41 protein-coding genes and 1 riboswitch (2 of these 42 only partly in view) are annotated in these 57,671 nt (G+C 71.0%); of the genes, 15 read left to right on the top strand and 26 right to left on the bottom strand.

The features are described from left to right. Positions 1–663, top strand: partial view of a lipase family alpha/beta hydrolase gene (locus tag C6Y14_RS07635; protein ID WP_107015719.1) — the 3' portion only. Its footprint begins 243 nt before the window's first position; the window shows 663 of its 906 coding nt (coding positions 244–906); its start codon lies off the left edge, out of view; it ends in the stop codon at positions 661–663. 340 nt (positions 664–1,003) lie between these two features. Then, positions 1,004–2,692, top strand: a complete 1,689-nt coding sequence (locus C6Y14_RS07630) for a M23 family metallopeptidase (protein WP_107015718.1) — start codon at positions 1,004–1,006, stop codon at positions 2,690–2,692. 94 nt (positions 2,693–2,786) lie between these two features. Here C6Y14_RS07630 and pcrA read toward each other — a convergent pair whose 3' ends face one another. Then, entirely contained in the window at positions 2,787–5,351 is a 2,565-nt protein-coding gene (gene pcrA / locus C6Y14_RS07625; RefSeq protein WP_107015717.1) for a DNA helicase PcrA, read from the bottom strand. Positions 5,352–5,855: 504 nt separating this feature from the next. Beyond that, a riboswitch (cyclic di-AMP (ydaO/yuaA leader) is annotated at positions 5,856–6,027 on the top strand. Between the two features lie 7 nt (positions 6,028–6,034). On the opposite strand from pcrA, the gene C6Y14_RS07620 reads away from it, so the two are divergent. Further along, positions 6,035–7,183, top strand: coding sequence for a C40 family peptidase (locus tag C6Y14_RS07620; protein WP_107015716.1), 1,149 nt, complete (start codon positions 6,035–6,037; stop codon positions 7,181–7,183). A 134-nt stretch (positions 7,184–7,317) separates the two neighbouring features. Here C6Y14_RS07620 and C6Y14_RS07615 read toward each other — a convergent pair whose 3' ends face one another. After that, entirely contained in the window at positions 7,318–7,671 is a 354-nt protein-coding gene (locus C6Y14_RS07615) for a hypothetical protein (RefSeq protein WP_107015715.1), read from the bottom strand. Positions 7,672–8,123: 452 nt separating this feature from the next. On the opposite strand from C6Y14_RS07615, the gene C6Y14_RS07610 reads away from it, so the two are divergent. Beyond that, positions 8,124–9,188, top strand: coding sequence for a C40 family peptidase (locus tag C6Y14_RS07610; protein ID WP_107015714.1), 1,065 nt, complete (start codon positions 8,124–8,126; stop codon positions 9,186–9,188). Between the two features lie 42 nt (positions 9,189–9,230). Here the strand turns inward: C6Y14_RS07610 and C6Y14_RS07605 are convergent, their stop codons facing one another. Both C6Y14_RS07605 and C6Y14_RS07600 read right to left on the bottom strand, forming a co-directional pair. Further along, positions 9,231–10,010, bottom strand: a complete 780-nt coding sequence (locus C6Y14_RS07605; protein ID WP_107015713.1) for a LuxR C-terminal-related transcriptional regulator — start codon at positions 10,008–10,010, stop codon at positions 9,231–9,233. Next, on the bottom strand, positions 10,007–11,290 hold the full coding sequence (locus tag C6Y14_RS07600) for an ATP-binding protein (protein ID WP_199854659.1): 1,284 nt from the start codon (positions 11,288–11,290) through the stop codon (positions 10,007–10,009). Before C6Y14_RS07600 ends, C6Y14_RS07605 begins: the two co-directional genes overlap by 4 nt. A 696-nt stretch (positions 11,291–11,986) precedes the next feature. Here C6Y14_RS07600 and C6Y14_RS07595 point away from each other — a divergent pair. Together C6Y14_RS07595 and C6Y14_RS07590 are read left to right on the top strand one after the other, a co-directional pair. Then, the gene (locus C6Y14_RS07595; protein ID WP_107015711.1) at positions 11,987–13,504 is read left to right on the top strand and encodes a PspC domain-containing protein; all 1,518 of its coding nucleotides are present in this window, start codon (positions 11,987–11,989) and stop codon (positions 13,502–13,504) included. Further along, positions 13,491–13,730 (top strand): hypothetical protein, encoded by a 240-nt coding sequence (locus tag C6Y14_RS07590; protein ID WP_107015710.1) that lies wholly within the window; start codon positions 13,491–13,493, stop codon positions 13,728–13,730. The genes C6Y14_RS07595 and C6Y14_RS07590 overlap by 14 nt, the downstream gene beginning before the upstream one ends. 323 nt (positions 13,731–14,053) lie before the next feature. On the opposite strand, the gene C6Y14_RS07585 is transcribed toward C6Y14_RS07590, so the two are convergent. Together C6Y14_RS07585 and C6Y14_RS07580 are read right to left on the bottom strand one after the other, a co-directional pair. Beyond that, positions 14,054–14,590, bottom strand: a complete 537-nt coding sequence (locus tag C6Y14_RS07585; RefSeq protein ID WP_107015709.1) for a DoxX family protein — start codon at positions 14,588–14,590, stop codon at positions 14,054–14,056. Between the two features lie 244 nt (positions 14,591–14,834). Continuing rightward, complete coding sequence (locus C6Y14_RS07580) at positions 14,835–16,136, bottom strand: hypothetical protein (RefSeq protein ID WP_107015708.1); 1,302 nt, start codon at positions 16,134–16,136, stop codon at positions 14,835–14,837. Between the two features lie 229 nt (positions 16,137–16,365). Between C6Y14_RS07580 and C6Y14_RS07575 the strand changes: the two genes are divergently transcribed. Beyond that, complete coding sequence (locus C6Y14_RS07575; RefSeq protein ID WP_107015707.1) at positions 16,366–17,361, top strand: DUF4429 domain-containing protein; 996 nt, start codon at positions 16,366–16,368, stop codon at positions 17,359–17,361. Positions 17,362–17,483: 122 nt separating this feature from the next. On the opposite strand, the gene C6Y14_RS07570 is transcribed toward C6Y14_RS07575, so the two are convergent. Further along, positions 17,484–18,278 (bottom strand): class II aldolase/adducin family protein, encoded by a 795-nt coding sequence (locus C6Y14_RS07570; protein WP_107015706.1) that lies wholly within the window; start codon positions 18,276–18,278, stop codon positions 17,484–17,486. A gap of 370 nt (positions 18,279–18,648) precedes the next feature. Between C6Y14_RS07570 and C6Y14_RS07560 the strand changes: the two genes are divergently transcribed. Both C6Y14_RS07560 and C6Y14_RS07555 read left to right on the top strand, forming a co-directional pair. Beyond that, positions 18,649–19,212 carry a hypothetical protein gene (locus tag C6Y14_RS07560; protein WP_107015704.1) on the top strand — a complete coding sequence of 188 codons (564 nt, stop codon included), beginning with the start codon at positions 18,649–18,651 and terminating at the stop codon, positions 19,210–19,212. Between the two features lie 90 nt (positions 19,213–19,302). Next, on the top strand, positions 19,303–19,785 hold the full coding sequence (locus tag C6Y14_RS07555) for a pyridoxamine 5'-phosphate oxidase family protein (RefSeq protein ID WP_107015703.1): 483 nt from the start codon (positions 19,303–19,305) through the stop codon (positions 19,783–19,785). A 21-nt stretch (positions 19,786–19,806) separates the two neighbouring features. On the opposite strand, the gene guaA is transcribed toward C6Y14_RS07555, so the two are convergent. Continuing rightward, the gene (gene guaA, locus C6Y14_RS07550) at positions 19,807–21,393 is read right to left on the bottom strand and encodes a glutamine-hydrolyzing GMP synthase (protein ID WP_107015702.1); all 1,587 of its coding nucleotides are present in this window, start codon (positions 21,391–21,393) and stop codon (positions 19,807–19,809) included. A 538-nt stretch (positions 21,394–21,931) separates the two neighbouring features. On the opposite strand from guaA, the gene C6Y14_RS07545 reads away from it, so the two are divergent. Further along, positions 21,932–22,222 (top strand): chorismate mutase, encoded by a 291-nt coding sequence (locus C6Y14_RS07545; RefSeq protein WP_107015701.1) that lies wholly within the window; start codon positions 21,932–21,934, stop codon positions 22,220–22,222. Between the two features lie 686 nt (positions 22,223–22,908). On the opposite strand, the gene C6Y14_RS07540 is transcribed toward C6Y14_RS07545, so the two are convergent. Both C6Y14_RS07540 and C6Y14_RS07535 read right to left on the bottom strand, forming a co-directional pair. After that, a complete protein-coding gene (locus C6Y14_RS07540; RefSeq protein WP_225890946.1) occupies positions 22,909–23,763 on the bottom strand; it encodes a hypothetical protein in 855 nt (284 codons plus the stop codon). A gap of 8 nt (positions 23,764–23,771) precedes the next feature. Then, complete coding sequence (locus C6Y14_RS07535; protein WP_404828726.1) at positions 23,772–25,046, bottom strand: hypothetical protein; 1,275 nt, start codon at positions 25,044–25,046, stop codon at positions 23,772–23,774. A 308-nt stretch (positions 25,047–25,354) separates the two neighbouring features. Here C6Y14_RS07535 and C6Y14_RS07525 point away from each other — a divergent pair, with 308 nt between their 5' ends. Further along, positions 25,355–26,329 carry an LAETG motif-containing sortase-dependent surface protein gene (locus C6Y14_RS07525; protein WP_199854658.1) on the top strand — a complete coding sequence of 325 codons (975 nt, stop codon included), beginning with the start codon at positions 25,355–25,357 and terminating at the stop codon, positions 26,327–26,329. Between the two features lie 217 nt (positions 26,330–26,546). Here the strand turns inward: C6Y14_RS07525 and C6Y14_RS07520 are convergent, their stop codons facing one another. The 9 genes from C6Y14_RS07520 to C6Y14_RS07480 form a co-directional block, all read right to left on the bottom strand. Next, on the bottom strand, positions 26,547–28,334 hold the full coding sequence (locus C6Y14_RS07520) for a GMC oxidoreductase (protein ID WP_107015698.1): 1,788 nt from the start codon (positions 28,332–28,334) through the stop codon (positions 26,547–26,549). Between the two features lie 93 nt (positions 28,335–28,427). Continuing rightward, on the bottom strand, positions 28,428–30,053 hold the full coding sequence (locus tag C6Y14_RS07515) for a succinic semialdehyde dehydrogenase (RefSeq protein ID WP_107015697.1): 1,626 nt from the start codon (positions 30,051–30,053) through the stop codon (positions 28,428–28,430). A gap of 314 nt (positions 30,054–30,367) precedes the next feature. Next, positions 30,368–31,810 (bottom strand): diacylglycerol/lipid kinase family protein, encoded by a 1,443-nt coding sequence (locus C6Y14_RS07510; protein ID WP_107015696.1) that lies wholly within the window; start codon positions 31,808–31,810, stop codon positions 30,368–30,370. 397 nt (positions 31,811–32,207) lie between these two features. Next, positions 32,208–34,040 (bottom strand): serine/threonine-protein kinase, encoded by a 1,833-nt coding sequence (locus tag C6Y14_RS07505; protein WP_107015695.1) that lies wholly within the window; start codon positions 34,038–34,040, stop codon positions 32,208–32,210. Between the two features lie 100 nt (positions 34,041–34,140). After that, the gene (locus tag C6Y14_RS07500) at positions 34,141–35,808 is read right to left on the bottom strand and encodes a serine/threonine-protein kinase (protein ID WP_107015694.1); all 1,668 of its coding nucleotides are present in this window, start codon (positions 35,806–35,808) and stop codon (positions 34,141–34,143) included. A 282-nt stretch (positions 35,809–36,090) separates the two neighbouring features. Then, entirely contained in the window at positions 36,091–37,962 is a 1,872-nt protein-coding gene (locus tag C6Y14_RS07495) for a serine/threonine-protein kinase (protein WP_107015693.1), read from the bottom strand. A gap of 301 nt (positions 37,963–38,263) precedes the next feature. Continuing rightward, a complete protein-coding gene (locus tag C6Y14_RS07490) occupies positions 38,264–41,236 on the bottom strand; it encodes a protein kinase domain-containing protein (protein WP_107015851.1) in 2,973 nt (990 codons plus the stop codon). A gap of 154 nt (positions 41,237–41,390) precedes the next feature. Continuing rightward, entirely contained in the window at positions 41,391–43,361 is a 1,971-nt protein-coding gene (locus C6Y14_RS07485) for a serine/threonine-protein kinase (RefSeq protein ID WP_107015692.1), read from the bottom strand. 370 nt (positions 43,362–43,731) lie between these two features. Then, complete coding sequence (locus C6Y14_RS07480) at positions 43,732–45,438, bottom strand: glycerol-3-phosphate dehydrogenase/oxidase (RefSeq protein WP_107015691.1); 1,707 nt, start codon at positions 45,436–45,438, stop codon at positions 43,732–43,734. 299 nt (positions 45,439–45,737) lie between these two features. Here C6Y14_RS07480 and C6Y14_RS07475 point away from each other — a divergent pair, with 299 nt between their 5' ends. Then, a complete protein-coding gene (locus tag C6Y14_RS07475; RefSeq protein ID WP_107015690.1) occupies positions 45,738–46,943 on the top strand; it encodes a nucleotide sugar dehydrogenase in 1,206 nt (401 codons plus the stop codon). Between the two features lie 744 nt (positions 46,944–47,687). Here the strand turns inward: C6Y14_RS07475 and C6Y14_RS07470 are convergent. From C6Y14_RS07470 to C6Y14_RS07455, 4 genes are all read right to left on the bottom strand, one after another. Continuing rightward, a complete protein-coding gene (locus C6Y14_RS07470; protein ID WP_107015689.1) occupies positions 47,688–48,812 on the bottom strand; it encodes a GuaB3 family IMP dehydrogenase-related protein in 1,125 nt (374 codons plus the stop codon). 103 nt (positions 48,813–48,915) lie between these two features. Continuing rightward, positions 48,916–50,421 (bottom strand): IMP dehydrogenase, encoded by a 1,506-nt coding sequence (gene guaB / locus C6Y14_RS07465; RefSeq protein ID WP_107015688.1) that lies wholly within the window; start codon positions 50,419–50,421, stop codon positions 48,916–48,918. Positions 50,422–50,723: 302 nt separating this feature from the next. Next, complete coding sequence (locus tag C6Y14_RS07460) at positions 50,724–51,311, bottom strand: sigma-70 family RNA polymerase sigma factor (protein ID WP_107015687.1); 588 nt, start codon at positions 51,309–51,311, stop codon at positions 50,724–50,726. Positions 51,312–51,770: 459 nt separating this feature from the next. Continuing rightward, entirely contained in the window at positions 51,771–52,382 is a 612-nt protein-coding gene (locus C6Y14_RS07455; protein ID WP_003948568.1) for a response regulator transcription factor, read from the bottom strand. A 380-nt stretch (positions 52,383–52,762) separates the two neighbouring features. Between C6Y14_RS07455 and C6Y14_RS07450 the strand changes: the two genes are divergently transcribed. After that, complete coding sequence (locus C6Y14_RS07450; protein ID WP_107015686.1) at positions 52,763–53,086, top strand: WhiB family transcriptional regulator; 324 nt, start codon at positions 52,763–52,765, stop codon at positions 53,084–53,086. A gap of 116 nt (positions 53,087–53,202) precedes the next feature. Here the strand turns inward: C6Y14_RS07450 and C6Y14_RS07445 are convergent, their stop codons facing one another. After that, the gene (locus C6Y14_RS07445; protein ID WP_107015685.1) at positions 53,203–54,117 is read right to left on the bottom strand and encodes a LysR family transcriptional regulator; all 915 of its coding nucleotides are present in this window, start codon (positions 54,115–54,117) and stop codon (positions 53,203–53,205) included. Between the two features lie 80 nt (positions 54,118–54,197). On the opposite strand from C6Y14_RS07445, the gene C6Y14_RS07440 reads away from it, so the two are divergent. Both C6Y14_RS07440 and C6Y14_RS07435 read left to right on the top strand, forming a co-directional pair. Beyond that, positions 54,198–54,869 carry an MOSC domain-containing protein gene (locus C6Y14_RS07440; RefSeq protein ID WP_107015684.1) on the top strand — a complete coding sequence of 224 codons (672 nt, stop codon included), beginning with the start codon at positions 54,198–54,200 and terminating at the stop codon, positions 54,867–54,869. Positions 54,870–54,878: 9 nt separating this feature from the next. Further along, positions 54,879–55,652, top strand: a complete 774-nt coding sequence (locus C6Y14_RS07435) for an SDR family NAD(P)-dependent oxidoreductase (protein ID WP_107015683.1) — start codon at positions 54,879–54,881, stop codon at positions 55,650–55,652. Between the two features lie 215 nt (positions 55,653–55,867). Here the strand turns inward: C6Y14_RS07435 and groL are convergent, their stop codons facing one another. After that, positions 55,868–57,493, bottom strand: a complete 1,626-nt coding sequence (gene groL, locus C6Y14_RS07430; protein WP_107015682.1) for a chaperonin GroEL — start codon at positions 57,491–57,493, stop codon at positions 55,868–55,870. A 117-nt stretch (positions 57,494–57,610) separates the two neighbouring features. After that, positions 57,611–57,671, bottom strand: the 3' end of a protein-coding gene (groES, locus tag C6Y14_RS07425) for a co-chaperone GroES (protein WP_003998759.1). It continues 248 nt past the right edge of the window; only the last 61 of its 309 coding nucleotides appear in the window; the start codon falls outside the window, past its right edge; its stop codon occupies positions 57,611–57,613.

Here is a 57,671-nt window from a genome sequence, read left to right as displayed (position 1 = left end):
GCCCGGCTGCCGACCGCGGACAAGCCCCCGGTCGTCCTGCTGCACGGCTTCATAGACAACCGCTCGGTCTTCGTGCTGCTGCGCCGTTCGCTGGCCCAGCACGGCCGACAGCAGATCGAGTCGCTCAACTACTCCCCGCTGACCTGCGACATACGGACCGCCGCCGAGCTGCTCGGCCGGCACATCGAGGAGATCTGCGAGCGCACCGGCCGCCAGGAGGTGGACATCGTCGGGCACAGTCTCGGCGGGCTGATCGCGCGCTACTACGTGCAGCGTCTGGGCGGTGACGTCCGCGTCCGGACCCTGGTCACCCTGGGCACACCGCACGCGGGCACCCGTGTCGTCCCACTGATGAACGCGCACCCGATCGTCCGGCAGATGCGCCCGGGCTCCGGCGTACTCGAAGAGCTGCGCGAGCCCGCCCCGCACTGCCGTACGCGGTTCGTGAGTTTCTGGAGCGACCTCGACCAGCTGATGGTCCCGCTGGAGACGGCGTGCATCCAGCACCCGGATCTGCTCGCACAGAACGTGCGCGTGAGCGGAATCGGACATCTCGCCCTGCCGGTGCACCCGGCGGTCGCGGCCGGCATACGCCAGGCCCTGGACGCGGAGGAGGAAACCGCCCGCGCCGCCGCTCACACCGGCGGCCTGACAGTGGCGTGACCGACAGGGCCCGTCCGTGGAAAACCCGTCCGTAGAAACCGGCGCCACTGGCGAAGACTCAACCGGAAGCGGACGTCCGGCGGCGATCCACCCCGAACCGGGGCAACGGGGAGCGGCGGGAAGCTCCTAAGCGGAAGCAGCGTTCGCCTTCTGAGGCGTCTTTTCTTCGAACGTTCATCGAACGCAAGGCCAAAGCTCTGCCCATCCTCCGCCGAAAGGCATCCGAATGCCCCTTTCCTGAGAGGAGGAAACCTGTTGAAGATTGTCGCGCCCGCATACCGCCGGGTACAGTCGCCGCACTGCTCTGCCAGCCCCTGTTGTCGAGGCGAAAGAGAAGTTGGTGAACGACCGTCACCCGTCGGGGACCGTAACTCCCCCGGCTCCGGCTCCCGATGCCGCCTCGGCGCACTACGCGTCCCACGGCGGGCAGGGGGTCCAGTACGGCGACTTCACCACGTACGACGGATATCCCGCCACCGGTTTTGACCCGGCCGCGACCGGCTCGTACGGAACGACGGGTGGTTACGACATGACGGGCGCCTACGCCACGACCACGTTCGACACAGACCCCCTCTTCGGCGATCTGCCCGGCAACGGAAGCGGAACCGACGGGAGCGGCGGCGGAACGGGTTCGTACGGCCACACGACCGGGGCGGCCCACAGCGGTAACTGGACTGATACCACCGGCAGTCATCAGACCCTGAACTACGACCCGTACGCGGCCCAGCACCACGCGGCTGCCTACGAGACCGGCAGCTACGACACGAGCGGTGTCTGGCCGGACTCCGGTTATCAACAGCTCAGTGAGATCCCGACGCAGGCCACGAGCCCCGACGGCACCGGGCAGTGGGACGCGAACGCCTGGCAGCAGGCCGAGCAGGCCGACCCCACCCAGCAGTGGACGGCGCCGACCTTCGAGACGGGTACGTACGACGCCACGGCGTGGAACTCGGACGGCGGCGAGCAGCCCCAGCCCCACCCGCAGCACGAGTCGTACGACCAGCAGGACGCGTACGACCAGCGCGAGTCGTTCCACCAGCAGGCCACCGCCACGTTCGAGCAGGTGCCGTTCGAGGAACAGGTAACCGCGCAGAGCGAGTTCAAACACTCTGGCCCTGCCGATGCCGACGCTCGCACCGATGCGGACTCCGACGCTCACGAACGTACTCACGATCATGATCACGCCGACGACGAGCCCGAGCTGCTCGACGGCGTCGAGGAGATCACTCCCGTCGCCACCGGCGCGCCGGCCTCCCGGGCCGGGTCCCGCGCGGCGGGCCGTTCCGCTTCCCGTTCGCGCCGCCGCACACCGCCCAAGCGCTCCGCGCTGCTGACGATCGCCGTCCCGTCGGCCTGTGTGATGGGTGTCGCCGGCATCGCCGCCGCGTCCGTGACCGGTGGCGACGGCGGGGACGACGTCCAGACGACGGCCGCCGCACCCGACGCCGGCACCGTGAAGCCGTCGGTCGCGAACAACAAGCTGGACGCTCAGCTCGAAAGCCTCTCCGCGGACGCGGACGACTTCGCGGACCGGGCGAGCCGCACGCAGGAACGTATCGACTTGAAGGCCGAGCAGGCCGCCGAGAAGCAGAAGGCGGCGGCCGAGGCGGCCCGCAAGGAGCGGCTGCGTCCGAAGTTCGCGCTGCCGGTCTCGCGGCACGGGCTCAGTGCCTACTACGGCCAGGCCGGTATCAACTGGATGTCCGTGCACACCGGTATCGACTTCCCGGTCTCGTACGGCACGACGGTGATGGCCGCGACGGACGGAACAGTCCGTACGCAGTGGAACAGCGCCTACGGCAACATGATCATCGTGACGGCCAAGGACGGCACGGAGACCTGGTACTGCCACCTCTCCACGTACAAGGTCGCCTCGGGGACGGTCGTGAAGGCCGGCGACCCGATCGCGTACTCCGGGAACTCCGGCAACTCCACCGGCCCGCACCTCCACTTCGAGGTGCGTCCCGGCGGCGGTTCGGCGATCGACCCGCTCCCGTGGCTGCGCAGCCACGGCATCGACCCCACCTAGGACACCCAGGGCCTGCGAGCACCTGCTCGAAGGGACCACGAACCGGCGGAAGCCGCCCGGTCGGCGGCCCCGCCCACAAGCCCCGTCCCGCCGCCTACAGCTTCTCCACCGGCGCGTACCGCAGCAGCAGACGCTTCGGCTTCTCGCCGCCGAAGTCGACCGTCGCCTCCGAGTTCGCCCCCATGCCCTTGACTCCGACCACCGTGCCGAGGCCGAACTGGTCGTGGGTGACCCGGTCCCCGACCGCCAGCGACACCACCGGCTTCTCCGAGGAACCGCGCCGCGTCGCGAAACCGGACGCGCCCGAGGCCGCCGAGCGCGAGCGGGAGGAGGACAGGGAGGCCGCCACACCGCCGACCGGACCGGAGGCCACCGCTCCCATGGAACCAGTGCGCTTCCAGTCCAGATGCGCCTCCGGGATCTCCTCCAGGAAGCGGGACGGCGGGTTGTACGAGGGCTGCCCCCACGCGCTGCGCATCGACGCCCGCGTCAGATAGAGCCGCTCGCGCGCGCGGGTGATGCCGACATACGCGAGGCGCCGCTCCTCCTCCAGCTCCTTGGTCTGGCCGAGGGCACGCATGTGCGGGAAGACGCCGTCCTCCATGCCCGTCAGGAAGACGACCGGGAATTCGAGGCCCTTGGCGGTGTGCAGGGTCATGAGGGTGATGACCCCGGAGCCGTCCTCGTCCTCGTCGGGGATCTGGTCGGAGTCGGCGACCAGGGCCACCCGCTCCAGGAACGCGGCGAGCCCGGTCGGCGTACCGGCCTCGGCCTCACCCTCGGCTTCGCCCTCGTTCGCCGCCGTGCCCGCGGCCCCACCGCCCGCCGCCGCCTCCTGCTCGAACTCCAGCGCCACGGAGGCGAGTTCCTGAAGGTTCTCGATACGGGTCTCGTCCTGGGGGTCGGTGGAGGCCTGCAACTCGGCGAGGTAGCCGGTGCGTTCGAGGATCGCCTCCACGACGGTCGCCGGGCCCGCGCCGGACTCGACGATCGTCCGGAGGTCCTCCATCAGCGTGTTGAACCGCTTGACGGCGTTCGTCGAGCGGGCCGCCATGCCGTACGCCTCGTCGACGCGGCGCAGCGCCTGCGGGAAGCTGATCTTCTCGCGCTGGGAGAGCGCGTCGATCATCGCCTCGGCGCGGTCGCCGATGCCGCGCTTGGGCACGTTCAGGATGCGGCGCAGCGGTACGGAGTCCTCGGGGTTCGCGAGCACGCGGAGGTACGCGAGGACGTCCCGGACCTCTTTGCGCTCGTAGAAGCGGACGCCGCCGACGACCTTGTAGGGCAGGCCGACCCGGATGAAGATCTCTTCGAAGACACGGGACTGGGCGTTCGTACGGTAGAAGACGGCGACGTCGCCTGCCTTCGCGTCGCCCGCGTCGGTGAGACGGTCTATCTCCTCGGCGACGAACTGCGCCTCGTCGTGCTCGGTGTCGGCGACGTAGCCCGTGATGCGCGCGCCCGCGCCGGCATTCGTCCACAGGTTCTTCGGGCGGCGTGATTCGTTGCGCTCGATGACCGCGTTGGCGGCGGTGAGGATCGTCTGCGTGGAGCGGTAGTTCTGCTCCAGCAGGATCGTCGTCGCGTTCGGGTAGTCCTCCTCGAACTGGAGGATGTTGCGGATCGTCGCCCCGCGGAAGGCGTAGATCGACTGGTCGGCGTCGCCGACGACGCACAGCTCGGCGGGCGGGAGGTCGTCCTCCCGCGGCGGTACGTCCTCGGGGTGCGCCACGGGGTCCGTGGCGCTGCCGACGAGCTCCCGGACGAGGGAGTACTGCGCGTGGTTCGTGTCCTGGTACTCGTCCACGAGGACGTGGCGGAAGCGCCGGCGGTAGTGCTCGGCGACGTCCGGGAAGGCGCGCAGGAGGTTGACCGTCGTCATGATCAGGTCGTCGAAGTCCAGCGCGTTCGCCTCGCGCAGCCGCGACTGGTACATCGCGTAGGCCTGGGCGGCGGTCTTCTCGAAGCCGTCGGAGGCCTGGGCGGCGAAGTCCTCCTCGTCGATCAGCTCGTTCTTCAGGTTCGAGATCTTGGCACTGAAGGACTTCGGCGGGAAGCGCTTGGGGTCGAGGTCCAGGTCACGGCAGACCAGGGCCATGAGCCGCTTGCTGTCGGCGGCGTCGTAGATCGAGAAGGACGACGTGAAGCCGAGCTTCTTGCTCTCGCGGCGCAGGATCCGCACGCAGGCGCTGTGGAAGGTCATCACCCACATCGCGTTCGCCCGCGGGCCCACGAGCTGCTCGACGCGCTCCTTCATCTCGCCCGCGGCCTTGTTCGTGAAGGTGATCGCGAGGATCTCGCCGGGGTGCACCTTGCGCTCGCCCAGCAGGTGCGCGATGCGGTGGGTGAGCACACGGGTCTTGCCGGAACCGGCGCCGGCCACGATGAGCAGGGGTGAGCCGTGGTGGACCACCGCCGCGCGCTGGTTCTCGTTCAGCCCGTCCAGGAGCGCGGCCGGGTCCACCAGGGGCCTCGGGGCGCCGTCGCGGTAGTAGCCGTCCCTGGGCCTGCTGGGAGGAGGCACGTCGAAGCGCCCGCCGAACAGGTCGTCCGGACCGTGGTCCGGGGCTTCGTCCTCGGGCGGCGGCGGGGGCTCTTCCTCGTGGGCCCGGGAGGGCTTGAGGTCCGCCAGGAAGCTGTCATCAAAGAGGCTGCTCATCGCTCTCCGAGTCTAGGCGCCCCCACTGACACCCGGCCGCCACCCCGGAAACTCGGCGGAATCCCGGGCGGGCGGCGCTGGGCAGAGCCTTACCTGAGATGAGCACGCCACTACAGGGCGTGGCCGGTACGGCGGCGCTGCGGTGTGCGGCGGTACCGCTGCAGGTCGCTGATTTCGCCCCGCATCTGAACCGCGTACGGCCGGCCTCCGTATAACCGTGCGGAGACGGGGCGCACCAGACACTGCCTACTGGAGGTCACTCCCGAGTCGACCGGAACCGGCCCGTCGGCGCGGGCGCCGCTCCGTGGTCCGGTCACCCCGCTCCCACACGCCGCCGGGACAACTCGGAGCAGATCACGACCAATTGACGTCGGCGGACGACACCCGTGGTCCAGGTCACGAAAATGTATCGGGCATATCGCACATCAAACTTCACAGGTGCCACACGTATTGGCTAACTTTCGCGTAGGCCGCTCGACCCGCACCGGCGAACAACGCCGGGCCGAGCGGGCTCCGCCGAATCCGGCATGCCCTCGTGGCCTCCGGAACCGGGGACCCAACCGATCCTGGGGTGAATCGGTCCGCCTCCCTCACGGGAGAAGGACCGTAGGGCAAACCTTCCGAAGCATTCGCCCGAATCCGACAGCTAACTCGGTAGGCGGATGACGGAAGGAGACGCCCTCGTGGCGCCACACCGCAAGTCGCGGCCCCCCAGTTCCCTGGGCATCCGGACACCGGCCCTCGCCACCGCGGCCCTGACCTCGGTGGCCCTGCTCTCCCAGACGGCGGACGCCTCGCCGGCCGCGGAGCCCAGGCCGAGCACGGAGGAAGTCCAGAAGAAGATCGACGACCTCTACCAGCAGGCGGGCACGGCCACCGAGAAGTACAACGCGGCCAAGGAGAAGACCACCAAGCAGCGCAAGCGCGTCGCCACGCTGCTCGACGACGTGGCGCAGCGTACGGAGAAGCTCAACTCCGCGCGTGAGGCGCTCGGGACGTTCGCCGCCGCGCAGTACCGCACGGGGGCCTCCGCCCCCGACACGGCCTCCCTCCTCCTCGCGGACAACCCGCAGGACTACTTCGACCAGACCCAGCTGATGAACCGGCTGACCGCCCGCCAGAAGCAGGCCGTCGACGAGTACGTCACCGAGCGGGCCACCACGTCGAAGAAGCGGCAGGATGCCTCCGAGGGCCTGGAGACGCTCACCACGACGCAGAGCACGCTGAAGACGTCCAAGGCGGACGTCCAGCGGAAGCTCGCCGAAGCGCGTGAGCTCCTCTCGAAGCTGACCGCCGAGGAGAAGGCCCGCCTGGCCGCGATCGAGCGGAAGAAGCAGGAAGAGGCCCAGCGCAAGGCGGACGAGCTGGCGCGGCAGCAGGCGGCCGACGCGGAGCGCCGGCGCCAGGAGGCGGCGACGCAGGACACGGGAACCGCCACGGGTTCAGGGTCGGGGAACGCGTCGGGCTCGGACTCCGCCTCCTCCACCAAGGCGGCCAAGGCGCTCGCCTTCGCCCGCGCCCAGATCGGCAAACCGTACGTCTGGGGCGCGAGCGGCCCCGGTTCGTACGACTGCTCCGGTCTGACCCAGGCCGCCTGGAAGGCCGCCGGCGTGACGCTCCCGCGTACCACGTGGGACCAGGTGGACACCGGCACGACGGTCTCCGTGGACAACGCCCAGCCCGGCGACCTGGTCTTCTTCTACGACGACATCAGCCACGTCGGCATCTACATCGGCGACGGCATGATGATCCACGCCCCGAAGCCGGGTGCGTACGTCCGCGAGGAGTCGATCTACTACATGCCGATCCACAGCGTGGTGCGGCCCGGCTAGAGGCTCACACGGACACCGCAAGGGGTACGGCACCTGTGTGCCGTACCCCTTCTGTGTTCCGGTTCCGTGTTTCCCGTTCCGTGTTTCCGGGCGGTCGCCCAGGCCACTCAGTCCGCTCAGGCCGCTCAGGCCGCTCAGGTCCAGAGCACCGCGATGAAGACGTTCACCGTGGTCAGCCCGCCCACCAGGGCGAACAGGCTCTTCTCCACCTTCTCGTCGTCGCGTTTGACGTAGACGAGGCCGAGGATCACGACCAGCAGGGCCAGCTTCACACCGATCTTGATGTTGTTGACGGTCTGGTCGTCGGCCTGGTTGAGGCCGACGAGGACCGCGCCGGTGACCAGCATGGTCAGCGCGCCGTGGAGCATCGCGGGGGTGAAACGGGCCGTGCCGTCGCCCATGGCCTTCATCTGCGTGAGGAAACCGCCCAGCAGGGAGGCGATGCCGATGATGTGCAGGGCGACGAAGACATGAATGAGTACGTCCATGAGCCCGGACCCTAACCGGACGCCCGCACACCGCCCCGCACCGGCCCGCACCGGCCCGCACACCGGGCTTCCTGCGGGCCCCGGGCCGCGCTCATAGCACCGTCGCGCGTGCCGCTCCCCCACAACGCGTCCATCGGTCACCGCACCACGCCAAGTCGCCCGCACCGGGCCCGGATCACGGTCGCACCCGGTCACCTCGTGGCCGAGTGCCACCACTTCCGTACATGCCGTTACCAGCGGCGCGCCGTGAGGTTTAGCGTCCTTCCCCAGGTGACCGGCTCCCCACCACAACCGCCCGGGCCAGGGCGGCAGTCGGCACCACCGCCAAGAGGTCCGGCGGCGGTCCGCTCCCCCTGTGCGGGCTGCCGCCGGACGTGCAACCAGCCCCTGAGGGCCACCGCCGAGGACGTATCAGTACCCCGGCGGCTGTACGGAAGGAACGTGGATCGCACGTGGCAGCGCACCGCAAGCCCAGACAGCGCTCACTCGGCGGCGGTACGGCCCGCACCGCCTTCACCATCGCCCTCGCGGGCGCGGCGAGCGCGACCGGGTTCGACGGGACGGGGGTCGCCGCACCCGAGCTGACGCCGGCCCAGGTGAAGGCGAAGGTCGACAAGCTGTACCAGGAGGCTGAGGTCGCCACCGAGAAGTACAACGGCGCGAAGGAGAAGTCCACGAAGGCGGCCGACCGGCTCGGCACGCTGCAGGACGAGGCGGCGCGCAAGACGGACCGGCTCAACTCCGAGCGGGGCGCGCTCGGTTCGCTGGCGGCCGCCCAGTACCGGGACGGCGGTATCGATCCCGCGCTGGGGCTGATGCTCTCCTCGGACCCCGACCGGTATCTGGACGGGGCCGCGTTCGCCGAGCGGGCCGGCAGCAGGCAGGCCTCGGCGGTCTCCCGTGTACGCGCACAGCTGCGCGACATCGAGCAGTTGCGCGGCGCCGCGCACATCGAACTCACCACCCTCACCGCACGACAGGCGGACCTGAAACGCCACAAGAAGACAGTCACCGGCAAGCTCGGCGAGGCACGCCAACTGCTGTCACGGCTGCCGGACGCGGACCGGGCCCGCATCGGCGCGGACGACCCGGACACCGCACGCGCCTCACGTTCAGGACAGGCCCCCCGCGGCCTCGGCCAAGGCTCCCCCTCCACGACCGCGCCCAACTCCCGGGCGGCGGCTGCGGTCTCGTACGCCTACGGGAAGCTCGGCAGCCCTTACGTGTGGGGGGCCACCGGTCCCGACGCCTTCGACTGCTCGGGGCTGATGCAGGCCGCGTACCGCTCCGCCGGCATCTCGCTGCCCCGGACGACGTACGCACAGATCAACGCGGGCCAACGCGTCTCCCGCTCCCAACTCCAGCCCGGTGACCTGGTGTTCTTCTACTCGGGCATCAGCCATGTGGGGATGTACGTGGGCAACGGGCAGATGGTCCACGCGCCCAACCCATCGGCCCCGGTACGGGTCGCGCCCATCGACGAGATGCCGTTCGCGGGGGCTACGCGGGTGGCGTGAGGGAGAGACCTCTCACCGCCCGGGCTCGGCCGGCGGCCGGCGCTACACCAGTCGTCGTGCCGTCGCCCACCGGGTCAGCTCGTGCCGGTTGGAGAGCTGGAGCTTTCGCAGGACCGCCGAGACATGGGACTCGACCGTCTTGACGGAGATGAAGAGCTGCTTGGCGATCTCCTTGTAGGCGTAACCGCGGGCGATGAGGCGCAGGACCTCGCGCTCGCGCTGGGTGAGACGGTCGAGGTCCTCGTCGACCGGCGGGGCGTCGGTCGAGGCGAAGGCGTCGAGGACGAAGCCGGCGAGGCGGGGCGAGAAGACGGCGTCGCCGTCCTGGACGCGGAAGACGGAGTCGACGAGGTCCGTGCCGGTGATCGTCTTCGTCACATAGCCGCGGGCGCCGCCGCGGATCACCCCGATGACGTCCTCGGCCGCGTCCGACACGGACAGCGCGAGGAATCGCACCGGCTGCTCGGGGTCGGCCATCAACGGCGAGCAGCGGCGCAGGACTTCGACGCCACCGCCGCCGGGGAGGTGGACGTCGAGGAGGACGACCTCGGGCCGGGTCGCCGTGATGACCGTGACCGCCTGGTCGACGTCCGCGGCCTCGCCGACCACCTCGACGCCGGTCCGCTCGGTCTGCCCGATCTCCGCCTGGACTCCTGTACGGAACATGCGGTGGTCGTCGACGAGCACCACGCGCACCCGCCGCCCGGGCGCCGAAGCCGCCGGGTCCTCCGCCGAGCCCGCGCCGGCCGCATCCGCACCGGCCGCGCCGGCGCCCGGCCCGACTGCTCCGGCCGCTCCGGTCGGTTCGTTCGCGTCGCTCATGTCTCCGCCCTCTCCATCTCCAGCTCGACCTCCGTGCCGCCGTCCGGCACCGCGCGCAGCCTGGCCGTACCGCCGTTGCGCTCCATGCGGCCGATGATCGATTCTCTGACGCCCATGCGGTCGGCGGGTATCGAGTCCAGGTCGAATCCGGGACCGCGGTCCCGGACCGACACGAAGACGGTCCTTCCCTCGACCTCGGCGAAGACCTGCACCGCGCCGCCGTCGCCACCGTACTTGGCCGCGTTCACCATGGCCTCCCTCGCGGCCTGCATCTGGGCGCCGATCCTGTCGTCCAGCAGGCAGTCGCCGACGACCACGACCTCTATGGGAACCCCGTGCTTGTCCTCGACCTCCGCCGCGCTGCGCTTGACGGCCTCAGCTAGGGTGTCGGGTTCGTCCGCCTCGTCCTTGCCGGTGCCCTCCGGTTTGTAGAGCCAGTTGCGCAGGTCGCGCTCCTGGGCGCGGGCCAGGCGCCGGACCTCGCTCGCGTTCTCCGCGTTGCGCTGTATCAGGGTGAGGGTGTGCAGCACCGAGTCGTGGACGTGCGCGGCGACTTCGGCCCGCTCCTGGGCGCGGATGCGCATCAGGCGCTCCTCGGAGAGGTCCTGGGTCATACGCACGAGATACGGACCGGCCAGCAGCGCTATCCCGACGAGGACGGCGAGCGCGGCCTGCAGGACCGAACCGAGATGGGCGGCGGAGCCCTGCAGGACGAATATCCCGGAGACCCCCGCGGCGACCAGCAGAACACCCGCCGCGGAGCGGAGCAGGCTGATCGTGCGCTTGCGGCGGCCCACCTCCATCCAGCGGGCCCGCCTGGCGTTGTCCGCCTGGCGCCAGACCAGGGCCACGCCCGCGCCGACGAGGACGGTGGGCCAGAGATAGGCCTTGGCACCGCCGCTCAGGTCCACGTTCCCCACGAAGATCAGGGCCACCACGACCATCGCTAGCAGCGCGACGATCTGGCCCTTGTCGGGCTTGCGGGCCACGAGCCTGCGGCGGCCGTCGGGGGAGGTCTCGGTGGCGAGGGCGGGGGGCCTCTCGGCGTCCACGCCTCCGACGCCCAGGGGGACGAAGAACCAGAACGCCGCGTACAACAAGGCTCCCAGGCCGTCCGCCATGAACAGGCCCGCGAAGATCAGCCGGACCCAGATCACGGGCAGGCCGAGATGCCCAGCGAGCCCCCGCGCCACGCCCCCGAGCCAGCGTCCGTCGCTGCTGCGGTAGAGCTTGCGCGGAGGCCGTGGGTCCTCGATGGTCAGGGCTGCGGCGTCCGGCATGCCATCGATGTTCACACGCCGGGCGCCACCGGGCATCAGGGTCGACCCCCGAGACTCCCCTGATCTTCGAATCCGGCCCCGGCGGGTGTGCGAGGGGCCGCGGTGGCCGGGGCTGAGCGGCTCCGCCAGCGACACCACCTGATCTCAGGCGCCGGGACCGCGCTGCGCGGAACCCCGTGTCTGAACGGGCCGGGAACCGACGCCGCACGACTGCCAGGGCACGCGGCACCGGTCGGCTCGCGCGCCGGGACCTCGATACTCGGACCCCCTTCCCGAGCGACCCGGGAGCCGGCATCGCACGACCGCCCGGTCCCGTGACGCCGCTCGGCTCGGGCGCCGGGGCCACGAAACTCGGACCCCCCTGTCTGAACAGCCCGGGAGCCGACGCCGCACGACCGCCCGGTCACAAGGCGCCGCTCGGCGACCGCGCCGGGGTAGCCGCAGCTCGCGCGCCGGGGCCCCGTTTGCCAGGACGTCAGAACCGCGTCGCGCACGCACCGCCGCCCCACCGCGCCGGCCCCGGCACCCAGCCCCAGCACCCGCTCTCGCACCCGCCCCCCACCCTCACTCCCGCGCTCCGTCAGCCGGCGCCGGGTGGTGGCGCACGGGCCTGGGGGTCGTCTCGGGGCTGAATTCAGGGTTCGGCCAGGGTCGTTCCGACTGCCGTCGGGCCGTCGTGGCCGTCACCATGGACGTATGAGCGATCAGCAGCACGCCGCGGCGCATTCGGGGCCCGGGCCGGGACCCGGCTCCGGCCCGGACGCGAGTGCGGCCCCGGGGCCTGGCCGCGGGCCGCAGGACTCGGTGCCGGCGGCGGACGCCCGGGCGGACGCACCGGCGCCCACCGCGCCCACCGCCGGTGAGGAGCCGCGTGCGCCCGGGGAGAGGCCCACGCCCGAGGACCCAGCGGTACCCGATGTTCCGCGCAGGTTCCGGCGCGACCGGCGGCACCGGATGCTGGGCGGTGTGTGCGCGGGGCTCGGGCGGCAGTGCGACATGGACCCGGTGATCTTCCGGATCGTGCTCGCGGTGCTCTCCGCGACCGGCGGCCTCGGCCTCATCTTCTACGGCTTCGCCTGGCTCTTCGTCCCTTACGACGACGAGGAGGAGAACGAGGTGCGCAAGCTCCTCACCGGCCGCGTCGACGGCCAGGCGCTGGCGGGCGTGCTGTTCGCCCTGGTCGGCTGCGGCGTGTTCCTCTCCATGCTGAACAACGCGAGCGTGCTCACCTTCGCGGCGACGCTCTCGCTGCTGCTCGCGGGCGCCGGCTACTGGTCGCGGCAGCGCGGTACCGATATCCCCGACCCGTCCCCCAGCTCCCGGGTGCGCTCGGGCAGGGGCGGCCCCATAGCCGCGCAGGCCGTGGCCGACGCACCGCCCGAGGCGCAGGCACCGCCCGTGCCCGCCGCCTTCCCCTCCTGGTGGCGGGAGCCCATCGTCAAGGACGGTACGTACGAGGGCGGCACGGGCTACCTGTGGGGCCCCAAGGGCACCTGGGACCGGGACATCGCGGCGGCGGTCACCATCGCGCACGGCGGCGGCTCCGGCCGGGACATACGGACGCGGGACGTCAAGCCGCGCGGCCCCAGTGGGATCGGCGGCCGGGTGTTCCTGCTCGCCCTCGTCGCGGGCGCGCTCGGTACGCGTCTGACCTGGGACGACCACACGCTCGGCACCAGCCTGCAAACGGGCCTGGCCTGTGCGCTCGCCGTGTTCGGCCTGGGCATCGCGGTCAGCTCGTTCCGCGGGCGCACGGGAGCGGGCTCGGTCTTCCTCGCGATCGTCACGGCGGGGCTGCTGGCCTGCTCGGCGGCGCTGCCGGCGGACATCACGACCCACTGGGAGCGAGTGGACTGGACACCGGCCACGGCGGCCGCCGTAGAGGAGCAGTACGACCTCGGTTCGGGCATCGGCACGCTCGATCTCAGCCGGATAGCCGTCGGCAAGGGCCGGACCGTGACGACGAACGCCGAGGTGGGCATGGGCCAGCTCAAGGTCGTCGTGCCGAAGGATGTGACGGTGCGACTGAACATCGAAGTGGGCGTCGGGGACATCCAGTTGCCGGGTGACGACAAGCAGGACGTGGACGTGGCTCCCGGCAAGCACAAGGAACTGACCCTCGCGCCCGCGGACGGGAGCAAGGACGGAGGAACGCTCGATCTCACTCTCGAAGTCGGTCTCGGTCAGGCGGAGGTGACCCGTGCGACGTCATGAGTTCAAGCCGGGCAGGCTCATAGCGGGCCTCTTCCTGACCCTGACGGGTGTCATCTACGCCGGTGACGCGGGCGGGCTCTGGGAGACCCCGTGGTTCGCGGTGATACCGCTCGTCACGGGAGGCCTGTGTCTGGCGGCTGTCACGGGCAGCGTGGCCCACGGGATACGGCGACGCCGGCGTCGGCGTACGGCGCCTGCACGGGACGGCGCGGGGGCGCCGGGCTGAGCGCACCGCCGGGCCGCCCGGCCGCCAAGCCGCCGACTAGGTCCAGTCCCGACCTCGGGCTCGGGCTCGGGCTTAGCGCGGCCAGGGCCAGGGCTCGGGCTCGACCGCCCCTCGCCTCGGACCGCCCCGGCCTCAAACCGCCTCCCACCTCGGGCCGGCCTCGCCTCGGCCCGATGCAGGACCGGCCCGGCAAGGCTGGCCCTGCAAGGCCGGCCCGGGACCAGCCCGTACCGAACCCGCCCGGAGTCCGGAGAGGTATGCAGGCCCGCAGGCCCGTCGGTGTGAAGCCCGTCTGCCCGTCGGTGTGAAGCCCGTCGGCCCGTCTAGTAAGCGGTGCCCGCCCTGCGGCGTCGGCGGGAGCGGAGTGACGCGTCCACGGAGAACACGCCCGCTCCGGCCAGGACCAGGGGCAGCCAGGCCATCAGGTAAGGGAGGTCGTTGCCGTAGTAGTACGGGTCCGCGGCCCAGCTCATCGTCAGCCAGAGGCTGAGCGAGATCAGTGCCCCGCCGACTGCGGCGAGGCGGGCCAGCAGGCCGATCAGGGTGCCGATGCCCACGGCGAGCTCGCCGAGGGCGATGGCGTAGCCGAAGCCGACAGGGTTCTTGAGGGAGAGGTCGAGGAGAGCGGGGATCGCCGACGAGTCACGGACCGCACGCATCATGTCGCCGATGGAGCCGGCGCCGGAGTCGGACATGAACGCGCTGTCGGTGAGTTTGTCGAGCCCCGCGTAGATGAAGGTGACACCGAGGAAGACGCGCAGGGGCAGCAGCGCGTACCGCGTCGCGGTGTCCCGCCAGTCGCCACCGCCGCCGTCGTCCGAGTATCCGGAGTGCGTGTCCATGCGCATGCCGTGAGCCATAGCCCTCCGCCACCTCTCAACCGCCGAACGGTTCACCCCTCAACAAGACAATACGTACGGGGACGAGTCCTCGCTCAGGGGCGGACGCATAAATTTTCACCACGTCCGCCCGATCGTCCCCTTTAATCCTGATCTCTTTGATCCTGATCTCTTCGGTCCCGATCCCCCATGATCCCGTGATCCCCTGATTCCCCATGATCCCGATCGCCGGAAGGGTGGGAGTTCCGCAGTGGTCCGAGCGTTCTCAGTCCGTGACGTCGATCTCCACACGGTTGGTCTCCACGCCCGCCGCGGTGACGACCTGTACCTCCACCCGGCCCGGTTCCACGTCCGCGGGTACGGGCACGGTGAGGACGGCGTCGGAGGGGTTGCTGAAACCGCCCGGCACCGGGACCAGCGGGACGTGTACGTGTACCGCGCCGATGCGTACCACCATCCGCGACAGCCGGTCGGCGCTCTGTGCGCCGGGCGGCACGAACCCGGCGCCCCGGATCTCGATGTCGTCGCCGGTCCTGATCGGCGCGTCCAGGTCCCCGGCCTCGCGGGAGCGCACGACCGAGAGGATCACCGGCCGGCCGCCCTCGGCGTACTTCGCGGCGACGTACGTGGCGGCCGAGATCAGCACCATGACCGCGAGTCCCCACGGCAGGTCCGGCAGCTGCTCGGGACGCCGGGCCAGCCGTACGGCCGCGAACACCAGCGCGACGGCACCCAGTACCGCGTACTGGGTGTCCGCGAAGCTGCCGCGTCCGGAGTCGTCGGTCAGCAGGTCGGCGGCCCGCGGCCGGTCGGCCCGTACCTTCTGCAGCCGCTGTCCGAGAACCCGCAGCCCGACGACCCGCCGCACCAGGACGGCGATCGCGCACACAACGGCGAGGACGGTCACGATGCCCGCGCCCCGGGCGAGTTCGAGCCCCTCGATCAGGGAGTCGCGTTCGGTGTGCGAGGACGCCCCGGCGAGCCGCCCGGCCAGTACCAGCACCGCGTAGACGACGAACAGCACCCAGCCGGCGGCCACCACGCGGGAGGTGGAGAGCCGGTTGTCCTCACCGATGACCGGCGCCAGCACTCCGCCGCGCGCCCGGTGGAACCACGAGGCCGCGGTCAGCAGCACGGCCACGACGACCGCCGCGAGCAGTCCGGCGGTGCGCGCGGACGTCCAGCCCGCCCCGATCGCGGTGAGCGCCTGCACCAGCAGCAGGACGGCCACAAGGCCCCACACCGCGGCGACCGTTCGCCGCCAGACGAGGCCGAGCCAGACCTCGCCCTCGGCCCGGCCGCGCTCGGCGACGAGGTCCGCGGACTGGGTCAGCGCGTCCGACACCCACTGACGCGAGGCTCCGGCCGAGTGCGCGACCGCGGCCGGCAGTCCGTGCCCCGACGCCAGTTCGTCCCGCTTGGAGAGGAACGCGGCGACGGCCCGCCGATGCCCCTCCCGCGCCCCGTGCGGGCAGTCCCCGCAGGCACAGCCGCCCTCGTGCCCGCTCCGACCGGGACCCCGGCCGGGGTCACGCCCCGTGCTCTGTCCCGTCTCCTGCACCGCCACGCCCGTTGCCGCCTTCCGCACCGCTCTGTCGAGAATTCTTCGGCCGTGCGCCCGACCACCGCGCACACCCACCCACCGCACATCCGCCCACCGCACACCTGCGCAGCCGCACAACTGCCTTGTGACGACAGCGCATTGTGCCGTACCGCACACCCCCCGCGTCCGCCAGGTCCGGTCAGCGCGGGTGAACCGGCCACCCCCGTGTTGACCCGGCTGCGAGAATTTCCGTATGGCCGAGATCATCCAGCGCGACGGGACCTGGGCCTTCGACGGCAGCACGGTCCGGATCACCCCGGGACTGCACCGTTCCGTGCCGCTGTTCCGGCAGACGTACGGAGAGATCGCCGTGCCCCTCGAAGCGGTCGCGGGTGTCGTCTACGAGCCCGAACGCAAGCGTGGCCGGCTGCGGCTGAGACTCCGCGAGGGCGCCGACCCGCTCCTCCAGGCGACCGGGGGCCGGCTGCCCGACGCGGCGGATCCGTACCGGCTGTCGGTGGACATCGACCGTTCGGGGGTCGCCGAGTACGTCGCCGAGGAGATCCGGCACGCCCTGCTCATCGAACAGATTCCCAAGGAACCGGCCGCGGCGTATCTGCTGCCCGGCCCGCCGGTGCCCGTCTCGGTCCGCTCCAGCGACGGCACGGTCTCCTTCGACGGAGCCAGGGTCCGTATCGACTGGAGCGACACCTCGGACCGGGTGAAGCGCGCGACGGGCCCGCGCATCATCGGCCTGCCGGATCTGGTGCAGGTGGAGTGGCTGCCCAACTCCGGTTACGAGGACGGCTTCCTGCGGTTCGTGACGACCGACTCGGTGTTCTCCAAGCTGCCGCCGGAGAAGGATCCGTTCGCGCTCGACCTGTGGGGCAGCGCCCGCCGCGATCTGCTCACGGCCCTCGTCGCCACCGCGGTCATGGCCCGCCTCCCGCACCCGTCCGCCCGAACCGCGACCGGCGGGCAGGGCCGGGGCGCGCTCGTGCGGGGCGAGTTGGTACGGGGCGATCCGTCCCGCCTCCTGGCCGCCGCGTCCGAGGATTCCGTACCGCCCCAGGCGTCCCGGACTCCCCGCGCGCGCCAAGGGACCCGAGAACTCCAGCCGTCCCCGGAGGACATTCACGACGTACTCCTGCGACGGCTGCGGGAGTTGGGTGAGTTGCATCGCGACGGCGTGCTCACCGACGAGGAGTTCGCGACGACGAAAGCGGCCGTGCTGCGCGACTTCCGGTGAGCCGCGCCCTCCCCGACGAGGCATGTCTCGTGGCGCGGCACGTCTTGTGGCGCGGCACGTCTCGTGGCGCGGCACGTCTCGTGGCGCGGCACATCCGGTGACACGTAAGGTTTTGCGACACGTCAGGACAGCAGGTCCGGCTCGCTGCGGCTGATGTCCTGCCACAGCGGCTGGTAGTTGATCCACGCCACGAGGTCCCCGCCGGCCTGTTCCCGCGTCGCGACCGCCTGCTTGTGGTCGATCAGCACCGGCCGGCCGGCCGCGCGGGCGGTGAGCTGCACCTGGCAGGAGCGTTCCATGGACAGGAACCACCAGGCCGCCGCGTCCACCGAGTCGCCGACCGTCAGCAGCCCGTGGTTGCGCAGCACGAGCGCCTTGAACGAGCCGAGCGCGGAGGCGATCCGCCGTCCCTCCTCGGCGTCCACGGCGACCCCCGAGTAGGCGTCGTACAGCGCGTGGTCCTCGTAGAACGCGCAGCTCTCCTGGGTGATCGGGTCGAGGAGATCGCCGAGCGCGGACAGCGCGCGCCCGTGCACCGAGTGGCAGTGGGCGACCGCGACGACGTCGGGCCGGGCCGCGTGCACCTGGGCGTGCACGGTGAACGCAGCCTGGTTCACGTGATAGCGGCCCTCCAGCACCTGCCCGTCCTCGTTGGCCATCACCAGGTCGCCGACGGTGACATGCTTGAAGGGCATTCCGAACGGGTTCACCCAGAAGCAGTCGCTGTACTCCGGGTCGCGCGCGGTGATGTGGCCGGAGACCCCGTCCTCGAAACCGAGCCGCCCGAAGAGCCGCAGCGCGCCCGCCAGGCGTTCCTTGCGGTGCCGGCGCTCGTCGTCGAGCGACTCGTGCATGGGCGGCATCGCGAACCGCAGTCTGTCGGTGGGAAGGGGCAGGGGCGGTGTGGGCCCGTGCATATGTCCTCCAGCCCTGAGGGGCGGACTCCGTACGTGTTTACGGGCGGGAAGTTACCGGCGGTCAGCGCAGGAGAACAGAGATGTCGAAGAAGAGAGTGCACAACCGTTGTACGAGATCGCTGGTCTGCCTGACCGGAGCCATCACACCCGTCGGGCACCCGCCCCGACGCCCCCTGGAGGGACCCCCCGTGCACAGCCTTCCCCACACGCTGTGCGGACCGCGCCCCGCGACCGCATCACCGTCCCGCCCATGACGAACATGAGGAACATCAGGACAGACAAGAGAACCAAGAGGACAAAGAGAACCAGGACGGCCAAGGCGGCCAGGACGGCCAAGAGGACCACGAGAGCCGACCGTCTGGTCACGGACATGCTCAGGCAGGTCGCGACGCGTGACGTGGTCGTGCTGGACGACCGGGCCGGCTCCCCACGCCGCCTCGCCGCGCTCACCTACATCGCCGTGCAGTACGGCTTCCGGTACGAGCGGACGAGCCGGGTCGGCCAGACGCTTCAGGTCCGGCTGGTGCGCGACTCCCGGCCCGAGGCCCGCGAGCGCAGTACGGCGGCACTGGGCAGGCTGGCAGCGGGCCGCGCGCCCGGTATGCGTCCGGGCACGCTGAGGCCCCTGCCGGACGTGGCACCGACGGTGAGTCTGCTGAAGACCCGCATCGAGTTCGACTCCCTGGACGACGACCTCGACTGGCGGCGCAAAGCCGTGTTCATGAGCGCCAGCGCGGCGTTCATGGCGCTGCTGCTGATACCCGCGGGCTGGACGGCCTCGCTCGCCGCGGGCGCCATGATGGCCGCGGTGTTCGCGCTCCTCCTGCGCCTGGAGGTGGTACGCAAGGACCGGCTCGCCCGCCGTCTGCGGTCGGCGGACCGCAACTCCCGCCGGACCAACCTGCGCAACCCACTGCCAAAAAGGCGCCACTAGACGTCGGGTATCGGCGTCACACTCGCCGTATGACGCACATGACGCACATGACCCGGACGACTCGGTGACTCGGATGGTTTGGTGACTCGGATGACTCGGACGACGTCGAACTGGGCGGCCTTCACCGCCGCGGAATCGGACCTCGCCAGGACCGTCGAGGAACGGTTCGCGGCGTTCACGCACCACGTCTTGGCGACCCTCCGCAAGGACGGGTCGCCCCGCACGTCCGGTCTGGAGGTCCGCTTCCTGAACGGGGAGCTGTGGCTCGGCATGATGCCGGACTCCATGAAGGCGCTGGACCTGCGCCGGGACCCGCGTTTCGCCCTGCAGGCGAACCCGGGGGCGGGCACGGAGATGGCCGGCGGCGACGTACGGATCGCGGGCCGGGCGGTCGAGGTCCAGGACCCGGCGGAGAAGGCGGGGTACAGCGAAGAGGTGAAACCGCCGGAGCCGTTCCACCTCTTCCGCACCGAACTGACGGAGGTCGTACGGACCTACGTCGAGGACGACACGTATCTCGTCGTCCAGATCTGGCAGCCCGGGGTGCCGGTGCGCACCCTCAGGCGGACCTGAGCCCCGGAGGAACCAGGACCGCTACTCCCACTCGATGGTGCCCGGCGGCTTCGACGTCACGTCGAGGACGACGCGGTTGACGTCCGCGACCTCGTTCGTGATGCGGGTCGAGATCTTCGCGAGGACGTCGTACGGCAGCCGCGACCAGTCGGCGGTCATGGCGTCCTCGGAGGAGACGGGCCGCAGCACGATCGGGTGGCCGTACGTGCGGCCGTCGCCCTGGACCCCGACGGAGCGGACGTCGGCGAGCAGTACGACCGGGCACTGCCAGATGTCGCGGTCGAGACCGGCGGCCGTCAGCTCCTCGCGGGCGATGGCGTCGGCCTCGCGGAGCAGGTCGAGCCGCTCCTTGTTGACCTCGCCGACGATCCGGATGCCCAGACCGGGGCCGGGGAACGGCTGGCGCTGGACGATCTCGTCCGGCAGGCCGAGCTCCTGGCCGACCATGCGGACCTCGTCCTTGAAGAGCTGACGCAGCGGTTCGATCAGCTGGAACTCAAGGTCTTCGGGGAGTCCGCCCACGTTGTGGTGGGACTTGATGTTGGCGGTGCCCGTACCGCCACCGGACTCGACCACATCCGGGTAGAGCGTGCCCTGGACGAGGAACGCCACCTCCGGTCCCTCGTCCGCGATGATCTCCGCCTGGGCCTGTTCGAAGACCCGGATGAACTCGCGGCCGATGATCTTCCGCTTCTCCTCGGGGTCCGAGACGCCCTTGAGGGCGGTGAGGAAGCGCTCCTCCGCGTCCACGACCTTCAGCTGTACGCCGGTGGCCGCCACGAAGTCCTTCTCGACCTGCTCGGTCTCGCCCTTGCGCATCAGACCGTGGTCGACGTACACGCAGGTCAGCTGGGTGCCGATGGCCTTCTGCACGAGGGCCGCGGCGACCGCGGAGTCCACGCCGCCGGAGAGGCCGCAGATGGCGCGCCTGTCGCCGACCTGCTCGCGGATCAGCGCGACCTGCTCCTCGATGACGTTGCCGGTGGTCCAGTCCGGGCTCAGGCCCGCACCCCGGTAGAGGAAGTGTTCGAGCACCTGCTGGCCGTGCGTGGAGTGCATGACCTCGGGGTGGTACTGGACCCCGTACAGCTTCTTCTCGTCGTTCTCGAAGGCCGCGACCGGGACGACGTCCGTGGAGCCGGTGACGGTGAAGCCCTCGGGGGCGGCGGAGCAGGCGTCGCCGTGCGACATCCACACCTGCTGCTCGTCCGGGGTGCCCTCGAAGAGCGTCGAGCCGGACTTGCTGACGTGCAGCTGTGTACGGCCGTACTCGCGGGCGCCCGTGTTGTCGACCGTGCCGCCGAGGGTGGTCGCCATCAGCTGGAAGCCGTAGCACATGCCGAAGACGGGGACGCCGGCCTCGAAGAGCGCGCGGTCCAGGCGGGGGGCGCCTTCCGCGTACACCGACGAGGGGCCGCCGGAGAGGATGATCGCCGCGGGGTTCTTGGCGAGCATCTCGTCGACCGGCATGGTGCTCGGGACGATCTCGCTGTAGACCCGGGCCTCACGGACTCGGCGGGCGATGAGCTGGGCGTACTGCGCGCCGAAGTCGACGACCAGGACGGTGTCGGGGGTTTCGGGGGTGGCGGCGGGGGACGCTTCTGGCACGGTTTGCCTTCCGGCGGTTTTGCGGGGCTGTGCGATTGATTCTAACGGGGGTCCGGGGGCGGGGGGTCACGGCGGGTTTTCGCCCCCGCCGCCCCTACCCATTCCCGTCCACGCATGGGGGCTGCGCCCCCTCGCCCCCTTTGCCCTCAAACGCCGGGCGGGCTGAGAGTTGCGGCTGCGCCGGCATCTCTCAGCCCGCCCGCGACGTATTCAGCCAGTCCGGCGTTTGAGGAGCGGGGGTTCGGGGGCGGCGCCCCCGAGTCAGTGACGGGAAGGATAGGGGCGGCGGGGGCGAGAAACCCGGTGTCTCAGAATGCGGGCCAGGTTGGTTGCCGCCCGGCGCGCAGGCATACTGCTTCCATGCTCACGCACCAGACCTTCGTCTTTACCTATGGCAACCGGCCCCCCGGCTGCCATGGTCGTGCTGCTTGAGCAACTGACAAGCGACTTCCCAGGCGCCCCGGGCCGACAAGGCCCGGGGCGCCTGCGTTTTCCGGACCTTGCCGCTCCGGGGCATCCCATCCCAAGGAGCCCTCGAATGAGCACAGCCACCCCCACCGACAAGACCGGCGCCCGCACCGAAGAGGCCGCGGACGTCATCACCGGCGCCCGCGAACGCATCGACACCCTCGACGACCGCATCATCGGCCTGGTCCAGGAACGCATGGCCGTCTCGGCGGTCATCCAGGAGGCCCGGATCACCTCGGGGGGCCGCCGGGTGAACCTGTCGCGCGAGATGGAGGTGCTCGGCCACTACAGGGAGGCGCTGGGCAAGCCGGGCACCGCGCTCGCGATGACGCTCCTGGAGCTGTGCCGGGGCCGCATCTGAGGGACGGCGTGCAGGACGGGGGGCAACCCGGGAGGGGCAGGGCAGGGTGCAGGGCGGCGTCGTGTACGACATGTGCGTACGACGGACGTCCGGTGCACGCACGTACGCATGCCCTCTCACCCGTACGGCGCGTGACCGTCCCCCGGCGGGCTTCGTTCTCCCGATGTCCGTGCCAGCCAGGGGCGGGCCCGAAGAACCACGCGTGGCTCCACTGGAGCGGGAGGCGTACGGACGTGCGCCGTGGGACCCCGTTCCAGAGAAGTGACCGGACGGCAGGGGACAGCAGCCCGGTCACCCAAGAGAGGTCGGCTCCGGGGACGCCCGGAGCCGACCGGCGGAATCTGTGCAAGCGCGGTCGAAACGGTTGCGTAGGCCGCGGCCCATCGAGCACGATGCCTAGAACACCCCGACTCCTCAAGCGACATCCGTATTGCACCGCCTTACCGCCATTGGTCGAGACCACGCGCACTCCCCTGGTGCGCCGGGCGCAGACCGGCGGACGCACAAGCCAGTGGGCGGCGCTACCCCCCGGCGCCGCCTCCCCAGGCACCGGCGCTGCCCTGACGTCGGTGCTGACCACGAAGGGCCCCGCGGATCGTCCCGCGGGGCCCTTCGCCTGCACCGGCCGCCGGCCTTCCGGCTCCCTGGTCTCCTATCCCGGGTCCCGGGTATCGGCTCGCGGCGGGCTAGGCGGTCTTCTTCGCCAGCTTGGCCAGTTGGGCCTTGACCAGCTTGGTCGGCACCTCGATCTCGTCCGCGTCCAGCATGTTCATCGAACTGAAGGCCACCAGCGTCGTACCGGCGCGGACGACCGTGTACGCGGCGGGCACCTGCGCCCCCTCGATCGAGGCGACCAGCCTGAACGCGACGGACTCGTCACCCAGGCCCGGGTCGGCCACCGCCTCGACGTCCTTGTAGTCGTAGTCGGCATGCCGGTACGCCGTGCAGTCCTTGGTCGCCGAACGCAGGCCGTCGATCACCGTGTCGGCCTCGCCGGACGGGTACGAGAGGAGGGCGAACGTGATCACCGAGGCGTTCGTCTCGCTCTTCGGCACGGCACCGCGGCTGACTCCCGCACGCGAGGCGGGGTCGGTGGAGAACAGGAACATGTCGGCGATCGGCTGGCACTTCGACGGGGTCGCCGGGACGGTCTGGCCCAGGAGGTCCGCCCCCTCCGACTCCTTGATCTCGAAGCCCTTGACGTCACCCGTCGCCAGCGCGGCCTTCTTCAACTGCGCCTTGGTCAGGGGCCCGTCGCTCTTCGCGGCGCCACCGCCCGGGGAGCCCTGCGGGTCGCGCGTGCCCTGCGAGGACCCCGTGTCCTGCGGGACCTTGGTGTCCTCGCCGCCCCCCTCGCCGCCCTCGCTGCCCTCGGCGGGTGCCTTCGTCCCCTCGCCACCGGTCGTCCCTCCGCCCGTCTTCGACCGCGAGGACTTCCCGTGCCCATCGGCGCCGTTCCCGCCCCCACCGCACGCCGCGACGCAAGCGAGGGCGACGACGGCCGACGCGGCCACCAGAGGGCGCGAGATCTTCATCTTCATCCTTGTCATCATGTGCGCGACACCGTCCCACACGGCTCCCCGCCGGAATCTCCGGAGCCACCGGAATCGCTGGAGCCACCGGAGCCGCCGGAGCCGTCTCCGATGTCCCGGCTGCGGTCGTACGGGTCGACCGCCGGCCCGCTCGGCGGCGCGCCCGCCGGTCCGCCGGAGGCCAGCCGCGGGTGCAGGAAGCCGTCGTGGACGTCGCAGGCGGAGTTGGCGATGTCGTCGTCGTACCTGATGACCGCCAGCCTGCCCGGCGTGGCCTCGTATTTCGCGGGGTTGAGCAGCCGCAGGTCGATGACGCGGCGGACGATGGTGCGGGCCACCTCGGTGGAGTCCGGGTCGGCGGGGGCCAGCGCGTAGACGAAGGTGTAGTCGACGTGGATGTCCAGCGCCCCGTCCTTGCCCGCCTCGAACGTCGTACGGCCACGGGTCTTGACCACGTCGCCGACGAGCCGTACCTCGCCCAGGTCGAAGCGGCTGAAGAATCGCAGCGGATCGTGGTCCTTGCCGGGCTTGCGCAGCCAGGACCTCAGGTCGTCCACGAGTTCGGGCTGTTTGGGGTCGAGCACCTCGCCGAGGACGGTCTCCGGGGTGTTGCCGAGCAGCGTCCCGCGGTCGACGTTCGCCCCGACGAGCAGGGTCCTGCTCTGCTCCAGGGCCTCGGCGACCTGCTCCTTCGAGAACGCGCCGACCGCTTTCGCCTCCGGCAGTACGATCCCGGCGGCGCCGTCGGCGTACCGCGCGGCCGGTGAACCGGCGAAGGGCTCGTCCAGGGTGGGCGTTCCGGGCGCGGCAGCCGGGGCCGCGGTCTCGGGCGCGGTCTCCGCGGGCAGCGGGGCCGCGGTCTGCGAGCCCGCGCCCAGGGCCGCGTCCGAGTTCGGGTTCGAGTCCGTGCCGAAGGGGTCGCCGGGCAGCAGGGACGGCTTCATGGCGACCACGGCCACCACGAGGGCGAGCGGGATGCCGACGACGGTCCACACCTTGCGGCGCCGGGCTCCGCGCCCGTTCGCCCGCGGGCCGACGGGGTCCGCGCGCCAGGCCGGGGGCCGTTCACCGCGGGCGTCCTGCTGCCGCAGCCGCTCGGTCACCATGCGGGCGCGCGCGGATGGCTCCTTGGGCGCCTGCGAGATCCGAATGTCCCGTTCGCTGTCCTGGACGAACCGCTCCCACACGTCGTCCGGCAGGGACTCCCCGAGTCCCACGGACTCCCCGGACCCCCCGGATTCTCCCGACTCCCCGTGCTCCTCGGGCGGCTTCCCGGACGGCTTCTCACTCACGACGTTCGCGCCTCTCCCCCATGGCTGACGTGCCGGTCGACGTACTGATCGAGGTACTGATCCACGTACTGATCCACGTACTCGAACAGTCGACCGAGGGTCAGTTCTAAGGCGTGGACAAGGGAGTTCACAAGTCGGGCCCTGCTGTGACCCAGCCCACATAAAATTTCTGTGAGTTCGAGGACAACCCTTCACACCAGTCACAGGTCTCACTCACGGAACCAACGGCCATACCCGCGACCGCCACGCGGAGGCCTCCCGAATCTCGTGCCGTGACATCGCGGCGCACCGGACTTTCCGAGGTCTTCATGAAGCTTCGCCGTGTCATGGCCGCTGCGGCCACGACGGCTGTCATAGCCCCGCTCGCGCTGCTGTCGGCTCCGGCCGCTTATGCGACCGACCCCACGCCCACCGGGACCGAGACCACGAGCGCGTCCGTGACGCCGGGTGCGACGGAGACCGAGACCGCCGGGACGACGACGCCCGCCGCGACGCCCACGACGACGCCGCCGACCTCCACGACCCCCGCGGGCACGCCGACCTCGACGCCGCCGGCGACCACCCCGGCGCCGAGCACCACCCCGCCCGAGGCGTCCGAGACCCCCGACCCCGAGCCGTCCGTGTGTGAGGACACCAAGGTCGACGTCAGCATCACCGGCCTGCCCGGCAAGATCGCCGTGGGCAGCGGCTGGCACAAGTTCTCGCTGAACGTCCTGAATTCCTCCGACTCGACGCTCCAGGACCTCGACTTCCTGGCCGGCGCCTCCTCCGACGTGGACGGCACGGACCTCTTCAAGAGCAAGCAGGTCCAGCTCCAGGCCTGGAACCCGGACGACAAGGTCTGGGAGAACCTCGACGAAGAGGGGTACGCGGTCGGCTTCGTCGGTTACACCGACGAGCTCAAGCCCGACTACGAGGTCCACGTCCCGCTGCGTATCAACGTGAAGTCCACCGCTCCGGTCGGCGCGGGCTTCTCGCTCGGCGCGACGATCTACGGTGACGACGACGCGGAGTGCACCGGCTTCGGTGAGGTCGCGTACAAGTTCCGGATCGTCGCCGCGGGTACGGACACCGGCGGCACGAAGCCGCAGGAAGGCGGCAAGGCGCCGGTCAGCGACAAGACGCCGGACAAGGCCAACACTCCGCAGGTGACCGGGAATCTCGCCGAGACCGGGTCGAGTTCCGCGCTGCCGACCATCGGGCTCGTGGGTGGGGTTGCGCTGGTCGCTGGTGTGGGGGCGGTTGTTGTTGCCCGGCGTCGTAAGGCCGGGTCCGACGCGTAGCTGCCCGCTGGGGGGCGGGTGATCGGCTGCGGGCCCGGTGGGGGCTGGGCTCGCAGTTCCCCGCGCCCCTTGAGGGCTGCGCCCTCTGAGGGGCGCGGACGCGTCACGCTTGACCGACTTGCTGTATGTGCGACAAGACGTAGGGACCTGCGCTCGGAGGGGGGCGCAGGTCCTTCGTCTTTTTCTTTTCTTCCCACTACTTCTTCCAGCTACTTCTTCACTTCTTCGGTGGGATCGTCGGCATGCCGAGGAACGGGAGTTTCAGGGCGCCGAAGGCGTCCGCCGGGACCGCGGGGGTGAGCGGCTCGACCGCTTCCAGGCGCTCGTACGCTGCGCCGGGCGCCGGACGCGGGTCCGTCTCACCCTTGTTGGGCCAGTACGACATCGCGCGCTCGGCCTGTGCCGTGATGGTCAGCGACGGGTTCACGCCCAGGTTCGCCGAGACCGCGGCGCCGTCGACGACGGAGATGCCCGGGTGCCCGTACAGCCGGTGGTACGGGTCGATGACGCCCTCCTCCGCGGAGGCGCCGATCGGGCAGCCGCCCAGGAAGTGGGCGGTCAGCGGGGTGCCCATCAGTTCGCCGACGTTGGAGCCCGGGAAGCCGTTGATCTCGGCGGCTATCGCGGAGGCGCCCTCCGAGGCGGTCCTGATCTGCTTCGGGTTGGGGGCCCCGTGCCCCTGGCGTGCCGTCAGCAGGCCCTTGCCCGCGCCCTTCGGTTTCAGGTACGTCGTCAGGGAGTTGTCGAGGGACTGCATCACCAGGCCGATGATCGTCCGCTCCGACCAGCGGCGGTTGGAGAGCGAACGCGCCACGAGAGTGGGGTGCTTCACCGCGTTGACCAGCCAGGCGAGCGCCCTCGACGAGCCCTCCGTGTACGGCACCTGGAGGATGGACAGGCTGCCCATCGAGTTGGAGCCCTTGCCGTAGCGGACGGGCTCGATGTGCGTGTTGGCGTCCGGGTGGATCGAGGACGTGATGGCGACACCGCGGGTGAAGTCCGCCTTCGCCTCGCCGGTGGCCTTGCGGTAGCGGCGGTCGCTGGTCTGCGCGCCCACCAGCGCCTCGGAGTTCGTACGGGTCAACTCCCCGAGCCGCTTCGACAGGTACGGCAGTTGACCGCCGTCCTTCATCCGGTGCAGCAGGGTCTGCGTACCGTAGGTGCCGGCCGCGAGGACGACCCGGCGGGCCTTGAAGACGCGTGCCTCGCGCGCCCTCCCCTTGCGTCCGCGGTCCGTGGGGAGCGTCGAGACGGCGAAACCGCCCTGCGAGTCGTCCGTGACGGACACGACGGTCGTCAGGGGGTGGACGACCGCGCCCGCCTTCTCCGCGAGGTAGAGATAGTTCTCGTTGAGGGTGTTCTTCGCGCCGTGTCGGCAGCCCGTCATGCACTCGCCGCACTCGGCGCACGCGTTGCGGGCGGGACCCGCGCCGCCGAAGTACGGGTCGTCGACCGTCTCCCCCGGCCGCGCCTTCGCGGACCCATCGGCGTCCTCGCCGTCACCGAAGAAGACACCGACCGGCGCCATGTGGAAGGTGTCGCCCACGCCCATCCGCTGGGCCGCCGCCTTGAGATGGACGTCCGAGGGGGTCATGGTCGGGTTGAGCCGTACGCCGAGCATGCGCTGGGCCTGGTCGTAGTACGGCTTCAACTCCTCCTGCCAGTCGGTGATGTCTTTCCACTGCGGATCCTCGAAGAACGGCTTCGGCGGTACGTAGAGGGTGTTGGCGTAGTTGAGAGAACCGCCGCCCACGCCCGCGCCGGCGAGCACCATGACGTTGCCGAGGAGGTGGATGCGCTGGAGGCCGTACATGCCGAGCTTCGGTGCCCACAGGTAGTTCTTGAGGTCCCAGGAGTTCTTGGGCAGTGTGCCTCGGGTGAAGCGGCGGCCGGCTTCCAGGACGCCTACGTGGTAGCCCTTCTCCGTGAGGCGGAGGGCGGTGACGGAGCCGCCGAAGCCGGAGCCCACGACGATGACGTCGTAGTCGTACGTTTCCTGAGGCACGTGCCTTCTCCCCTTTGAGCGTGCAGTGCAGGTGATCCGTGGTTGCTCGCGCAGTTCCTCGCGCCCCTGAGGGGCGGAGCCCCTCCAAGACCACTAGCGGAAGCGGAATGCCTTCATCAGGCGCAGGCTGCGGCTCATGAACTGGGCGTACTTCTCGTCGTCCATGCCCAGGGACGGGGCCATCGGCAGCAGGCGCTGCTGGGCGACCGTCTGGGCCTCCGTGTACTTGAGGATGCCCTCGGAGCCGTGGCGGCGGCCGAGGCCGGAGTCCTTCATGCCGCCCATCGGCGACTGGACGCTGCCGTACGCGGGCCCGTAGCCCTCGTTGATGTTGACCGTTCCGGTGCGCAGCCGGGCCGCGACCTTGGCGCCGCGGCGGCCGTCCTTCGTCCAGACCGACGAGTTGAGGCCGTACGCCGTCGCGTTGGCGGAGTCGATCACCTCGTCCTCGTCCGTGAAGCGGTAGATCGAGACGACCGGGCCGAAGGTCTCCTCGCCGCAGACCGCCATCGGCGACTCGACGCCGTCGAGGATGGTCGGCTCGAAGAAGTACGGGCCGATGTCCGGGCGCGCGACCCCTCCCGCGACGACGGTCGCGCCCTTGGCGACGGCCTCCTCGACGTGCCGGGTCACGGTCTCCAGCTGGCGTTCGCCGACCAGCGAGCCCATCTCGGCGCCGTACGCGAGGGACGTGCCGAGCCGCATCGCCTTGGTGCGTGCGGCGAACCGCTCCAGGAACGTGTCCGCGATCGACTCGTGGACGTACAAGCGCTCGATGCTGATGCAGAGCTGTCCGGCCGACGAGAAGCAGGCGCGGACCGCGCCGGCCGCCGCCCGGTCGATGTCGGCGTCCTCCAGGACCAGCATGGCGTTCTTGCCGCCGAGTTCGAGGGAGACGCCGACCAGCCGGGCCGCCGCGCCCTGGGCGACCTCGCGGCCGGTGCGGGTGGAGCCGGTGAAGGAGACGTAGTCGGCGTGCTTGACGACCTCCGGGCCGATGACCGGGCCCTCGCCGAGGACCACCTGGAAGACGTCGGCGGGCAGGCCCGCCTCGATCAGCAGGTCACGGGCCCACAGCGCGGTGAGGCAGGTCTCGGTGTCGGGCTTCATCACCACGGCGTTGCCCGCGACGAAGGCGGGCAGCGCGTCGCCGACGGAGAGTTCCAGCGGGTAGTTCCAGGGGGCGATCTGGCCGACGACGCCTCGCGGGTGGCGCAGCTCGGTGACCTTGGTGAGGGTCGGCATGGCGCCCGCGTGCCGCTTGGGACGCAGGTAGAAGGGGGCGCGGCGGCCGTAGTGGCGGGCCGCGACGGCGACCGCCTGGACCTCCTCGTGGGCGTGCAGCCGGGCCTTGCCGGTCTCCAGCTGGATGAGGTCCAGCACCTCGGCCTGGCGGGCGAGCACCAGGTCGTGGAAGCGCAGGAGGACGGCGGCGCGCTCCTTGACGGGGATCTGGCCCCAGAGGAACTGGGCGGCGCGCGCCCGCTCGTAGGCCAGCTCCACGTCCTGCGGGGTGGACTCCGGCAGGTCGGCCAGCTTCTCGCCGGTGAACGGCGTGTGGTTGGCGGTGCGGCCCGAGCCGACCACGCCACGGGTGAGCTGGGCGACCAGCTCGGGCGTGACCACGTCAGCGGCCGTACGGGCGCCTTCGGGGGCGGGCGCGAGAGGGTTGGTACCGGTCTTTTCCGGGGCCTGTGCCGGGGCCTGCGAGTCCGTCATGAGCCGCAGGGTATGCCCGCCCGAGCTCTTTGGGTACCCGTCGGTAACAGGGTTTCACCGAGTACACACAAGGCGCCAGTGATCACTGGCAGCAAATGCCCTGATCAGGGTGTTGTCCGGGGACGATCAGTGACGGCCGGAGTCCGGCGTGAGCCGGCCCTGGACGACCTCGTCGCTGTCGAGGATCGCCATCCGCTGCTGGTCGTCGGCGCCGCCCTGCTCGTGGAAGAGCGAGGTACCGAGCCGGACGCCGCCCGCCAGGAGCGGGGGCGCCTACGAGGGTGCCGATGCCGTGGGCTCAGATCACCGGTGGGTCAGGCCGTGGGAGGCGTCCGGTTCGCGGGCAGGGCCTCTTCCCGGGGCAGGGTGCGGTGCTTGGGGAGTGCCGTACGCCCCACCGCCGCCGCGAGTTTGCGCAGCCGGCGCCAGTCCAAGGGCGGCTTGGCCTCCGGCACGCCCGGCCGGTTCCCGGGGACGCGTACGCGCAGGGCACCGGGCTCGATCCGGCACCGTACCGGCGTGGGCAGCATGAGGGCCTCACCGTCCACACCGACCTCGATCTCGGGGCGGTCGGCGTCGACGACGACCTCGCGGGCCGTCAGCACCGTGAGCCCGGTGGAGTGCCTGCCCAGCAGGAGTCCGGCGGCCTCGGCGGCGTTCTCGACCCGCACGCCGAGGACACCCAGCACCCCGGACTCCAGCCGCTCTCGGTAGCCGAGGCCCGCCGGATCGTCCATGCGGTAGGGGTTGTTGCTCACCAGGAGGGCCTGGGGTCCGTCGACGACGGTCGCCGCGGTGGCGCCCCCCGCCTCCGTGCCCGCCGTCCCGCCCGTCTCCTCCACGCGGGCGGTCAGCCGCGGCCCCCGCTGGTGCGTGAGCAGTTCGGGCAGCAGCTCCAACGTCGTACGGACCTTGTCGTCCCGGTACTCGGGGCTCTGCACGACGACCGCGTACGCCCCGAACGAGGCGTTGTTGACGAAGGGGTACGTGTCGGCGAAGCCGAGGTCGACGTGGAGTTCGACGCCGCCTTCGGTGAGGGCGTCGAGGCTCGCCGCCGGGTCGTTGCGGTCGAGCCCGAGGTCCATGGCGAAGTGGTTGCGGGTTCCGGCACTGACGACGAGGAACGGGATGCCGTGCTCCGCGGCGACCGCGGCGACCAGCGCCTGCGTACCGTCGCCGCCCGCGACACCGAGCAGATCGGCGCCGTCCGCGACGGCCCGCCGGGCGAGTTCGGTGACGTCCTCGTGCCGTTCGGGGTCGAGGAGGTGGACCCGGGCCCCGAGTTTCTCGGCCTTCTCCTTCAGCCCGAACCGCTCGACCTTTCCGCCCCCGGACCGCGGGTTCATGATGAGGAAGGGGCGGGTGGGGGCGGGGGTCCGGTGCTCGCGCACGCGCACCGTGTGCGACTTGGTGCTGCTGAGCGCGAACTTCCCCGCCCAGACGGCGAACCCCCACAGGGTCAGGGACACGATGACGACCCAGAGCAGGTTCTCCGCGGCGAAGAACCAGACGACGGCGGCGGGTGTCGTGACGGCCAGCGCGACGGATGCGGCGCGGGACGGGCCTCTGAGGGTCAGTACCCACCACAGGGCGGCCACGGTGACGGCCGTGCCGAGCGCTCCCACCGCGACGAGCAGCAGGCTCGCGAGTCCCCCGAACGCGATCGGCAGCAGTACGGCGGTGCCGGCCGCGGTCAGGGCGCTGCGCGCCGCCCAGCGCTGCCGGGCATGTGCCCGCCCGTCAAGATCCAGGCCCACGCCTGCCGCCTCTCTCCTCGAAAACCTGCGCAGTTCCCCGCGCCCCTGAAACCCAAAAGACCGCGCAGTTCCCCGCGCCCCTGAGGGCAAAGACAAAAGACTGCGCCGTTCCCCGCGCCCCTGGGTGGGACGGGGCGCAGCCCCTCCCCGAGGGGCGCGGGGAACTGCGCGGCCAACCCCCACCATCCCGCAGACGAACGCGGTTTTTCAGGGGCGCGGGGAACGGCGCGAGCAACCCCCACCGTCCCGCAGACGACCGGCGTCTTCAGGGGCGCGGGGAACGGCGCAATCCTTTCGGCCAACCCCCACCGGGCCGCACCCGACGTTCGACGACCCGAGGCAGCAGTATGCCGCGCCAGAGCACTCGGCACCCCGCACTTACGGCGCAGACAGAAATTCACAACCTGTCGATGTCCAGGTTCGCGATGGCCGTAGAGGCAACCGCCCGCCCCCGCTCCGTGAAGTCACCTTTCCCCGGGTAACCGACCATCAGCTTGTACATGTCCCCCGACGCAGTCCTGTAGTACAGAACCTGAAGCTCCCGCGGCCGCGGATTCTCGGTGTCCGTGCTGGAGTAGACCACAGTGTTCCGGGCCGCCTTGCGGTCCTTGTACTTGACGTCGTTGGGATCACTGCGGGGCGCCGGATCCGAGTCCATCCCGAGCCCGTAGGCGCCACTCTGCTTGTAGGCCGCGTCGTCCTCGTACATCTCCGCGGACGCCGTCCCCGCGATCTTCCCGGTGGTGTCCTCGGCCTTCTTCTCCAGCGACAGGCTGATCCACAGCGTGCCGCTCAGGTCGGTGAACTGCACCCAGTGTTCGTCCTTGGGCGCGTCAGGCTTGGGCACGGTCTTCTGGTAACCCTTCGGCACCGCCATCGTGGCGCCCAGCGCCTTCACGTCGGTCTTCTTCCAGCCGTCCGGCAGCGGCCCGGCGAACGGGTCCGCGACCAGCAGGTACGCGGCCACCGCCGCCGCGACGACCACGGCCCCGAGGCCGATCCACCCCTTGCGGCCGACGCGGAGCGCCCTGCCACCGGGGTGCGCCCCGTCGGGCGCCGGCCGCTGGACGCCCTGGGTGGGTGCGAGCTGGGTGGGTGCGAACTGGGTGGGTACGGGCTGGGGCGGTCGCGCGGCCTGCTCCAGCAGGACACGTACCCGCGCGGCGTCCGGACGACGGTTCGGGTCCTTGTCGAGGAGGCCGTTGATGGCTTCGGCGAGCGGTCCCGTGGCCGCGTTGGGCGGGGCGGGCGTGGCGTTGAGGACGGACTGCAGCGTCGCGGGCGTGTTGCTGCGGCGGAACGGCGACACGCCCTCCGTGGCCGCGTACAGGACCACGCCCAGCGACCAGAGGTCGGATGCCGGGCCCGGGCGCTGCCCCAGCACCCTTTCGGGCGCGATGAACTCGGGCGAGCCGACGAAGCCGCCCGTGTCGGTCAGGTTCGTCTCGCCCTCGATCTGGGCGATGCCGAAGTCGGTGAGGACGACGCGGTCGCCCCTGCCGAGCAGGACGTTGTCCGGCTTGACGTCGCGGTGCAGGATGCCCGCCGCGTGCGCGGACTCCAGCGCGCCGAGCACCTCCAGGCCGATTCTCGCCGCCTCACGCGCGCCGAGCGTGCCCTCCTGGAGCGCGGCGCCCAGCGAGCGCCCCCGGACCAGTTCCATCACGATCCACGGCCGGCCGTCGACCACGGCGACGTCGTGGACGTTGACGACGGCCGGGTGGTCGAGCCGGGCCGCGGCGCGTGCCTCGCGGCGCATCCGCTCGGAGACATTGGCTCGTTCGCGTTCGGGAAGGTGGTCGGGGATGCGCGGTTCCTTGACCGCGACCTCCCGGTCCACCGTCTCGTCCTTGGCCCGCCACACGGTTCCCATGCCCCCGTGGCCGAGCTTGTCGAGCAGCCGGTACCGGTCCGCGATGAGCCGGCCGGAGCCGGGTTCGTGCGGCGCCTGCTGCCCGGGTTGCGCCTGTGCTGTCGGGTGCGCCTGCCCTGCCGGGTGCGGTGGCTGCGCCGCGTGCACCTGCCCTGTCGGGTGCGGCGGCTGCGCCGGGTGCGCCTGCTGCTGCGGCACGGCCTCGCGCACGGGTTCGGGCGCGACCTCGGGCACGGCCTGCGCGGGTGTGGCGTAAGGATTGCCGGGGTGGGGCACGGCGACCGGTGGGCGTGGCGGTTGCAGACCGAAACTCGTCGGCTCGTCGGGTCCGTAAGGGGCTCCCCCGTTGCTGCTCATGGGGTCCATCCTTATCGCGCCGGGCGCCTCCGCTCCACCCTGGGCGCTTTCCGGTCACAGACCCGTGACGCACGACGCACGCTTTACGGCGATATGCGAATCATGAGCCCTTACGCTCCACGGTGTCCACCGCGACGTCGAAGTACTCCCGCGCTTCCCGCGCCTTGCCGACCGGCGACGACACCAGTACGTCGTACATCCGGCCGTCCTCCTCCCAGCACAGTTCGTAGATGTGCCGTGCACCCTCCGCCGCGCTGAAGCCGTCCCAGGTGAACTCCCAGAGCGCGGCGGGGCGTCCGGATCGGGTGGTCTCGGTGACCCGGCCGTCGCGGTATCCGGGGTAGGTGTCGGGCCCCTTCTCGGCCGCGCGTTCCATCACCGCGAGCGGACCGCCCGGTTCCGGCGCCGACACCTCGACGCCGATGCGGAAGGTCTTGCCGGCCGACATGTAGTAGACGCGCTCGCCCTGCGCCTCACGCGTGAAGCCCACGGGAACGGCGAGCGAGAAGCCCGCCGCGTCGCGGACGAGACGGTATCCCGTGGGTACCGTGCGGCCGGCGGAGGCCGTGGGCCGGGAGCCGGTGGCGCTGACACCGGGGCTCGGCGTGGCACCGGTGGCCGTACGGGACGAGGAGACCGAACCTCCCGGAAGTGTCGGCCCGTTGCCGCCGTCCCCCATCAGCAGCGCGGCCGCCGACACACCCGCCACGGCCATCGCCGCGACGAGGGCCGCCGCGATCAGCACGTTGCGCATCGACGAGGAGACGGCGAAGGGGGCTCTCAGCGGATGCGGCACGGCCGGTTCCGCGACCGCCGACGCCGACGCCGAGATGCCGGGATCCCGTCCCGCCGCGCCCCGTCCCGAGGTGCCCCGCCCTGACGCGCCCCGGCGGGAGGGCGTATAGCCGGGCGGGACCTGCGGCATACGGCCCGTGTCCAGAAAGACCCGTAACAGCCGCTCCGCCTCGACCGCGTCGAGCCGCCGCTCCGGATCACGTTCGAGCAGGCCGCGCACGACAGGCAGCAGGGGTCCGGCGGCGGCGGGCGGCAGTATGTCGTCGACGACCACCGCGTGCAGCGTGCCGCCCAACGAGTCGCGGCGGAAAGGGGATTCGCCGCTCAGGGCCGTGCAGAGCAGTGCGCCCAGCGACCACAGGTCGGACTCGGGGCCGGTCCTGACGCCCGACATCCGCTCGGGTGCGGTGTACTCGGGCGACCCCACGAACGACCCGCTCTCGGTGAGCGTCGTGGCGCCCGCGACCTGCGCGACACCGAAGTCGGTGAGGACGACGATGCCGGACAGGGTGAGGAGTACGTTCGCGGGTTTCAGGTCGCGGTGCAGGACACCGGCGTCGTGCGCCTTGCGCAGCGCGCTGAGCAGGTCGATGCCCATCCGCGCCGCCTCGACCGGGCCGACGGGCCCGGACCGGGAGATGCGCTCGGCGAGCGAACCTCCTTCGAGGAGGTCCATGACGATGTACGGGCGTTCGTCCTGCTCGACGACGTCGTGCACGACGATGATGTGCGGATGGCGCAACTGCGCGATCGCGCGCGCCTCGCGCAGGGTGCGTTCCCGCTGCAGCCGGGACTCCGCCGCCGAGAGCGAGGCGTCGACGGCGAGTTCCTTGACCGCGACCTGCCGGGCCAGCAACTGGTCCGTGGCCCGCCACACGACACCCATGCCACCGCGGCCGATTCTGGCTTCCAGGCGGTAACGCCCCGCGATGACACGGGCGTTGTCCTCCGGTCTTTCCCCCTCGGTCGCCATGGCCCCCATCATGCCGCAACGGACGGAACCCTTCCGGGCCCACGCAACGAGGGTTGGCCGACAACCGACTAGGCCACACCCCGAAGGGACGCGGCGAACGGCACAGTCCTTGGCCTGTAGCCCCCAGGGGCGCGGCGAACGGCACAGTCTTCGGCCTGTGGCCCCCAGGGGCGCGGGGAACGGCGCGGTCTTTTGTCTTCTGCTTTTAGGGGCGCGGGGAACTGCGCGACCAGCCCCCACCGGCCCGCAGCCGACGAACTCCCGGCCAGTGCCGAGCGCACACTAGGACTCCGGCACCTGCCACCCCCGCAAAACCGTGTCGAACTGCTCCCGAGCAGTCCCCCAGTCATCCGCGGGCGCGGACATATAGATCACGTACTCGACCCCGTCCCGGCCGAGATACGCCTGCTCGATGGCCCGCCGAGGCCCAGGAAACTCCGTGTCCTTCCCCAGCGCGGTCCACGTGAAGTCCCACAGCGCCCCAGGCCGGTCCCGGAAGGTGTTCGACTCCAGACCGACCCGCTGGTACTCGCTCAGCCGCCCCGATATCTGCTGCTCCAGATCGACGAGATGCCGGTACGGATTGTCGAAGTCCGGCGAGTCGTCCACGGCGATGCGGACGAAGTGCTCACCGGCGTCGGGCGTGTAGTCGACCTGCGTGCCCTCGACCTGCCGCTTCCAGCCTTCGGGCAGTACGAGGCTGAAACCCTCGGGGTCGTCGACCCGCTCCCAGCCCGCGGGCACGTCACCGGTCTGGGCCGCCTCGGTCTGCTTTCCGTCGTCCTCACCGCCCGAGCCCGAGGGGGACGGGGTCCTGGGCGGCGAGGAGTGGTTCGAGGAGTTCGACGCGTCGTCGTCCCCCCAGCCGTCCGCGAGCAGCATCGCCGCGACACCGCCACCGCCGACGAGCGCGGCCGCCAGCACGACCGCGGCGACGGTACGGAACCGTCGCCGCCCGGACCGCCCGACCACCGCCGGCTGGTTCGCGGTGGCGACGGCCGGATCGGGTGCGGGCCGGCCGTGACTGCCGTAGGTGTCACGGCCGTCCGGGCCGCCGTAGGAACCGGGACTTTGCGGATACTGGCCGCCCGCAGACCCGTTGAAGCCGTGCGACCCCTGCGACCCGTGCGCGACGGCATGGGTGGCGTCCTCGGACCCGGCACCACCGAACCCAGGACCGGCGGACCCGGAAGCGGTGGACCCGGAAGCGCCGGATCCGGAAGCGCCGGCGGGCTGCGCGGGCCCGTACGCGCCCGGAATTCCCTGCCCGTACGTTCCCCGGGGGTCCCGCGCGCTGTCCCCGTGCTGCGTCGGCACATAGGCCTGCGCCGCGTCGGGCGCCCGCCCCTCCGCCGCCTCGGCGAGCATCTGCTCGGCCTCGTCGGGACCGGGCCGCTCGGCGGGGTCCTTGCGCAGCAGGGCGGTGATGACGGAGGTGAGCGGGCCCGCGTTCTCCGGGGCGTCGGGCTCCTCGCCGACGACGGCCTGCATGGTCGTCAGCGGTGTGGTCCGCCGGAACGGCGACCGGCCCTCGACGGCCGTGTAGAGCGTGGCGCCGAGCGCCCACAGGTCGGCGGACGGGCCCGGGTCCTGGCCGCGGATGCGCTCCGGCGCCAGATAGTCGACCGACCCGACGATCTCGCCGGTACGGGTGATCGTCGTGTCCCCCTCGACCTGGGCGATCCCGAAGTCGGTGAGCAGCACGCGCCGGTCGTGGGAGATCAGTACGTTGCCGGGTTTGACGTCGCGGTGCAGTACGCCGGCGGAGTGCGCGGCCCGCAGCGCGCGCAGGACCCACAGCCCGACCCGGGCCGCCTCCCTGGGCTCGATGCGTCCCGCGTCCTTGACGGCGTCGGCGAGCGAGCCGCCCTCGACCAGCTCCATGACGATCCACGGGCGGCCGTCGTGTTCCAGTACGTCGTGCACGGTGACGACGGCCGAGTGGTTGATGCGTGCGGCGGCCCTGGCCTCGGCCCGGGTTCGGGCGAGGAGGACGGCCTGCTCGCTCTCGGACACGTAGAGCGCGGCCGTCAGCTCCTTGATGGCGACGGAGCGGTGCAGCACTTCGTCGCGCGCACGCCATACCCGGCCCATGCCGCCACTGCCGATGGAGTCGGCGAGCCGGTAGCGGCCTGCGAGAAGCAGGCCCTGCATCTGATTCACGTTTCCCCGCAATGCTCTTGACAGGGTCAGACTAAGGACCGGCACGCACCCAGGGAACCGGCGGGGTCCTACGGAGACAGCACTGTGACGGTTCCCACGGGTATGAACGAACGGTTGCCGCCCGGTGATCGGGCGTTGACGGCAACCCGGTGTCACGGCCGCACAAGCCCCCTGGCTGCAGGGTGTGATGACGCCACATCACCCGGTGACCCGGTGACCCCGCACGACAACATCCGGTGACCCGGTGACCCCGCACGGCATCAACCGATGCCCCGGTGAACCCCGTACGGCATCAATCAGCGATCTGGTACGTCGACGACGCCTGCTCGTAGAGCCGCGTCACCTCGTCCCGCTCGGCCTCCGGACCGCGCAGCTGCAGCACGTGGTACTTCCCGCCGGCGATGATCACGAGGTTCCGTACGTAGACCTCGCTCCCCGTGGAGTCCTGCCAGGTGAACTGCCCCTCGGCCATGGCCCGTCCGCCCACGTCGATCCGCCGCATCCCGCTGGACGTGGCCCAGGTCGAGTCGCGGAACGGCTGCAACTCCCGCTCGTCCTCCCGCTGGTAGGACATCGGATCGCTGCCGAACTCCTCGGTCGTGTCGCGTCCGGGCACGACCAGCAGCTCGAACTTGCCCTGCGAGTAGACGACCTGGCCGCGTCCGTTCTTTCCCGTCCGATCCCAGCCGTTGGCGACCGCGACCCGGAACCCCTCGGAGTCCTTGCGCAGGGTGAAGCCCTGCGGAAGCTCGGGGCCAGTGGTCTGGGCCGTCGAACTGGACGAGCGCGTCGGACTCGGACTGCCCTTGTCGCCCGGCGACTTCTCGCCCTGCGGATCGGAGCTCGCGTTCCCGTCCGACCCCGCTCCGGTGTCCCCGGAGTGACCGGGAGTGGGGGCGACGACATCGCCCGCGGAACCCGTGCGCTCACCGCCGGAGTCGTTCTTCGGCATGAACGCCACGGCGTACGCGACGGCCGCGGCCATGAGGAGCAGGATCAGCAGAAGCAACGTCCGGCCGAGTCTGCGGGGCTTGGCCTCCTTGCCCTGCTTGCCCCGCTTGTGGCGGCCGTGGGGGGTGGTCGCCGGCAGCCCCGCGCGACGCCTGCGGACCAGCTCACCCCGACGGCGTACGACGGGAAGACGCCTGGGGTCCACCGGCGGTGCCGCTATGACGAACGTGCCCGCCTCCGGCTCGGGCGCCGACCGCACCAGCGAGCGCAGCCAGCCCCGCAGTTCCTCGAAGTCCAGGCGCTCGGTGGGGTCCTGGCGCAGCAGCGACTCCACGACGGGCCGCAGCGGACCGCACTCCTCCGCGAAGGCGGGCGGCTCCGCGCACACCAGCTGCACCAGCTCGGCGGTGCTCTCCTCGGGGTAGGGCGCGTGACCCTGTACGGCGCGGAAGAGCAGCGCGCCCAGCGCCCACAGGTCGGTCGCGGGCCCGATCGGCGCGGCCAGCTGCCAGTTCTCGTGCACGGGTCCGGCCTGCTCGGGCGCCCAGCGCTCGGTGACGGGCCCCACGACGGCCATCCGTGCCTGCCGTGCCCGCTCCGCGGCCAGCGCGGTCGCCGGGCCCCGCCGGGTGGCGGCAGCGGCGGCGAGCTGATTCCACTGCGTGGACGCCCCGCCTGTACCCGTGCCGATCTCTGTGCCGGTACCCATGCCGGTGCCGGTACCCATGCCGGTGCCAGTGCCGGTTCCGAGCTCTGCGCCCGCGCCCGCTCCCGCGCCGGGAGCCGCGGAGGTGTGGTCGGCCGACGGCGCGTATCCGGCGCCGTACGCGACGGCCTCAGTCCCCCGGCCGTCGGTCGCCCCACCGGTCCCACCTGCTGTCCCGCCGTTCCCACCGATCCCGCCGTGACCGCCGCTGCGGCCGTCGGGAAGCGCGGGAGGCCGGACCTGCCCGGGGCCTCCGACTGCGGGGGCCCCGCTGCGCGGCCCCGCACCGTGCCACGCGCCCGGCAGTCCCGCTCCGCCCACCCCGTACGGGTCTGCGATCTGCCCCGGCGGCGACGTGTGCTCCACCCCTTGCCCGGCTATCCGGCCCGAGATCGGCCCCGAGGCCTGACCGGCCTCCGTATCGCCCCCGGCGGGCAGCGACCGCGGAGCGGGCAACGCAGCGTTCCCGCCGTCCCGCTGCTCCTCCTGCACGCGGGCCGCCGCTCGCGCACCCGCGCGGTAGGCAGCGATGGCCCCGGCCCGCGCGGCCCGTACGTCTCCGCCGGCATCCAGCGCCCGCTGCGCCATGTCCGAGGCATGCGCCTGCGACTGTGTCCGGCCCTGGCTCTGACCCTGGCTCTGCTGCCCCTGGCCCTGGCCCTGCATATGCGCCTGGCCCTGCGTATGTGCCTGTGCATGTGCTTGCGGGACGGGCAGCGCGCCTGTGCCGCCGCCCCCGCGCACGGCCTCGACCGCTCCGCGGCCGCCGTCCGGACCACGCGCTCCGGGCACCGCCTGTCCGACGGAGCGGCCCGGAGCGCCGGAGGACTGGCCGAGCTGCCCGACGGCGCCACCGGGCCGGGACGCGTGCCCGGACGAACCGCCCGCACCTGTCGGACCGGCCTGACCTGCACGTCCTGCGTGTTCCGCCTGGCCCGCCCGCCCCGCCGACCCGCCCGGTCCGGCATCACCCTCGGCGGCCGGCACCGGGTCGTACCCGCACAGCGCCTCTTCCGCGGCCCCCGAGGCAAGGCCCGTGAGCATCACCCGGCCGTCGTCGCAGACGAGCACCGTGCGCGCGGTGATGTTCCGGTGCACCCAGCCGTGCGCGTGCAGCACCCGCAGGGCCGTCAGCACGTCGGAGGCCACCTCGGCGGCCCGGTACGGGCTCAGCGGTCCCTCGGCGAGCAGTGCCGCGAGCTCCCGCGCGGGTACCAGCTCGCTCACTATCCACAGCGAGCCGCCCTCGGCGAACACGTCGAAGACCTGGTCGAGCCGGGGGTGGTCAGGTATCTGCGCCGCGGCCTGGGCGGCCTCGATCGCCCGTCGCACGGCCGGCTCGGTGGGCCGCCGTGTGGTCCGAGCGGACGACCGCCGCACCCCGCCGTCCCGCGTCCTGGCGTCCCGCGCCACGAACCCGTCGGGCAGCCCGTCCGAGTCGAGCACCTCCGCCTCGACGACCTCGGGCAACGGCACCTGCCGGACCAGGACTTCCTGTCCGCTGTAGGTGTCCCAGGCGCGGGACGACTCGGCGGGCTCGTACTCGTCGGTCGTCGGGAGCGGCAAGCGGTAGCGGTCGGCGAGCACCCGTCCCGCATAGTCCTCCACGATGCCTCCCCCGGCCGCCCGGTTGGTCAAATCCGTTCGCCATGCGTCCCGTAGTGGCTGCAGTTGTGGCTGCGTACGGTCCGCAACCACTCACGATACGTGCCGGAGGCAACCCGTCATGAGGAGATAGGAGATCTCAATTGACCCGTGACCCTCAGGACTTCGGTTCGAACGATGTCGTCAGCGTGCGCCACGTGTCCTTGCGAAGCCCGGTGTCCCATTTCGAGTCCTTCGCGGTGTACATGAGCGCATATCCCTGGCTGTCATTGACGACGAAGCCACGGTCTATGGACCGGTATTTCGTGCCGCCGTCCACGTAGGTGAATTCCCAGTCGGCCGTGTTCCAGCCGCGGTAGTCCACCTTCTCTATTCGGATCCGCTGATACTGCGACCGCCCCATGGACCGCTCCTGGTTCTTCCAGTCCGCCACCGGATCGTCCTTGGGCGTCGTGGTCCAGCCGACCAGCAGCTTCTGTCCGTCGGGACCGGCGAACCGGGCGCCGGCCGCATCCGTGGACTGGTATTTCCAGCCCTTGGGCAGGCCGATCGAGAAGCCCTGCCCGTCCCTGTGCGTCGACTCGACCCCGCTGCCCGAACCGCTGTCGGAGTCTTCTTCCGACCCATCCGATCCGCTCGACTCACCGGAGGCGCTGGCGCTCGGCGAACTCTCCTTCGTCGCGCTCCCGCCGGAGGAGTCCGTCTTGCCGTCGTCGTCCGAATCGGTGCCGCTGTTCTCGTCCTGTTTGGTGTCGCTTCCCGCGTTCGCGCCACTGGACGTCGACTTGTCGTCGCCGCCCTTGTTCTCCTTGGCGCCCGAGCCGTCGTCGCCACCCAGCGTGACGGCGAGGATCGTGCCGAGCACGGCCAGCGCCACGACGACGGCGATGATCACCAGTGTCCGCCGGGGCACCACATCGGTGAGCGGCGCCCTGGACGTCGTACCCCGGGAGTACGCGGGCCCGGAATCGCCTGGATTTCCGCCCACCGCACTGGAGTTCAGTCCTGAAGCGACAGCGTCCCGGTTCTTGCCGGAAGCGGCTGCACCGGTGCCCGCGGCCTGGGACTTCGCGCCGGAAGCAGCGCCCGGTCCGGAAGGCGAGGCGGCGGATGCCGGCGCGGCGGCCGACGCGGAAGCCAGGGCCGCCGCGGCGGCGGCCTTCTTCTTGCCGCCCGAAGTCCCCTTCTTGGCAGGGCCGGAGGACTTGTCCGAGGGCAGGTCCGGCAGCGGCACGACCTTCGTCGCGTCCACCGGCTCCGGCTCGTCCTTGCGCTCGGGCGTGTTGATGATCTCGGTGAGCATCGCCCGCGCACCGGCGTCGTCGAGTCGCTGCTCGGGGTCCTTGACGAGAAGGCCGTAGATGACGTTCTCCAGCGGGCCCGCGTTCTTCGGCTGCTCCACCGGTTCCGTCATCACCGCGGTGAGCGTCGCGATGGCGGATCCCTTGTCGTACGGCGGCACACCCTCCACCGCCGCGTACAACAGGCCGCCCAGCGACCACAGATCGGCCGCGGGGCCCGGCTTGTGTCCGCGCGCCCGCTCCGGCGAGATGTACGAGGGCGCGCCGACCAGCATGCCGGTCGAGGTGATGGACGGGTCGCCCTCGACCTGGGCGATCCCGAAGTCCGTGAGGACGACCCGGCCGTCCTTGCCGATGAGCACGTTCGACGGCTTCACGTCGCGGTGCAGGATGCCCTCGCGGTGCGCCGAGCGCAGCACGTCGAGGATCGCGAGGCCCACCTCGGCCGCGCGCCTGGACGTGAGCAGACCGTCCTCACGGATCACCTCGGCGAGGGACTTGCCCTCGACCAGTTCCATCACGATCCACGGCCGGTCGTCCTCGTCGACCACGTCGTAGACGGTCACCGCGCTGTTGTTCCGGATCCGTGCGATCGCCTTGGCCTCGCGGAAGGTCCGGGTGATCAGCCGGCGCTTCTCGTCCTCGTCGATACGCGGCGGCAGCCGCAGTTCCTTCACGGCGACCGTGCGGCCCAGCGTCTCGTCCTCCGCCCGCCACACGGTGCCCATGCCGCCACGGCCGAGGACTCCTCCCAGCCGGTACCGCCCGGCGAGGAGACGTCCACCATCGTCCTGACGGGATGCTCCCGACTGCTCCGCCTCCGACATGCGTCCCCTCATGCAACCCGCCCTGACAGAGCCTCCATTGTCACCCACCCGGGGACCGTCCGATGCCCCGGGTGCCCCTCCTGGAAGCAATGCTTCCCCGAACCGCCCCCCATCCGTTCCCCTCCTGCCCCTCGGCCCGGCTCCTCCCCCGTCATGAGCTGCGACAAGGAAGGATCTCGCTGCCACCGCCGGGGGTCGTGCCTTCTTCAACAGCTCCGTAGCGGGTACCCACTTCACTCACGTGAAAGCCACCACGAAAGGCCCGGCCGCGGACGTATTGGCGCAACAGGCCGTCCACCAGGCTGCTTTCGGCGGCAGGCACCGGCGGACACCGGCCGCTGCCCGCTGCCGAGTTGGCCGGGCGGGGCCCCTACAGCGGCACGATGTCCGGCGCTCCCAGCCGCGCCGCGTCGGCCGTCAGGTCGTCCGGCTGGCGCTGCGACTCCCGTTCCGCCTCGACGCGCTTCTGGTAGTGCTCGATCTCTCGCTCGATCTGGTCCTTGTCCCAGCCGAGCACCGGCGCCATCAGCTCGGCGGCCTCCCGGGCGCTGCGGGTGCCCCGGTCGAAGGTCTCGATCGAGATGCGCGTGCGCCGCGTCAGCACGTCGTCCAGATGCCGCGCCCCCTCGTGCGAGGCGGCGTAGACGATCTCGGCGCGCAGGTAGTCGTCGGCCGCCGGCAGCGGATCGCCCAGTGTCTGGTCGGCGGCGATGAGGTCGAGGACCTCCTCGGCGAGTGATCCGTACCGGTTCAGCAGGTGCTCCACGCGCACCACGTGCAGGCCGGTCCTGGCGGCGATCCGCGCTCGCGCGTTCCACAGGGCCCGGTAGCCCTCGGCGCCGACCAGGGGGATGTCCTCGGTGACGCACTCGGCGACCCGCTGGTCGAGGCCGTGCACCGCCTCGTCCACGGCGTCCTTGGCCATCACGCGGTACGTCGTGTACTTGCCGCCCGCCACGACCACGAGCCCGGGCGCCGGATGCGCCACGGTGTGCTCGCGCGACAGCTTGCTCGTGGCCTCCGACTCGCCGGCGAGCAGCGGCCGCAGTCCCGCGTACACGCCCTGTACGTCGTCGCGGGTCAGCGGGACCGCCAGGACCGCGTTCACGTGCTCCAGCACGTAGTCGATGTCGGCGCTGGACGCCGCCGGGTGCGCCTTGTCGAGGTCCCACTCGGTGTCCGTGGTGCCCACGATCCAGTGCCGGCCCCAGGGGATCACGAACAGCACGGACTTCTCGGTGCGCAGGATCAGCCCGCTCGACGAGGTGATCCGGTCCTTCGGTACGACCAGATGGATGCCCTTGGAGGCCCGGACGTGGAACTGGCCCCGCTCCCCGACCATCGCCTGGGTGTCGTCCGTCCACACGCCGGTGGCGTTCACGACCTGCTTGGCGCGGATCTCGTACTCCCCGCCGCCCTCGACGTCCTGCACCTTGGCACCGACGACCCGCTCGCCCTCGCGCAGGAAGCCGGTCACCCGCGCGCGGTTGGCGACCTTCGCGCCGTACGCGGCCGAGGTGCGCACCAGGGTCGCCACATAGCGGGCGTCGTCCATCTGCGCGTCGTAGTACTGCAGCGCCCCGACCAGGGCGTCCTTCTTCAGCGCGGGGGCCACGCGCAGCGCGTGCCGCCGTGAGAGGTGCCGGTGCACGGGCAGTCCGCGGCCGTGGCCGCGCGCCATCGACATCGCGTCGTAGAGCGCGACGCCCGATCCGGCGTACAGCCGCTCCCAGCCCTTGTGCTGCAAGGGGTACAGGAACGGCACGGGCTTCACGAGATGCGGTGCGAGCCGCTCAAGGAGCAACCCGCGCTCCTTCAGCGCCTCCCGTACGAGCGCGAAGTCGAGCATCTCCAGATAGCGCAGGCCGCCGTGGATCAGCTTGCTCGACCGGCTCGACGTGCCCGACGCCCAGTCACGCGCCTCGACCAGTCCGGTGGACAGGCCGCGGGTCACGGCGTCCAACGCGGTGCCCGCGCCCACCACGCCCGCTCCTACGACGAGCACGTCCAGTTCGTGCTCGGCCATCGCCGCGAGTGACCCGGCGCGCTCCGCCGGTCCCAGTGTCGCTGTCCGCACAGTTGCCTCCAGCTGTCTGTCGCGCCGGGCTCACCCGTACGGCGAGGCCCTGCTCACATCCCCCATGCCCAAATTCTGACCGTGATGCCCGCCATCGGCCACCACCGGCGGTCCGCCTGTGGACAACTCTCGGTGCCCGGCCCGGCGACTTCCGGAGAAACACAACCGAACAATCCCGCAAATCGGTCATATTTACTCCTAGTCTGACATTGCGCTCGCCCGTTCTGTCCACAGGGCTTGCGCCCTCACCCCACTCCGGCTACTGCCACTCCGGCTACAGGGAAGGACGGCCCACCGCCATGCCCGCAGACCTCGCCGTCATCGGCCTCGGCCAGCTCGGCCTGCCCCTGGCCCGGGCCGCCGCCACCACCGGTATCCCCACCCTCGGCTACGAGTGCGGCGACCCGGCGCCGCTGGCCGCGGCCGACCTGCGCCGGATGCTGTCCACGGGATTCCGGCGGGCCACGGACCCGGCCGAGCTGGGCCGCGTACGCACCGCCGTCATCTGCGCTCCGACCCCGCGCGGCGCGGACGGGACACTCGACCTGGGACAGGTGGCCTCCGCCGCCCGCACCCTGGCCGCGCATCTGCGCCCGCACACCACGGTGATCCTGGAGTCCCCCGTGTACCCGGGGACGACCGAGGAATTCCTCCGGCCGCTCCTGGAGGAGGGCTCGGGGCTCCGGGCGGGCCGCGACTTCCACCTCGCGTACTCACCCAGTCGGGTGGACCCCGGCAACCGCGACCACGGCCCCGCCAACACCCCGAAGGTCATCGGCGGGCTCACCCCGGCCTGCACGGAGTCGGCCGCCGCGTTCTACGGCCGGCTCACCGACAAGGTCGTACGCGCGCGTGGCCCCCGCGAGGCGGAGACCGTGCAGCTCCTGGAGACCAACTACCGGCACGTCAACATCGCCCTGGTCAACGAGATGGCCGTCCTCTGCCACGACCTCGGCGTCGACCTGTGGGACGTCATCCGCTGCGCCGAGACCAAGCCGTTCGGCTTCCAGGCCTTCCGCCCCGGCCCCGGAGTGGGCGGCCACGCCGTCCCCCGCGACCTCGCGGGCCCGCGGACCCGCTCCCTGCGCATGGTCGAACTGGCCCAACAGGTCAACGACCACATGCCCCGGTACGTCATCCAGCGCGCGGCCACGCTCCTCAACGAACACGGCAAGTCGGCCCGCGGCGCGCGCGTGCTGCTCCTCGGCGTCACCTACAAGGCCGACCACGCCGACCAGCAGGGCTCACCCGCCCAGGAGATCGCGACCCGCCTGATGGAACTGGGCGCCGCCGTCAGCTACCACGACCCGCACGTCCCGTCCTGGTCCATCCTCGACCGCCCGGTCCCCCGGGTGGACTCCCTGTACGAGGCGGCAGCCGACGCCGACCTGACGATCCTGCTCCAGCAACACCGCACCTACGACCTGCAAGGCCTCTCGGTGAAGGCTCAGCTCCTCCTGGACACCCGGGGAGCGACTCCTACGGGGGCGGCGCACAGGTTGTGAAAGGGGGCGCGGGACACCTCCGAAGCCCCGGCCGCTGGTGGCGAACGACACCCACCGCCGGTACCGTACAGAAACAGGTGGAGCCCACCGCAGGGGGTCTGCGGCAGGCTCCTAGATGGGTTACGGAGTGTCCGCCCCTAGTTGATGTGGGGACGGCCGCTCACCATCCTGGAATCCACAGGATCCACCTCCCGCGGTGCCGTGCCGTTCGTCGGCCGTATCCGGTACCGTGCAAAAAAGGTGGAGCCCACCGCAGGGGTCACTGCGGCAGGCTCCTAGATGGGTTACGGAGTGTCCGCCCCTAGTTGTTGTGGGGGCGGCCGCTCACCATCCGAAAATCCGCAGAATCCACCTCCTCCGGCACTTCACCGTCCGCAGACGGATCCGGTCCCAGCGGGTGGGCTTGCGGTGGCGGCCCATGGGCGGCCCCCTTCCACGACGCCACCCAGAGACCCGGTAGGCGGCTCGGCTGGAACTCGGGCCGGGCCCCGAGGGCCGGGGTCCGGAACGATGTCCTTGGAAGGGGGCGCCCACACAACTGGAGCGCCGAACACGGACGCTATCGCCTCGACACGGCCGTTTCCCGCCCATTCGGCGCAAAGGCAACCGTGCGCCCCCTGAACGCGAAACGCGCCCCACCAGGGCCGTTCGGATGCGCGGGCACGCGAAAGGGCCCGGTCACTCACCCTTGTGAGTGACCGGGCCCCTCGTCGTTCGTCGGCTCAGGCCGAGCGCGGCGTCGCGTCAGCGCTTGTGCTGCGAGTCCGCCACCGTGACCTCGACGCGCTGGAACTCCTTCAGTTCGCTGTAGCCGGTCGTGGCCATCGCGCGGCGCAGGGCGCCGAAGAAGTTCATGGAGCCGTCGGGGGTGTGCGAGGGGCCCAGCAGGACTTCCTCGATCGTGCCGACGGTGCCGAGGTCGACCTTCTTGCCGCGCGGCAGTTCCTCGTTGACGGCCTCCATGCCCCAGTGGTGGCCGCGGCCGGGCGCGTCCGTCGCGCGGGCGAGCGGGGAGCCCATCATCACCGAGTCGGCGCCGCAGGCGATCGCCTTGGGCAGGTCGCCGGACCAGCCGACCCCGCCGTCCGCGATCACGTGCACGTACCGGCCGCCGGACTCGTCCATGTAGTCGCGGCGGGCGGCGGCCACATCCGCGACGGCGGTGGCCATCGGGACCTGGATGCCGAGCACGTTGCGCGTGGTGTGCGCGGCGCCGCCGCCGAAGCCCACCAGGACACCGGCCGCGCCGGTACGCATCAGGTGCAGCGCCGCCGTGTACGTGGCGCAGCCGCCGACGATGACCGGGACGTCCAGCTCGTAGATGAACTGCTTCAGGTTCAGCGGCTCGGAGGCGCCGGAGACGTGCTCCGCCGAGACCGTCGTACCGCGGATGACGAAGATGTCGACGCCCGCGTCCACGACGGCCTTGGAGAACTGCGCGGTGCGCTGCGGCGAGAGCGCGGCGGCGGTGACCACGCCCGAGTCGCGCACCTCCTTGATGCGCAGCCCGATCAGCTCCTCCTTGATGGGAGCCGCGTAGATCTCCTGGAGGCGGCGGGTCGCGGTCTCCGCGTCCAGCTCCACGATCTCGTCGAGGAGCGACTGCGGGTCCTCGTGCCGCGTCCACAGGCCTTCGAGGTTGAGGACGCCCAGGCCGCCCAGCTCCCCGATGCGGATGGCGGTCGCCGGGGAGACCACCGAGTCCATGGGAGCCGCCAGGAACGGCAGCTCGAAGCGGTAGGCGTCGATCTGCCAGGCGATCGAGACCTCCTTCGGGTCGCGCGTACGGCGGCTCGGGACGACGGCGATGTCGTCGAAGGCGTACGCCCGGCGGCCGCGCTTGCCGCGCCCGATCTCGATCTCAGTCACGTGTGTGGCCTTTCCCTCTTCGGTTCTGCGCGTTCCAGTATCCCCGACACGCACGGCGGGGGCGGTCCCGGAGTCCCCGAGACCGCCCCCGACCGTGTCGCCGCTACTGGCCGCGGCTGTAGTTCGGTGCCTCGACCGTCATCTGGATGTCGTGCGGGTGGCTCTCCTTGAGGCCCGCCGACGTGATCCGTACGAAGCGGCCCTTGGTCTCCATCTCGTCGATGGAGGCGGCGCCCACATAGCCCATGGTCTGGCGCAGACCGCCGACGAGCTGGTGCAGCACGTTGGCGAGCGGGCCGCGGTAGGGCACCTGGCCCTCGATGCCTTCGGGGACGAGCTTGTCGTCGGAGGCGACCTCGGCCTGGAAGTAGCGGTCCTTCGAGTACGACCTGCCCTGGCCGCGGGACTGCATGGCACCGAGCGAGCCCATGCCGCGGTACGACTTGAACTGCTTGCCGTTGATGAACTGCAGCTCGCCGGGCGACTCCTCGCAGCCGGCGAGAAGGCTGCCGAGCATCACCGTGTCGGCGCCGGCGGCGAGCGCCTTGCCGATGTCTCCGGAGTACTGCAGTCCGCCGTCCCCGATCACCGGGACACCGGCGGAGCGGGCCGCGAGGGCGGCCTCGTAGATGGCGGTGACCTGCGGTACGCCGATACCGGCGACGACGCGGGTCGTACAGATGGAGCCGGGGCCCACGCCCACCTTGACGCCGTCGACACCGGCGTCGATGAGCGCCTGGGCGCCGTCGCGGGTGGCCACGTTGCCGCCGATCACATCGACGCCGACGCTCGACTTGATCTTCGCCATCCAGTTGAGGGCGTTGCTGTTGTGCCCGTGCGAGGTGTCGACGATCAGGAAGTCCACCCCGGCCTCGGCGAGCGCCTGGGCCCGCTCAAGGGCCTCGGGGCTCGCGCCCACGGCGGCGCCCACGAGGAGGCGGCCTTCGGCGTCCTTCGCGGCGTTCGGGTACTTCTCGGCCTTCACGAAGTCCTTGACCGTGATGAGGCCCTTGAGGATGCCCGCGTCGTCGACCAGCGGCAGCTTCTCGATCTTGTGGCGGCGTAGCAGCTCCATGGCGTCGGTGCCGGAGATGCCGACCTTGCCGGTGACGAGCGGCATCGGGGTCATGACCTCGCGCACCTGACGGGAGCGGTCGGTCTCGAAGGCCATGTCGCGGTTGGTGACGATGCCGAGCAGCTTGCCGTTGCCGTCGGTCACGGGGACGCCGCTGATGCGGAACTTGGCGCACAGCGCGTCGGCCTCGCCCAGCGTCGCGTCCGGGTGCACCGTGATCGGGTCGGTGACCATGCCGGACTCGGAGCGCTTCACGAGGTCGACCTGGTTGACCTGGTCCTCGATGGAGAGGTTGCGGTGCAGCACGCCGACGCCGCCCTGGCGGGCCATGGCGATCGCCATCCGGGACTCGGTGACCTTGTCCATGGCCGCGGAGAGCAGCGGGATGTTCACGCGTACGTTGCGGGAGATGCGGGACGAGGTGTCGACCGCGTTGGGCAGCACTTCCGACGCGCCCGGCAGCAGCAGCACGTCGTCGTAGGTCAGCCCGAGCGTCGCGAATTTCTCGGGCACTCCGTCGACGTTTGCAGTCATGACACCTTCCCCAAATGGCCTTGATCGGTGCGGATGTCCATGCTAACGGGAAGCATGGCTCTCTCATTCCACGGCTAGGAGCGCCTCTGGGGCTCGTGGGTTCGTACGGGCCGGGCGGCCGCCCTGTTCAGTGCGCCGCCCCATCTGGATGCGTACCGATGAGTGCGCACCGACGAGTACCGCCGCGTACCGGCGAAAGAACCCGCCCCGCCATGAGCCGCACGCCCCCGGCGCGGTACGGAATCGCCGTGAACGCGGTCCCGCAGTCCCCCGTGAAGCGGCGACCCCCGAGGGGAGACCGCCTACTGCTCCGCCAGGGCCCGCAGGCGACTGAGCGCCCGGTGCTGGGCGACCCGGACCGCGCCGGGTGACATTCCCAACATCTGTCCGGTCTCCTCGGCCGTGAGGCCCACCGCGATGCGCAGCAGCAGCAGTTCCCGCTGGTTCTCGGGGAGGTTGGCCATGAGCTTCTTCGCCCACTCGGCGTCGCTGCTGAGCAGGGCGCGCTCCTCGGGGCCGAGCGAGTCGTCCGGCCGCTCGGGCATCTCGTCCGACGGCACGGCCGTCGAACCGGGGTGCCGCATCGCGGCCCGCTGCAGGTCGGCCACCTTGTGACCTGCGATGGCGAAGACGAAGGCCTCGAAGGGGCGCCCGGTGTCCTTGTAGCGCGGCAGTGCGAGCAGCACCGCCACGCAGACCTCCTGCGCCAGGTCCTCCACGAAGTGCCGCGCGTCTCCCGGAAGCCGGGACAGCCGCGTACGGCAGTAGCGGATGGCGAGCGGGTGGACATGGGCGAGGAGGTCGTGTGTGGCCTGCTCGTCGCCCTCGACCGCGCGGTGGACGAGCGCACCAATCGCCCCATGGGCATTAGCCGCCTCGTCGTCACGCATCGGTCCATGGTGCCTTGGCGTCGTTCGTTCCGTGGCACCGCGTCCGTAGTTGTGCACCGAAGCGTTATGAGCAGGTGCGCCGGAACTCATCTCCTGCGCCCTCCCCTCCCGCTCGACCGACTTGTTCCCGAGGAACTCCACACCTCAAGGATGCGGCATCCGCCGGGAAACGGGGATCGGGTACCCGAACGGCCCCGTTCCATCCCCTGTCGGGCCCGGTCCCGCCGGCCTTTCGGCAGGCGGGGAAACCCGGACCCCCGCGGCGGTCCACCCAGGTCCTGTCTCCCCGATCTTCGCGGATCAGCGCGCGACGTCCGGTGCGGTGCATCGGCGTGCGGCCGCATCGCCCTCGTACTGGACGTACTTGGGTGATGCGGCCGTGCGGCGAGGTGCCGCCCGCCGCGGAGCGGCTGATGTCGCTGTGGCGTCGTGCGCCCGCGAAGATCGGGGAGACAGGACCTAGCGGACCAGGCCCCATCGGAATCCGAGCGCCACCGCGTGCGCGCGGTCCGAGGCGCCGAGCTTCTTGAAGAGCCGGCGTGCGTGCGTCTTGACCGTGTCCTCGGAGAGGAACAGCTCACGGCCGATCTCCGCGTTCGACCGGCCGTGGCTCATGCCCTCCAGGACCTGGATCTCGCGCGCGGTGAGTGTCGGCGCCGCACCCATCTCTGCCGACCGCAGTCTGCGCGGCGCGAGCCGCCAGGTCGGGTCGGCGAGGGCCTGGGTGACGGTCGCCCGCAGTTCCGCGCGGGAGGCGTCCTTGTGGAGATAGCCGCGGGCGCCGGCGGCGACCGCGAGGGCGACACCGTCCAGGTCCTCGGCCACGGTGAGCATGATGATGCGTGCACCGGGGTCGGCGGACAGCAGCCGCCGGACCGTCTCCACGCCGCCCAGACCGGGCATGCGTACGTCCATCAGAATCAGGTCCGAACGGTCGGCACCCCAGCGGCGGAGGACTTCCTCGCCGTTGGCCGCCGTGGTCACGCGCTCTACGCCGGGCACGGTCGCCACCGCACGGCGGAGCGCCTCTCGGGCAAGCGGGGAGTCGTCGCAGACGAGGACGGATGTCATGGCCGTCCTCCGCAGCTGATGCGCGTCACCTTGGGCCTCCAGGCTGGTACGAAATCGTCACCTGTGCGGTCGACCGACTCGGACGCTTGCCCGAGCGTTTGTTCCTTCAACCGCCTCGCACACTCAACGACGGTCACTCGAAAGAGTTACGGGGCGGTGAGCCACGTTCGGCACTCTACGTGAGGGCGCGGACACGGTGCAGACACGTGCGGCAGACCCTCAAGGTTTCATCACAAGCTATGCCCCATTCAGACCCTTTTCGTTCCATTTATTGGTGTCCAGGGCTAGATTCGCAATGAGTCATATTTTCATCTCCTTAGATCGTAGATGTACGGTGATGGGCACGTAACCGACCAAAACGGCTACAAGGGGACAAAGCAATGGCAGATTTCTCCCGCCTTCCCGGACCGAACGCGGATCTGTGGGACTGGCAGCTCCTCGCGGCGTGCCGCGGGGTCGACAGCTCGCTCTTCTTTCACCCGGAGGGCGAGCGCGGTGCGGCACGGAGCGCTCGTGAGAACTCGGCCAAAGAGGTCTGCATGCGGTGCCCGGTGCGAGCGGAGTGCGCTGCGCACGCGCTGGCGGTGCGCGAGCCGTACGGCGTGTGGGGCGGCCTGACCGAGGACGAGCGCGAGGAACTCATGGGACGGGCGCGCAACCGCCTGGTCTCGGCGTCGAGCGGGGGCGACCCGTCACACCACTGAAGGAACGTTTCTCCGGACCGACACGCGCGCGTGTGCCCCTTCTTCATGTCCCCCAAGGCATACCCCGCGCCCTCTAGGACCAGGATCCCGCGGAACCGAACCCCGTAGAACCGGGTTCAGCGAGCCGCGGCTCTGGCCAACTGGTCCAGCGTGGCCGCCACGGCGGGCACCTGGGCCAGATCCGGCAGTGTGAGCGCGACGATCTCCCGTCGCAGCGCGGGCTCCACCGTCACTGTGCGTGCACCTTTGGGGCGTACGGATTCGATGGCCAGTTCGGGCAGGACCGCGACCCCGAGCCCCGCCCCGACCAGACCGACCACCGCCGGATAGTCGTCGGTCGCGAAGTCGATGCGCGGGGTGAAGCCCGCGCTCTCGCAGACCTCGACCAGCTGGGCCCGGCAGCGCGGGCAGCCGGCGATCCACGGCTCGTCGGCGAGGTCGCCGATGGCGACCGTGCCCGCCCGGGCCAGCCGGTGCCCCTCGGGGACAAGACCGACGAGCCGGTCCGTGAGCAGCGGCCGGACCACCAGGTCGTCCCACTCCTCCGCGCCCGCCGAACCCGCCGCGGTGGCCGCGCCCTCGTACCGGAAGGCGAGGGTCACGTCGCAGTCGCCCTCGCGCAGCATCTCCACGGAGCGCGGCGGTTCGGCCTCCTCCAGGGAGACCCGGGTGCCGGGGTGGGCGGCGCGCAGGGCGGCGAGCGCGGTCGGTACGAGCGTGGAGCTCCCGCTGGGGAACGACACCAGGCGCACCCGGCCCGCGCGCAGCCCCGCGATCGCGGCGACCTCCTCCTCGGCGGCGGTCAGCCCGGCGATGATGCCCGCCGCGTGCCGGGTGAGAGCCTCACCGGCCTGCGTCAGCCGCATCTCACGGCCGGTGCGGATGAGCAGCGGTGTACCGACGGATGCTTCGAGTGCCTTCATCTGCTGGCTGACGGCGGGCTGGGTGCAGCCCAGTTCGCGCCCCGCCGCCGAGAAGGAGCCGGTGGCGGAGACGGCACGCAGGACGCGCAGATGTCGGGCCTCGATCACCCTTCGAGCATAAGCGAATCTTGGATAAGACGACGAATATCGCGTCGACGCTTTTGGCCCGGATCGCCTAGCGTGCCTCCATGAAGCTTCTGTCTCTGAATCTGGGGCGGCCCGAGGCCGTCGACTACACGGACCAGGCCGAGGGCGTGACCGGGATCCACAAGCGGCCGGCGGACGGGCCGGTCCGGGTCGCCGCGCCCGGTCCCAAGGGCGTCGGCGGGAGCGGTCTCGCCGGGGACGCGGTGTGCGAGCGGCGACACCACGGCGGCGACGACCAGGCGGTGTACGCCTTCGCGCGCGAGGACCTGGACGACTGGGAACGCGAGCTGGGGCGCCCCCTGTCCAGCGGGATGTTCGGGGAGAACCTCACGACCGAGGGCATCGACGTGTCCGGGGCGAAGATCGGGGAGCGCTGGCGCATCGGCTCCGAGCTCGTGCTCGAAGTGACGTCCGGCCGGATCCCCTGCCTCACCTTCCAGGGCCACCTGGGCGAGAAGGGCTGGGTCAGGCGGTTCACACAGAAGGGGGCGACGGGCGCGTACCTGCGGGTGATCGAACCCGGGGAGATACGGGCGGGCGATCCGATCGAGATCGTGCACCGGCCGGACCACGAGGTCACCGCCGCCCTGCAGTTCCGCGCGGTCACGCTCGAACGGACGCTGCTGCCGCGGGTGCTGGCGGCGGGCGACGCCCTGCACCCGGAGACACGGGAGACGGCGCTGAGGTACGTCGAGAAGTACGGCGGTCACTAACCTTGGGCCATGACAACGGCTTTGATTACGGGATCGACAGCGGGCATCGGTGCCGCCTTCGCACGGCGGCTGGCCGCCGACGGGCACAACCTCGTGCTGGTCGCGCGTGACACCAAGCGGCTCGGCGAGCAGGCGACGGAACTGCACGACCGGCACGGCATCGAGGCGGAGGTGCTGGCGGCGGACCTGGCGACGGACGAGGGCATCGAAGCGGTGGCCGCCCGCGTCTCGGACCGCAAACACGCGGTCGACCTGCTCGTCAACAACGCGGGCTTCGGCAACAAGGGCCTCTATCTGGACGTACCGATGGCGGACGAGCTGAAGATGCTCAAGGTGCACTGCGAGGCGGTGCTCCGGCTCACCTCGGCGGCGGCCGAGGCCATGCGGGAGCGCGGGCGCGGCGGGGTCGTCAACGTGGCGTCGACGGCCGCGTTCCTGCCGCGCGGCACGTACGGGGCGTCGAAGGCGTGGGTCGTGCAGTTCACGCAAGGAGTGGCGAAGGATCTGGCGGGCAGCGGCGTCCGGCTGATGGCGCTGTGCCCCGGCTTCGTGCGGACCGAGTTCCACGAGCGGGCCGGGATGGGCACGGACAACATCCCCAACTGGATGTGGCTGGACGCCGACAAGGTGGTCACGGCCGCGCTGGCGGACCTGGCCCGCGACAAGTCCCTGTCGATCCCGGACCCGCGCTACAAGGCCCTGATGGGCGTGGCGAAGGTGACCCCGAGAGGCCTGCTCAGCGGCATCAGCTCGAAGACGGGCCGCAAGTACGGCCCGAAGTGAACGCGTTGCTGCCGTTAGGCCCTGACATCGACTGTGACAGCACGAAGGCCCGGTACCCGTCGAAACGGTTACCGGGCCTTCGTCAGGTACTGGCTCAGTTGCACCGCGCCCCGTCAGGGGCGCGGGGCCGTATCCATGTGCGGCTCCGCCGCGTGGGCGCGACCAGCCCCCACCGAGCCCGCGGTCAAAAAACAACCGCGCTTCCGGCGAAGCGACTAGTGCGAGTGCCCGTGGCCACCGTGGCCGGCCTCGGCCTCTTCCTCCGCCGGCTTCTCGACGACCAGGGTCTCGGTCGTGAGGAGCAGGGAGGCGATGGACGCGGCGTTCTCCAGGGCGGAGCGGGTGACCTTGACCGGGTCGATGACGCCGGCCTTGACCAGGTCGCCGTACTCGCCGGTCGCGGCGTTGAAGCCCTGGCCCTTGTCGAGGTCGGCGACCTTGGAGGTGATGACGTAACCCTCCAGGCCGGCGTTCTCGGCGATCCAGCGCAGCGGCTCGACGGCGGCCTTGCGGACGACGGCGACACCGGTCGCCTCGTCGCCGGTCTTGCCGAGGTTGCCTTCGAGGACCTTCACGGCGTGGACGAGCGCGGAGCCACCACCGGAGACGATGCCCTCCTCGACCGCGGCGCGGGTCGCGGAGATGGCGTCCTCCAGACGGTGCTTCTTCTCCTTCAGCTCCACCTCCGTGGCGGCGCCGACCTTGATCACGCACACGCCGCCGGCCAGCTTCGCGAGGCGCTCCTGGAGCTTCTCGCGGTCCCAGTCGGAGTCCGTGGAGTCGATCTCGGCCTTGATCTGGTTGACACGGCCGGCCACGTCGGCGCTGTTGCCGCCGCCGTCGACGATGGTCGTGTCGTCCTTGGTGACCGTCACGCGGCGGGCGGTGCCCAGCACGTCCAGGCCGACCTGGTCGAGCTTGAGGCCGACCTCCTCGGCGATGACCGTGGCGCCGGTGAGCGTCGCGATGTCACCGAGCATGGCCTTGCGGCGGTCGCCGAAGCCGGGGGCCTTGACGGCCACCGCGTTGAAGGTGCCGCGGATCTTGTTCACGACCAGGGTCGACAGGGCTTCGCCCTCGACGTCCTCGGCGATGATCAGCAGCGGCTTCGACGCGTTGGTCTGGATGACCTTCTCAAGCAGGGGAAGCAGGTCCTGGATGGAGGAGACCTTGCCCTGGTGGATCAGGATGTACGGGTCGTCGAGGACGGCCTCCATACGCTCCTGGTCGGACACCATGTACGGGGACAGGTAGCCCTTGTCGAAGGCCATGCCCTCGGTGAAGTCCAGCTCCAGACCGAAGGTGTTGGACTCCTCGACGGTGATGACACCGTCCTTGCCGACCTTGTCCATCGCCTCGGCGATGAGCTCGCCGACCTGGCTGTCCTGGGCGGACAGACCGGCGACGGCCGCGATGTCGGACTTCTCGTCGATCGGGCGCGCGGTCGCGAGGAGCTCCTCGGAGACCGCGGCGACGGCCGCGTCGATGCCCTTCTTGAGCAGGGCGGGGGACGCGCCGGCGGCGACGTTCTTCAGGCCTTCGCGGACGAGCGCCTGGGCCAGCACGGTGGCGGTGGTCGTACCATCACCCGCGATGTCGTTGGTCTTGGTCGCCACCTCCTTCACCAGCTGGGCGCCGAGGTTCTCGTACGGGTCGTCGAGCTCGACCTCGCGGGCGATGGTGACGCCGTCGTTGGTGATGGTGGGGGCGCCGAACTTCTTGTCGATGACGACGTTGCGGCCCTTGGGGCCGATCGTCACCTTCACGGTGTCGGCAAGCTTGTTGACGCCGCGCTCAAGGGCGCGACGGGCGTCCTCGTCGAACTTCAGGATCTTCGCCATGGAGCTGATTCAGTCCTCTCAAAAAACGAACGGCGCCCCGGGCACCCGGCGCTTTTTAGTACTCGTGTCGAGTACTCGCTGGGGCCAGGGGCGCAGTTCAAAGCAAACCTGGGTGAATTACTTCTCGATGATCGCGAGTACGTCGCGAGCCGAGAGGACGAGGTACTCCTCGCCGTTG

This window comes from Streptomyces dioscori (assembly GCF_003024195.1).
GTDB classification, from domain to species: Bacteria; Actinomycetota; Actinomycetes; order Streptomycetales; family Streptomycetaceae; genus Streptomyces; species Streptomyces dioscori.
This window is presented reverse-complemented; position numbering and strand designations above follow the sequence as displayed.

Coding starts and splice junctions, on each gene's coding strand:
- pcrA (WP_107015717.1), bottom strand. CDS start 5,351: ATGAGCAGCCTCTTTGATGACAGCTTCCTGGCGGACCTCAAGCCCTCC.
- C6Y14_RS07615 (WP_107015715.1), bottom strand. CDS start 7,671: ATGGACGTACTCATTCATGTCTTCGTCGCCCTGCACATCATCGGCATC.
- C6Y14_RS07605 (WP_107015713.1), bottom strand. CDS start 10,010: ATGAGCGACGCGAACGAACCGACCGGAGCGGCCGGAGCAGTCGGGCCG.
- C6Y14_RS07600 (WP_199854659.1), bottom strand. CDS start 11,290: ATGCCGGACGCCGCAGCCCTGACCATCGAGGACCCACGGCCTCCGCGC.
- C6Y14_RS07595 (WP_107015711.1), top strand. CDS start 11,987: ATGAGCGATCAGCAGCACGCCGCGGCGCATTCGGGGCCCGGGCCGGGA.
- C6Y14_RS07585 (WP_107015709.1), bottom strand. CDS start 14,590: ATGGCTCACGGCATGCGCATGGACACGCACTCCGGATACTCGGACGAC.
- C6Y14_RS07575 (WP_107015707.1), top strand. CDS start 16,366: ATGGCCGAGATCATCCAGCGCGACGGGACCTGGGCCTTCGACGGCAGC.
- C6Y14_RS07570 (WP_107015706.1), bottom strand. CDS start 18,278: ATGCACGGGCCCACACCGCCCCTGCCCCTTCCCACCGACAGACTGCGG.
- C6Y14_RS07560 (WP_107015704.1), top strand. CDS start 18,649: ATGCTCAGGCAGGTCGCGACGCGTGACGTGGTCGTGCTGGACGACCGG.
- C6Y14_RS07555 (WP_107015703.1), top strand. CDS start 19,303: ATGACTCGGACGACGTCGAACTGGGCGGCCTTCACCGCCGCGGAATCG.
- C6Y14_RS07545 (WP_107015701.1), top strand. CDS start 21,932: ATGAGCACAGCCACCCCCACCGACAAGACCGGCGCCCGCACCGAAGAG.
- C6Y14_RS07540 (WP_225890946.1), bottom strand. CDS start 23,763: ATGAAGATGAAGATCTCGCGCCCTCTGGTGGCCGCGTCGGCCGTCGTC.
- C6Y14_RS07525 (WP_199854658.1), top strand. CDS start 25,355: ATGAAGCTTCGCCGTGTCATGGCCGCTGCGGCCACGACGGCTGTCATA.
- C6Y14_RS07515 (WP_107015697.1), bottom strand. CDS start 30,053: ATGACGGACTCGCAGGCCCCGGCACAGGCCCCGGAAAAGACCGGTACC.
- C6Y14_RS07505 (WP_107015695.1), bottom strand. CDS start 34,040: ATGAGCAGCAACGGGGGAGCCCCTTACGGACCCGACGAGCCGACGAGT.
- C6Y14_RS07500 (WP_107015694.1), bottom strand. CDS start 35,808: ATGGCGACCGAGGGGGAAAGACCGGAGGACAACGCCCGTGTCATCGCG.
- C6Y14_RS07495 (WP_107015693.1), bottom strand. CDS start 37,962: ATGCAGGGCCTGCTTCTCGCAGGCCGCTACCGGCTCGCCGACTCCATC.
- C6Y14_RS07485 (WP_107015692.1), bottom strand. CDS start 43,361: ATGTCGGAGGCGGAGCAGTCGGGAGCATCCCGTCAGGACGATGGTGGA.
- C6Y14_RS07475 (WP_107015690.1), top strand. CDS start 45,738: ATGCCCGCAGACCTCGCCGTCATCGGCCTCGGCCAGCTCGGCCTGCCC.
- guaB (WP_107015688.1), bottom strand. CDS start 50,421: ATGACTGCAAACGTCGACGGAGTGCCCGAGAAATTCGCGACGCTCGGG.
- C6Y14_RS07460 (WP_107015687.1), bottom strand. CDS start 51,311: ATGCGTGACGACGAGGCGGCTAATGCCCATGGGGCGATTGGTGCGCTC.
- C6Y14_RS07455 (WP_003948568.1), bottom strand. CDS start 52,382: ATGACATCCGTCCTCGTCTGCGACGACTCCCCGCTTGCCCGAGAGGCG.
- C6Y14_RS07450 (WP_107015686.1), top strand. CDS start 52,763: ATGGCAGATTTCTCCCGCCTTCCCGGACCGAACGCGGATCTGTGGGAC.
- C6Y14_RS07440 (WP_107015684.1), top strand. CDS start 54,198: ATGAAGCTTCTGTCTCTGAATCTGGGGCGGCCCGAGGCCGTCGACTAC.
- C6Y14_RS07435 (WP_107015683.1), top strand. CDS start 54,879: ATGACAACGGCTTTGATTACGGGATCGACAGCGGGCATCGGTGCCGCC.
- groL (WP_107015682.1), bottom strand. CDS start 57,493: ATGGCGAAGATCCTGAAGTTCGACGAGGACGCCCGTCGCGCCCTTGAG.